Origin of the sequence: Phenylobacterium sp., assembly GCF_030681155.1 — a bacterium.
GTDB lineage: Bacteria > Pseudomonadota > Alphaproteobacteria > Caulobacterales > Caulobacteraceae > Phenylobacterium.
Window position 1 is genome coordinate 54,382 of sequence record NZ_JAUXXE010000043.1, and the last position, 54,955, is coordinate 109,336.

The following is a 54,955-nucleotide window of genomic DNA, read 5'->3' on the forward strand; positions in this document are numbered from 1 at the left end:
CCAAGCCAGTAGGTGCGGATCGACCGAAAGATGAGCGGTCCCGTTGAGGCGAAGGGTGGTCCCGGAACCGGGGATAAGGAAAAGCAGTGCGACACGTTCGTCGCGGACGATATTGCGGAGAGAGTCACAGCGGTTGTTCCCGCGCCGGTCCGGCATCATCACCGTCCGGTCATCCACGATCCGCACAGCCTGACCGGCGTCACCGCGTGGAGAACAGTCCAGCCCCTCGGAGCCTGCTGTCGCCAGCGCCACGAACGGAGAGGCCTCCATCAAGGCGCGATATTGCGGGGTGAGCCAATCGGCTTCCTTGACGGTCGAGGTCTCGCCCGGCTGTCCGTAGAGGGCCTCTAGCTCGTCGATCGTGGTGATGATGGTCATGATGCATCCCGCACGTGCTTTGTGCAGGTTCTAGCTGAGTACCGCCTCGGCCGCCACGGAGGCGTCTTTCGAGGCGATCGCCCGGACTATGGCGTCGATCAAGGCCTCGGCCCTGATCGGCTTTGAGAGGTGCAGGTCCGCCCCCGCCTCGTGGCTCGCCGCTATGTGCTCGTCCAACGCATTGGCCGTCAGCATGATCACTGGCGTGGCCGCCAAGCCGTTCCCGCGCTCGAACGTCCGCAGCTGCGCCGTCGCCGATAGGCCGTCGAGCTCCGGCATCTGCATATCCATCAGCACAACGTCGAACCGCTCAGACCTCAGCGCATCGAGCGCGAGAACCCCGTTCTCGACGATCACCGGCTCGATCCCAATCGACTGCAGGATGAGCTGGACGACCTTCTGATTGGTCGGGTGATCCTCGGCCACGAGCACGCGCCGGCCGCCGATCTCGACACGCTCGGAAACTTGCTTCGGCGACTCGTCCGGAACATCCTGGGCGCGCTCAAGCGGAATGACGAAGCTGAAGATTGATCCACGTCCAGCTTCCGACTCCACATCGATCTGGCCGCCCATCATCTCCACCAGAGAGCGACTGATAGCCAAGCCAAGCCCGGTTCCGCCAAATCGCCGGCGGATTGAGTCGTCGGCTTGCTCGAAGCGCTGGAACAGGCGCTGTTTAACCTCATGATCGAATCCGATGCCGGTGTCGGTGACCTTGAATCTGATGGCTCCGCCCTGCCCGACTACATCGAGCTTCACCGACCCGACGTCGGTGAACTTCACGGCGTTGGACAACAGATTCGAGAGGACCTGGCTCAAACGCACCTGATCGCCCAGGAAGCGAGCCGCCGCAGTCGCATCCACACTCCAAGCGAGTTCCAAACCCTTGGCCTGGGCCGCCGCCCTATGCAGTTCGGCGATGCCGTGGACGACGCTCAACATCGCGAAAGGCTCGCTCGACAATCCGATCTGACCGGCCTCGATCTTTGAGAAATCAAGAATATCGGTCAGCACCTGCTCCAGCAGTCGCCCTGACGAGACGATCAATTCGGCGAGCTCACGACTTTGCGGCGTGGTCTGGCGCTCCGACAGGGTTTCGGAGATCGCGATGACGCCGTTCAACGGCGTTCGCAATTCGTGGCTCATGTTCGCCAGGAACCGCGACTTCTCAGTATTCGCCCGTTCCAGCTCAGCGGTTCGCTCGTGCACGCGATCTTCAAGCGAAGCCAGGACCTGCTGGACCTTCTCCCGCTCGCCGGCCAGCGCCTTGGCCAGCACGCCGATCTCGTCGTTCCGCGCCTCGATATCGGCGACGTCTGGGCGTTCGCGCTCTCCGAAGGCCTCCGGCTCGCACGATGCGGCCAGCCGCCTTAGCGGATGGACAATGGTCTTCCGCGCGATCGCCACAACAAGGACCACTTGGGCCATCGCGGCCAGGGAGCCGAGCAGCAGGACCCAGGACGCCGATTTCGCCGCCGACCAGGTGACCGCCGACTTGGGATAGGTGAGCAGCAGATACCAATCTGGCCCGGACAGCTTGCCGAAGGCCACGATGTCCCGCCCCGAGGGACTGACCACGACTCCGTGCGATCGGCCATCGGCCTTGATCGCCTGAACCAGGGCCTTCAAGCCCAGCTTCCGCTCATAGTTGCGAATGGTCGCCTCGGAGGCGGTGCCGGGCGTCTCGAAGCCCGGATAGGCGATGAGTTCGCCCTTCCCCGTGACCACAAGGTTGGACGCGCCTGGCAGCGTATGGCGAATGGCGTTGAGGAAAAATCCGGTCAACTCGATGGAGGAGCCGAAGGCCCCCACATATTCGTCGTTGATGTAGACCGGGGTCATGCAGGCGGTCGCCAGACGCTCCCCGTGATTGTCCTGGATCAGACGCTGCAGGTTCGTGCAGCGCGTCGCCCGCTCGGGATTGTTCCGAGGCGTGGTCAGGGTCGACATTTCCTCCTTGCCGATGTCGAGATCGGCAGGCGCTTCCTCGCGATAGAACATCAGCCTATCGGGCCGGTCCGGTCCGAACATGACCAGCCGCGTCGCCGGCGTGAAGAAATAGAAGTTGTCGTACTCGCCATGGGCCGCCTGGCCGAAGTCGGAGACGATTTCGAAGGCGCTGACCATCGCCGCCCTCTCCATCCTCTGCATCTCGCTGGGCCGCGATAGGAAGGCTCCGATGCCATAGACCACCTTGCCCGTCGTGGTCTGATGGCCGTCGAAATCCTCGGGACGGCTGCGCCGCGTCCCATCGGCCCGAAGCGGGTAGAAAGTGTTCAGCAGCCGATCGACCTCCACTGGGGAGAGCTGGTTGACCCGCCGCGCCATCTCGTCAGCCGCCGAGCGGTGCAGGTTCTCCAGGTTGGAGAAGCGCCGGTCCACATTGAGGCTACGCTCCTGCACGTAGTCCCCCAGGAAGGTGATCTGCCGGGTCGACAACTCGCGTTGGAAAACCAGGAACACGCCCAATGTCGCCAGGACGGTGATGACGAGCGACATCACCCCCAAGCTGACCTGAAACCTGCGCGATAGAGATTGCATGCCGCCCCCAGCCCAATCTGAGCGCCAGGTTACAGCCGAGTTGTTGCGCGCAGGTTTACGCGTGTTTCCAAGCGGTTGCGGCACGGTGACCCACCCTGCGGGGCTCGATAGCTCGGCATGTGATTGCCGCACGCTCGACGCACGCCATACTGCCGGCCAATGAAGGCGGAGAGCGTGATGACTGCGACGACCGGAGCGTTCGCACAATTGATGCGGATCGCTGGCAAGACGCCCGCGGCTCGGATCAACATCCTGGACGAAGCTCCTGGCATGCAGACCCGTTTCCACGCCGAAGCCGCTGCCGCCGCGGCCTTGGCGGCGACCGGCGCGATGGCGTCCGATCTCTGGGTTCAGCGTGGCGGCCGAGCCCAGGACGTCACGGTGTCCACCCGCGAGGCCGGGGCGGCCCTGGTCAGCTTCGCGTTCCAGAAATTCGCTGATGCGTCGCGCGCGCCGCCCGCACGCCCTGAGGACGCCGGCGGCGGCGGCCGCGGCACGCCGGCCATGGGCTTCTTCTCCACCAAGGACGGCCGCTCGGTGTTCCTGCATCCGAGCTTTCCAGCCAGCGCCGCCAAACTTCACGAATTGCTGGGATCGCCCGTCGACACCGCTGCAGTTGCGGCCACGGTCAGCACTTGGAACGCGCTCGACCTCGAGAACGCCATCGCCGAAGCTGGGGTTTGCGGGGCGATGGTCCGCACTCCGGAAGAGTGGGACGGCTCCCAACAGGGCCGGGTCCTGGCCACGCGCCCGGTCGTCGAGGTCGTAAAGATCGCAGAGGGGCCGCCCATGCCCCTCCCCGCCGGCGGCGACCAGCCGCTGTCAGGTGTTCGGGCCTTGGACCTGACCCGCGTCCTGGCCGGCCCGACCTGCGCCCGCACCCTGGCGCAGTACGGCGCAGACGTTCTCTACGTGGCCTCGCCAAAGTTGCCGGCGACCGAGTTCTTCGTCAGCGACGTCAACCACGGGAAGCTCTCGACGTGGCTCGACCTGACCGACCCCGCCGGGTTGGAGAAGCTCAAGACCCTGATCGCCGACTGCGACGTCTTCAGTCAAAGCTATCGACAGGGCTCGCTGGAGCGGATGGGCCTTGGCCCCCTCGACCTCGCCCGGCTGCGGCCTGGGATCATCTACACCTCCATCAACGCCTATGGACATGAGGGGTCGTGGAGCCAGCGCCCCGGCTGGGAGCAACTGGCCCAGACCGTCACTGGGATGGCTCACATCCACGGCGGCGAGGCAGGCCCCAAGCTTCAGCCTGGCGCGGTAACCGACTATACGACCGGCTTCCTCGCGGCCTTCGGGACCATGGTGGCGCTGGATCGCCGCGCCCGGTTCGGCGGGAGCTATATGGTCCGAGTCTCCCTCGCTCAGACCGCCATGTGGCTCCGAAGCTTGGGCGTCCAGCCTGCGGAAGCCTTGGACAAAGTCCGGCCTCTGACGCCTGAAGAGATCGACGGTTGGCGGACCGACTCCGACTCAGGGTTCGGCCCCGTTCGACACCTGCGACCGCCCGTCCTTCTTTCGCAGACCCCCACGCGTTGGTCGCGGCCAACCATGCCGCTAGGCAGTCATCCGCCAGCGTGGCCCGTCTAGGGCGCGTCGTCCAGCACCTGGGAAAGCGGCGGCGCCACCTCCTCGAGTGGTTTGCGCTCGGCGGCGACGCCCAGGAACAGCTCCACGACGGCCGCTACGATCATCAGGCCGCCGCCGAGCAAATAGCCCCACAGGATCTGGCTCCGCTCGCCGGTGTCGATCAGCGCGCCGAACAACGCTGGTCCGCCGACCCCGCCCAGCAAAGTTCCGAAGGCATAGAAGAGCGAGATCGTCACCGCCCGGATCTCCAGGGGGAAGCTCTCCCCGACCGTGAGATAGGCCGCGCTGGCGCCGGCCGAGGCGAAGAAGAAGATCACCGTCCAGGCCGCGGTCTGCGTTGTCGCGGTCAACATGCCCTCTGAGAACATCCACCCCGTCAGGCAGAGCAGCACGCCGGCCAACCCGTAGGTCAGGGCGATCATCGGTTTACGACCCACCGAGTCGAAGAAGTGTCCGAGCAGCAGCGGTCCCAGGAAGTTCCCCGCCGCGAACGGCAGGATGAACCAACCGATCGCCGAACCCGGCACGTCGTAGAACTTGGTCAGGATCAGGGCGTAGGTGAAGAAGATAGCGTTGTAGCAGAACGCCTGGGTCGCCATCAGGACGAGCCCGAGGGTCGTGCGCTTGGGGTGCTGGACGACCAATGATTTGGCGATATCGAACCAAGATGTCCGCATCGGCCTTAAGCGCAATGTCGGCAGTTCGCTCGCTGGCGACAGCGGCTTGCCGGTGGACCGCTCCACGCTCGCCTCGATAGCCTCCATGATCGCCAGGGCCTCTTCGGGCTTTCCATGGGTCATCAGCCAGCGCGGGCTCTCGGGGATGTAGCGGCGGATGAAGATCACGATCAGGGCCAGTAGGCCGCCGATGATGAAGGCCAGGCGCCAGCCCCAGGCCTGATCGACCACGTCGGGGTTCAGCACAACCAGGGAGCCGGCCGCTCCGAGCGCGGCCCCCACCCAGAAGCTGCCGTTGATGGCCAGGTCGGTATATCCGCGCCGCCGGGCGGGGATCAGCTCCTGGATCGCCGAGTTCACGGCCCCGTACTCGCCGCCGATCCCCGCCCCGGTCAGGAACCGGGACAGCATGAACGACCAGAAGTCCCAGGCGAAACCGGTCGCGATGGTTGCCAGCAGATAGACGCCGACGGTGATGGTGAAGAGCCGGCGACGACCGAAGGTGTCAGTCAACCGCCCGAACACCAGCGCGCCCAGCACCGCGCCCAGGATGTAGGCGCTGCCGGTCAGGCCGATCTGAGTGGTGGTGAGGCCCAGTCCCTGCGAGATCGCGGGCGACAGTGACCCGACTAGGGTCACTTCAAGCCCGTCGAGTATCCAGGTGATCCCTAGCGCAGCCACGACCAGCCAGTGAAAGCGGCTCCACGGCAAACGGTCCAGCCGCGCGGGAATGTTAGTTGTGAAAGCCTGGCTCACGCACGCCCCCCTTACTCGATGCAATGGGATGAAACGCGAAGGCCGAGCTTGGGTTCAAGGCTTTGAGCCTGTATGGCCCCGGCATGCCATCTTCAGAGATCACCGTGGATGCTCGGGGACATCGCTGTCCTGTTCCGACACTGCGCCTTCGCCGTGCGCTGGAAGACGCTCCGGCTGGGGCCGAGGTGCGGCTCTACGCCGACGACCCGCTCGCCCGGATCGACGTCCCGCACTTTGCGGCCAACGCCGGTTTCACGGTCCTGGAAGTCGCCGAAGACGGCGGCGTTCTCAGTTTTCTGATCGCGAAACCAGCCTAGGCTTCTCTCGCCCGTCGGTTAGCAGCGGCAGGGAGCGCCGCTGGTTAAGCACGATCTCGATCTCCGTGGCGAACGCGCCCCCAAAAAACACAGCGTTCACGCTCCAAGACAGCCAGATCAGGAAGACGACGACCGCGGCCACCGAGCCGTAGGTCGCGCCGAGGTGGGCGATCTGTTCCACATAGAAGGCGCTGGCCCACGATACGAACAGGCAGAGGATCGCCGCTGAGGCGCCGCCGAGGATCGAGGCTCGCCAATCGACGGGCCGACTGGACATCGCGAACCGGTAGATCAGGCTCATCGCGAAGGTCAGGCCGATGCTCGCCCAGGTCCACTCGCTGTAGAGCCAGGGCACCCCAGCCAGGGGCTTGAGGTCAAACGCGGCGGCCACGAACCGGAAATAGAAGAAGACCACGGAGAAGAACGCCATCATCGCGAAGGCGGCGAACAACACGCCGAGCGCCAACAGGTTGAAGCCCAGGAAACCCCTGGGCGCCTCGTCGTCGTGAATGAACGACAGCCCCGCCAGCAACGCCTTGAAGCCGCGATGGGCGGCATAGCCGCCGACCACGAGCGCCACGATGCTCTGGGTCGATACGGCCTGGAATGGAGCGTGAGCCAGCCGCTCAAGCTCGCCTTGGAACAGGCTCTGGGCCCCCGCCGGCATCAGCCTGGCAAGCATCTCGGCCTGATGGGCCGCGGTGCTGGGGTCAGCGAGCAAACTGTAAACGCCGATACTGATCGCCAGCGCCGGGAATACCGCCAGCATGACGAAGAACGACACTCCGCCCACATAGAGCATCACGTCCCGACCCCAGAGCCGGCTCAAGGCTCGCGCGGTGATGATCAGTGCCAGCCGCGCCCAGTGCGACGGGTCCCAATCGATCTCTCGCAAGTGATGGATTCTCTGGCGGATCGACATGCGGCGGAAGGTGATCAAGGTCGCACGTACGCGCAAGCGATCATCGCGTGAGCCGCAGAGGTGAAACGACGCGCCGGTCCCTTGCGGGAAGCCGGCGCGTCGCCGATGGGCGTGTCGTTCCACCGGACGGGCCGCCGCGTCGAGGGACGGGAGATTGCGGCGGCCAATCTGGAGGCACTTTCGGCCCCAGTGGCTGAACCCTGGCTGAACGGCGTTCGCGGAACTCGTTCATCTTCGTGACAAGCTGTCATCCAACCTTCACGGAACCGTCAAAGAAGGATGTTAGCCGCACAATCTACATTGGTGCGGAGCCATCCCATGAAGACTTTCGCCTATCTCGCCGTCGTCGCCGTCGCCTTGAGCGCCTGCGGACAACAACCTTCCAAGGGCGGCGCCGAAAAGGCGGCTGGCCCAAGCGCTAGCGGCCGCGACCAGGTGTGGGCCGCCGGTTCGTCCACCGTCTTCCCGTTCGCCACCCGCGTGGCCGAAAACGTCGCCAAGACCACAGGCGGCCGTCCGGCGAAGGTCGAAAGCCTTGGCACCGGCGGCGGCTTCAAGCTGTTCTGCGGCGGCAGCGGCGCCGGTTTCCCTGACGTCGCCAACGCCTCGCGCCCGATCAAGAAGTCCGAGTTCGAGCAGTGCGGCGCCAACGGCGTCACCGACATCGTCGAGATCAAGATCGGCTATGACGGTATCGTGATCGCCAACGCCAAGTCGGGCCCGACCTACAACTTCAAGCTCGATCAGGTTTATCGCGGCGTCGCGGCAGAGCTCCCCTCGCCTACCGGCTTCGCCAAGAACACCTACAAGAACTGGAAGGATGTCGATGCGTCCCTCCCGGCCCAGGCGATCCTCGTCTATGGCCCGCCGCCGACCTCCGGCACTCGTGACGCCTTTGTCGAGCTTGGCCTCGAAAAGGGCGCTCGCATGATCCCGACCCTCGACACCCTGCACGGCAAGGACGAAGAGGCCTTCAAGGCCCGCGCCCACACCATCCGCGGCGATGGCGCCTGGGTCGACGCCGGCGAGAACGACAACGCCATCGTCCAGACGCTGACCAAGACCCCGAACGCGTTGGGCGTCTTCGGCTACTCGTTCCTCGAGAATAACATGGACACGGTGAAGGCCGCCACGATCGACGGCGTCGCCCCGACCTTCGAAACCATCTCGAACGGCAGCTACCCGGTGTCGCGCTCGCTCTACATCTACGTGAAGAAGGCCAACATCGGCGTGACGCCTGGCCTGCGCGAGTTCGTGAACGCCTTCGTGTCGGACGCCGCCACTGGCAAGGGCGGCTATCTGCAGCAACGCGGTCTGATCCCGCTGGCGGCTGACGCTCACGCCGCTCAGAAGGAAGCTGCGACGGCCCTGACCTCGATGGCCGCGCCGGCGAAGTAAGACCTACGACATCTCCGGATCGGCCCCGGCCGATCCGGAGCATGACGCAACTAGCTGGCCAGTGCGCCCGACGCCTTCAACGCTTCGATGGCGGCCGGCGAGAAGCCCCAGTCTCCCAACGCCTCCTGATCGTGCGCGCCGATAGCGGGCGGCGGGCCTTGGATCGCGCCCGGCGTGGCCGAGAACCTCGGCGCGGGGGCCGGCTGGATCACGCCTTCCAATTCCACGAAGGTCTTCCGCGCCACATTGTGCGCGTGCTTGGGCGCCTCATCGAGATCGAGCACCGGCGCGAAACAGACGTCCGTAGCGTCCATGATCTCGCACCACTCGGCCTGGGTCTTCTGGGCGATCACGTGGCCCAGCTTCTCGCGCAGCGAATCCCAGCTGCCGCGATCCATCTGCGCCGCGAACTCGGGATCGTTGATCCCCGTCTTCTCCAGCAGCAGGGCATAGAACTGCGGTTCGATCGAGCCGATCGAGATCCACTTGCCGTCAGCGCACTGATAGGTGTCGTAGAAGTGGGCGCCGCCATCCAGCAGGTTGCCCCGCCGCTCGTCCTTCCACATGCCGCCGGCCTTGAAACCGTAGAACATGGACATCAGCGAAGCTGCGCCGTCGCTCATGGCGCAGTCGATTACCTGACCGCGGCCGGTCGAGCGTGCATTCAGAACACCGGCCAGCAGGCCAAAGGCGAGATAGAGCGCCCCGCCGCCGAAATCGCCGACCAGATTGAGCGGCGGGATCGGCTTGTCCTTCGTGCCAATGGCGTGCAGCGCCCCGGTGATGGCGATGTAGTTCATGTCATGGCCGGCGGCGTTGGCGTAGGGGCCGAACTGGCCCCAGCCGGTCATCCGCCCATAGACCAGCTTGGGATTGCGCTTCAGCGCCACGTCCGGTCCCAGCCCCAGTCGTTCCATCACGCCCGGCCGGAAGCCCTCGAAGACCGCATCGGCGCCCTCCATCAGCTTCAGGCAGGTCTCGATGGCGTCCGGGTTCTTGAGATCCAGCCCGATGGACCGACGGCCCCGGCTGGTGATGTCGGCGGGCGAGGCCCGCCCCTTGCCCTTGCGGTCGATCCGCACGACGTCCGCGCCCAGATCCGACAGCAGCATGCCGCAGAATGGCCCAGGCCCGATGCCCGCAAACTCCACGACCTTCAGCCCCGAAAGCGGTCCCTGGCCCATGCGTCGTCTCCCTTGATTGTGGTTCGCAGCCTAGAGGCTATGACGTCCCGTCAGCCAACCGTCAGCCGCCGCCTGGCAGCGACTGGCCATCATCGATGGTGATGACCGTGCCAGTGATCGCCCGTCCCGCGGGGCCGCTCAGCATCAACAGGGCGGCGTCGAGATCTTCGGCCTCCATCAGCCGGCGCCGGGGAAAGGCCTTCATCTGCTTCTGGCCACCCTCGGTCTTGAACCAGTCGGCATTGATGTCGGTCTCGATGTAGCCGGGGCAGATCGCGTTGACCGCCACGCCCCGCCGCGCCCACTCTCGGGCGAGCCCGCGTGTCAGCATCGCCACCGACGCCTTCGAGGCGCAGTACGCCGACAGACCCGGCAGTACGGTGTGCGAGGCGATGGAGGCGATGTTGATAATCCGGGCCTCGCCCCGCTCGGCCACGCCGGAGGCGATCATTCGCTTGGCCGCCTGCTGGGCCGCGAAGAAAACCCCGCGAACATTGACGTCAAACGTACGGTCCCAGTCCTCGATCGAGAGGTCGAGGGCAAGCCCCTCCCCGCCGACCCCGGCGTTGTTCACCAGGATCGAGATCGGCCCGAGTGCAGTCTCCACCTCGTCGAGAGCTGGACCAATGGAGCCGGCGTCCGCGACGTCCAACCGCAACGCCATCGCAGTCCCGCCGGCGCCTGCAATCTCCCCGGCGTGGTTCTCCACAAGATCGAGTCGGCGGGCCGTCAAAGCGACCGCTGCGCCCGCTTCAGCCAAAACTCTCGCGAAATGCGCGCCCAGGCCGCCTGACGCGCCCGTAATCACCGCCACTTGGCCCTTTAGGCTCTGTTCCATAGCCGTCCTCCCGGTCTTCCTGCGACGCGCGGTCGCTGTCGCCCACGCCCTGGGGCTGTATAGTCCTACCGTGCTTCGATTCCCGCCCTCCCTGGGTGAGGGCGAGATTAGGATTCCGAGGAATGACGGCTGGCGTCCAGGCGCGCGTCTTGATTGTTGCACGCGACGACGCCCTAGCGGGTCCTCTCGCAGAGGGTCTGGACCGGCTTGGCTGGCGCACAGTGACCGCACGCGGCCCATATGCCGCGTTAGCGGCGTTGGGCGACCTCACCATTGAAGCGGCGATCATCGACTTGGCCAGCGGCGGGCACGAAGCCCTGACCATGGCTCGGCGCTTGAAAGCGGCCTACGGCGCGCGCCGCTTACCGGTCATCGCCATCGGCGATCCCAGCCCGGAACTCGAGACCTATGATTTCGACCTGACGGTCGCCGCCCCCCTCCATCCCGCCCAGGCGGCGACGCGATTGGAAACCCTGGTCCGGACCGCCGTCGCCGAGGAGGAGTTCGAGCTCCGACTGGCGACCTTCGCCGATCGCGGGCGTCAGCTTGATCGTCCCGAGGTCGACACCAGTCCCTTCCAGGTCCTGGCGATTGGCGAGCCCGCCCCACAGTTCCTGGCCCTGGCCAACGCCTTGACCCGGTCCGGCGCTGAAGTGGTCGGGGCCTTCACCGCCTATACGGCCTTCGACTATTTGCATGAGCGGCCGTTCGATGCGGTCGTGCTGTGGGCTGGCGACACCAGCCAGGAGGCGCTTTCGATCGCCGCCGGCATGCGCCGTAACACCCGCCTCTATCACACGCCCGCCTTGCTCTATATGCGCCAGGAGAGCTTCGTCACGGCCTCGGAGGCCTATCATCGCGGAGTGTCCGACGTCGCCTCGCCGGAGACGCCCGAGACCGAAACCGCGCGGCGTGTCCTCGAATTGGCCCGCAGCTACCGCCACCACATGTCGGTCCGCCGGGCGCTGGAAAAAGCTCGCACCTCGGGCCTAATGGACGCCGCCACCGGCCTATTCACCCGCGATCTGTTCGCGCTGCATGCCGCGCGACTGGCGCATGCAGCCCGGGCGCGCGGTCGTCCGCTCTCGGTCTGTGTGCTCAAACTCGCAGAGCGGACCGACGTTTCGCATGCACGCGCCGGCGGCTGGCTCGATCGGGCCATCCCGCAGATCGGCTCGATGATCGGCCGCCTCGTCCGTGTCGAAGACACCGCAGCGCGTCTTGGCCCAGAGCTCTTCGCCCTCGCCCTTCCCGCCACCGGCAAGGCTTCGGCCCGCGCCGCCGGTGAACGGATCGCCGCTGTCATCGGCTGCACCGCCTTCGAGGCCGGCGACGGCAAACCGCCGTTCGTCGTCGATTTCGATATCGGCGTCGCTGATGTGACCTCGGCCGAGACGGTCGGCAAGGCCCTTGAGGAAGCTGCGGCTCGCGCCCAGAAAAAGGCCGGCTGATGGACCCTCCGGACACGGCGGGCCACTGGACCTACCTTGTCCCGATCATCGCCATCGTGGTGATCGTTCTGCGCGGCGTTCGAACGCGAAACCTGCGGATCGAGCGCATGTGGATCATGCCGACGCTGATCCTCGGAGGCGTCGTGTTCAGCCTGTCCTCGCAAACCACGCCCAGGTTCATGGTGCTGGTGGCGGAGGTCTTCGCCCTAGGGATGGGCATGGGCGTCGGATGGTGGCGCGGACGCGCCACGATCATCGCCATCAACCCCGAGACACACGCCCTGACAAGCAAGGCCTCCCCGCTCGCCATGGCGCTGGTCGCCGGCGTGTTCCTGCTGCGCTTTTCGTTCCGCGACTACGCCATCGGCCACGCCGCTGACCTGCACATCACCCCGGTTGAGATCACCGACATCTTCCTGCTGTTCGCCGCCGGCGTGGTTTGCGCCCAACGCCTGGAGATGTGGATCCGCGCGCGCCGGCTGCTGGCGGCCGCGCAGGCGTCTCGAGGTTTATGAGGTCAGGTATCCGGTCCGAGGGCTGGCATGCTCTGAAGGCTGTTCCCGATTGCCTGCAGCTCCTCGGCCTTTGACTTCAGGACCGCCGCACAACGCTTGAGTTCACTCACGAACTTGGGAGCGTTCAGTTTGCCTACCTCAAGCCGCAGGCCGCTTTCGATGTCCGAGCCGGGGGCGCGCCCCTCAATCCGGCCGAGGAAATAGAAAACCCCTGCGCCGGCGGCCATAGTCGCGTCAGAGATCGGCCTCTTCCGAGGCGGCGACTGAGAACACAGCGACGCACCTGAGGTCGTTTGACGTCTCAACGTCCTGCGCCGCCGCGGCGCTCGCCAAGAATAGCGCTGAGGCCAGAGCCGCGGCGGTGATGATCTTTTGCACGAACGTTCCCCCAAACCTGACGCTGCAACCTAGAGCAGCGCCACGTCGAGGCAAGCCCGCGCCTAGGCCGCCAGCTTCGCCAGTTCGCTCAGCACGCGTTCCGCAGCCGCCAGCCGCTGCTCGGGTGTTTCCCATTCACCCTTCACGACCACCTTGTGGTCGGGACGGATTTTCCAGGCGACTTGGTTCTTCTGGACGAAGCCGACCAGTCCCATGGCGTTCTTGAACTCGTCGCCACGGAACGTGACGACCGCCCCCTTGGGGCCGACGTCGATCTTGGCGACATTGGCCTCGCGGCATAGGCCCTTGATGGCCACGACCTTCAGCAGCTGACCAGCCTCCGGCGGCAGCGGACCAAAGCGGTCGATCATCTCGGCGGCCAAGGCTTCGCGATCGCCAGACTTCTCGGCGTCGGACAGACGGCGATAGAGCGACAGGCGTACGTTCAGGTCCGGCACATACTCTTCCGGGATCAGCACGGCTGCGCCGGTGTTGATCTGCGGCGACCAGCCACGGTCGGCCGCGCCGTCGCCCTTCCCGGCCAGTTCCTTCAGCTCGTTGACCGCATCTTCCAGCATCTGCTGGTAGAGCTCGACCCCAATCTCGCGGATGTGGCCGGACTGCTCCTCGCCCAGCAGGTTCCCCCCGCCGCGCTGGTCCAGGTCATGGCTGGCCAGTTGGAAGCCCGCGCCCAGGTTGTCGAGCGACTGCAACACCTTCAGCCGCCGCTCGGCCGACAAGGTGATCTGCTTCTCGGCAGGCGTGGTCAGATAGGCGTAGGCCCGCGCCTTGGCCCGGCCAACCCGGCCGCGAAGTTGGTACATCTGGGCCAGGCCAAACATGTCGGCCCGGTGCAAGACCATGGTGTTGGCGGTCGGAATGTCGAGGCCGCTCTCCACGATGGTCGTGGACAGCAGCACGTCGTATTGGCCCTCGTAGAAGGCGCTCATGACTTCTTCGAGCTGAGTGGGCGCCATCTGGCCGTGACCGACCACGAAGCGGACTTCGGGGACCTGGGTCCGCAGGAAACGTTCCAGTTCCGGCAGATCGGAGATCCGCGGCGCCACATAGTAGGCCTGGCCGCCGCGGTACTTCTCGCGCAGCAGCGCCTCGCGGATGACCACCTGGTCGAAGGGCGTGATGTAGGTCCGCACCGCCAGCCGGTCGACCGGCGGGGTGGCGATGATCGACATCTCGCGGATACCCGACAGCGACATCTGCAGCGTGCGCGGGATCGGCGTCGCGGTCAGGGTCAGCATGTGCACGTCAGTGCGAAGCTCCTTGAGCTTCTCCTTGTGCTTCACGCCGAAGTGCTGCTCCTCGTCGACGATCACGAGGCCGAGGTTCTTGAACCCGACCTGCTTGGACAGCACCGCATGGGTGCCGACGATGATCTCGACCTCGCCGTTCTTCAGTTCTTCGCGAGTCTCGGCCGCCTCCTTGGCGGGGACCAGACGCGACAGACGCCGCACCTTGATCGGCCAGCCCTGGAAACGCTCGGAGAAGGTCTTGAAGTGCTGGCGGGCCAGCAGGGTCGTCGGGGCGACGATCGCCACCTGTTGCCCGCTCATCGCCACCACGAACGCGGCGCGCAGGGCGACCTCGGTCTTGCCGAAGCCGACGTCGCCGCAGATCAAGCGGTCCATCGGCCGCCCAGCGCCCAGGTCTTCCAGGACATCGCCGATGGCGTTGAGCTGGTCTTCGGTTTCCTCGTACGGGAAGCGAGCGCAGAACTCATCGAACACGCCATGCGGCGGCACAATCGGGTCGGTGACCTTGGTCGCGCGCTCGGCGGCGATGCCGATCAGGCCCATGGCCATCTCGCGCAGTCGTTCCTTGGCCCGCGCCTTACGCGCTTGCCAGGCCGCGCCGCCCAGACGGTCCAGCTGGACGTTCTCGCCGTCCGAGCCGTAGCGGGTCAGCAGGTCGATATTCTCGACCGGCAGATAGAGCTTGGCCTCGCCGCCATATTGCAGTTCGAGGCAGTCGTGCGGCGCGCCTTGGACGTCGAGAGTCTTCAGCCCCTCATAGCGCCCGATCCCGTGATCGATATGCACCACCAGATCGCCGGGCGTCAGGGACGAGGCCTCGGCCAGGAAGTTCGACGCCCGACGCTTGCGGCGCGGACGCGCCAGTCGGTCGCCCAGGATGTCGGTTTCGGAAATGACCGCCAGGTTCTCGGTTTCGAAACCGGATTCCAGCGGCAACACCACCCGCTGAGGCGTCTTCGGATCGGCCGCCTTGGCCGCGTCCCAATACGGCGCGAGCGAGATGTTCTTCAGGCCGTGATCAGCCAGCATTGCGCCCAGGCGGTCCGATGAGCCATCTGACCACGACGCGAACAGAACGCGCTTGCCCTCAGCGGCCTTCTTGCGCGCGTGATCGGCGGTCGCCTCGAACAGATTGACCGAGTCCTGCTGGCGCTCGGCCACGAAGGTCCGGCCAAGGCGCGCACCCATATCGACGACCGTATCGCCCTCGACCTCCTGGAATGCCGAGAAGCGGCGCGTCGGCCGGGCGGCCAATCGCTCGCGCCACTCGTCGGCGTCCATGTAGAGCCGGTCGGGCGACAGCGGGTGATAGTGGACCTTGCGGTCGGCTTGGGCCCGACTGTCATAGGCGTCGGCGATCATCGACATCCGCTCTTCGCGGGCCGCGTCGGCAAGATGGTCGGTGGCGATCAGGGTGTTGTTGGGCAGGTAGTCCAGCAACGTCGCCATGTCCGGATAGAACAGTGGCAGCCAGTGCTCCATGCCCGCCCGCCGACCGCCTTCGCTGACGGTCTCATACAGCGGATCGCCGCCCGGAGCCCCGAACGTCTCGACATAGCCGCGCCGGAAGCGCGAGATCGCGTCCTTGTCCAGCAAGCACTCGCTCACCGGAAGCAGCGAGATATCCTTGAGCTGACGGGTCGAGCGTTGGGTTTCCGGGTCAAAGCCCCGGATCGATTCCAGCGTATCGCCGAACAGGTCAAGCCGCACAGGCTCCTCGGCGCTCGGCGGGAAGACATCGATCACGCCGCCCCGGATCGCGAACTCTCCGCGCTCCGAAACGGTCGACGCCCGCTGATAACCGTTGATCGCGAAATAGCGTTCGAGATCAGCGATTTCGACGACGTTCCCGACCTTGGCCGAATAGGCCGCGCCCTCGACCGTCGACTTGGGCGGGACCCGCTGCAGAAGCGCCGGCACGGTCGTCACCAGCAGCGCCGGCTTCTTGGCGTCCAGCCCCTTGGCCAACCGAGCCAGGGTCGTCATCCGCTCAGCGGCGACGCCCGGCGACGGGCCGATGCGGTCGTAAGGCAGGCAGTCCCACGACGGGAACCGCAAGATCTGCACCTGGGGCGAGAAGAACGTGAAGGCGTCGATGAACGCGGACAGTCGCGATCCGTCACGCGCGACGAAGACGGTCAGGCCGCCACGCGCCTTGACGATGTCGGCCATCACCAGGGCGTCAAAGCCCTCTGGCGCGCCCACGAGGTCGAGACGCCCCGGATCCTGAGCTATTCGCCGATGGTCTGCCGCCGTCGGCGCCCGCGCGCCGTCAGCCGCCATGGTCCTCTCCGCGAGCCTCAAAGGCCTCGAACCGGAAGGTTTTGATCATCTGCATGATTTCACCGTCGAACTCGGGCGGGGTCGGCGTCCGCTCTACGATCCACTCGTAGAGGTCCTGGTCGGCCTCCTCCATCAACGCCTCGAAGGCGTCGAGCTGGCCGTCGCTCAGCGTCCCGGCATAGCGATCCGCGAACGGCCCCAGGATGAGGTCCGCTTCCCGAAAGCCCCGGTGCCAAGCCCGGAACTTCACTTTTTTCAGTCGTGTTTCGTGGGTGTTCATGAGGGAGGGCCGATATAGGCCCCCCCGCCCGTCCACGCCAGGGGCGATCAGCCCCAATCGCCTCCACGCCATGTGAAAGCCACGTCCTTGAAGGGCGTATCTCCCACTTGCAGCGCGCCCGCCGCGACAGTCGCCCCGTCCTTGCCCTTGGTCGCCTTGGACTTTTTCAGCGCCGCCGGATCGATCTTCACATCCATTCGCACCTCGCCCAGCTTGGGATGCTTGCCCACCAGCCTGACCCGGTCGTCGGTCACGGCGTAGGCTTCGGGCAGCACTTTCAGCTTCACCGAATAGGTGACGTTGCCCAGGGCGTTCTTGCGGGCCGGACTGGTGACGTCCACGAACTCCAGCATGACCGGGCCATAGGTCTTGGTCCGGTCGCCCTTCTCCCAGTCGCCGAAGCCTTGCTGTCCGGCGATGTGGAGGTTGTCGAGCCGGTAGTCTCCGATCTTCACCTCGCCGACCGGCAGGTAATATCCAAACTGATCGTCGCCCTTGGGCTTCGTGAAGCCGGTGAAACTGGCATCGACCGGGACCGCTGGCGGAGCCGCGGGCGCCGCCACCTCGGCGGTCTTAGCGGCGTCTGGAGATTGGCCGCAACCGGCCAGAAGAACGACGGCAGCCGTCGCGACGAGCGCGCTACGCATTTGGATTCCCCCCAATGTTTGAAAGAAGATCATCACGGGCGCCGCACCCTGTCCATGGTCGCGCTATGTTCCTGCCATGCGGCCTGAGATTCTATTCCCGCTTTACGCGCCCATCACCTCGCTGAAGGGGGTCGGCGTGCGCGTGGCTCCCTTGCTCGAAAAGCTGGCGGGTCCGGTCGTGCGCGACGTCCTGTTCCTCGCCCCCCATTCAGTAGTCCAGCGCACGCGCGCCAGCGTGAACACTGCGCTCGAGGGCGCTACCCAGATCTTCGAAGTGCAGATCGACGCCTTCAAAAGACCCCGCAGCCCCCAGCAACCCTGGCGCGTGGAAACCTATGACGGGACCGGCGTCCTCAGCCTGGTCTTCTTTGGCAGTTTCGGCGGCCAGCTTGAGCAGAAGCATCCTCTAGGCGCCAAGCGGGTCGTCAGCGGCAAGGTCGAGCGCTTCGGCCTGAACCTGCAGATCGCCCATCCCGACTACATTCTGCCCCCCGAACGGGTGGACGAGATCCCCCTCTTCGAAGCGATCTATCCCGCCACCGCGGGCGTCCCGGCTCGAACAGTCCGCAAGTTCGTGCTGGAGGCCCTGGAGCGAACCCCCGAACTGCCCGAGTGGCAGGATGCCGCGTGGCTGGCCCGCGAGCAGCTTCCGAGCTGGCGCGAGGCCTTGGTCCGGCTCCACTCCCCTGCTGGCGAAATCGACCTGGCGCCGCAGACCCCGCATGTCCGCCGCCTGGCCTATGACGAGCTGCTGGCGCACCAACTGGCCATGGCTCAGCGCAAGGCTGATCGCCGCCGCGAGCCGGCCGCGAAAATCACGCCCGCCGAGATCTCCGCCAAGATACGCACCGACCTGCCCTTCGCCCTGACTGGCGCCCAGGAACGCGCCCTGGCCGACATTCGCCATAACTTCGCCGCCGGCGAGCGCATGAGCCGCTTGATCCAGGGCGACGTCGGCTCCGGCAAGACCGTCGTCGCCATGCTCGCCATGGCGGACGTCGCGGGCGGCGGGGGGCAAAGCGCGCTGATGGCGCCGACTGAGATCCTCGCCCGCCAGCATTTCGAAACCTTGTCGGGGCCGTTGTCCGACCACGGGATCAGCGCCGTCCTGCTCACGGGCCGCGACAAGGGCCTGGCCCGCGCCGAGAAGCTGCGCGCCCTGGCCTCCGGCGCGGTGCAAGTGGCCGTCGGCACCCATGCGCTCTTCCAGGACGACGTAAATTTCCAGCGCCTGCAATTGGCTGTGGTCGACGAGCAGCATCGCTTCGGCGTGGCCGAACGCCAGCGGCTCCAGGCCAAGGGCGAGGCGGTGCATCTGATCGCGATGTCAGCGACTCCAATCCCGCGAACTCTGGAACTGACGGTCTATGGCGACCTGGACGTCTCGCGGATCGACGAGAAGCCGCCGGGCCGGACGCCCGTCGCCACCCGCGCCGTCCCGATGAGCAGGGTCGAGGAGGTGGAGGCTCGCCTGCGCGACGTCGTCGCCCAGGGCGCTCAGGCGTTCTGGATCTGCCCGTTGGTCTCCGAATCCGAACTCATTGACCTGAAGGCCGCCGAAAAGCGCGCGGCCGAATTGCGCCAGAAGATCGGCCCCGGCGTTGGCCTAGTCCACGGTAAGATGACCGGCCCGGAGAAGGACGCCGTCATGGCAGACTTCGCCGACGGCAAGATCAGCCTGTTGGTCGCCACAACGGTTGTCGAGGTCGGGGTCAATGTGCCGAACGCCACGATCATGGTGATCGAGCAGGCCGAACGCTTCGGCCTGGCGCAGCTCCATCAATTGCGAGGCCGGGTAGGTCGAGGCTCGCGCGAGAGCGCCTGCGTCTTGCTCTACGACCCACCGCTGTCGGAGACGGCCCAGAAGCGGCTCGACATCCTGCGACGCACCGACGACGGCTTCCAGATCGCGGAGGTGGACCTTGAGCTGCGCGGCGGCGGCGATGCGCTCGGCCTGCGCCAATCGGGGTTCCCCGCCTATGTCTTCGCCGACCCCATCGCGCACCGCGACCTTATCGCGACGGCCGGAGACGATGCCCGGATGATCGTCGATCGCGACCCCGAACTGACCTCAGATCGCGGCAAGGCGTTGCAGGTCCTGCAGGAACTCTTCGACTGGCGCCCCGGATCGCCGCTCAAGGATGCGGGCTAGGCCCCCAACCCTCGTCAGCTGACCTTCACCATGCGCTTGCCGCGGTTCTCGCCCGCCAACAGGCCGACCAGCGCCGAGGGCGCGTTCTCTAGCCCGTCGACTACATCCTCCAGCACTTTCAGCTTGCCGCCCTCGACCCAGCTTTTCAGGTCCGAGAGGGCACCTTCTCGCTGCTCGTCGAAGTCCGAGACGATGAATCCTCGCACGTTCAGGCGTTTAGTGACGATCAGACCCGGCACCCCCCGCGGGCCGTGCGGCGGCGCTGCGCCATCGTACTGCGAGACCGCGCCGCAGCAGGCGATCCGGCCGAAATTGTTCATGTTGAACAGCGCCGCTTCGAAGATCTCGCCCCCGACATTGTCGAAATAGACGTCGATCCCATTTGGACAGGCCGCCCGCAGTGCACGGCGAACATCGCCGGCCTTGTAGTCCACAGCCTCGTCAAACCCCAGGTCGCTCTTGAGCCAGGCGCACTTCTCGGGGCCGCCGGCTATGCCCACAACCCGGCAACCCCGGATCTTGGCGATCTGCCCGACCAGCGATCCGACCGAGCCCGCCGCCGCTGAAACGACAACCGTTTCTCCCGCCTTCGGCTGTCCACATTCCAGCAGACCGAAATAGGCGGTTAGGCCGGCGACGCCATAGACGCTGAGCAAATGGGTGACCGGCTTCAGGTCGGGCAGTTTCGAAAGCGACTTGCCCGCCAGCACCGCGTAGTCCTGCCAACCGGTGTCGGCGAACACCAGATCGCCCTTCGTCAGGCCAGGTGTCTTGCCATCTACCACCTCGGCCAGAGAGCCCCCGGCCATGACGTCGCCCGCCGCTAGCGCCGCCCGATAGGTGGCCCCCTGCATCCACGCCCGGTTCGCCGCGTCCAGCGAGATGTAGCGCGTCTTCACCAGGACCTCGCCCTCCCCCGGCGCCGGGATCGCCGTCTCGGCCAGACGGAAGTGGTCAGACGACAGCTTTCCCTGTGGAAGCTGCTCAAGCACGATCTGACGATTGGTCATGGGGGTGTCTCCATCGGGGGCATGGGGACGGCACGATGGTCCTTGGCGAGGCCGCCGGTCAATCGACCTTATCCGATGATCAGCCGGACATGACGCTGACGGGTCAACCAGCTCCAAGACCAATCGAGCGCGACGGCCACCCGGTTGCGGAGACCGATCAGGAAGTAGATGTGCGCCAATCCCCAGAAGACCCAGCCCAACCATCCGGTCAGCCGAAACCCATCGAACCGCACCACGGCGGCGCTGCGCCCTATCGTGGCTAGGTCGCCGGCATGCCGATAGCGGAAGGCCCCAGGCGTCGGCCGTCCAGCTACTTGCGCCTCAATGACCAAGGCGGCGTGCCGCCCCGCCTGCTTGGCGGCTGGCGCGATGCCTGGCACGGGGACGCCGGCCGGTCCCGTCATCGAGGCGGCGTCGCCCACAACGAAGACGTTGGGATGTCCCTGTAGCGAGAGGTCCTCTTCCACTACCGACCGGCCGGCCCGGTCATGGGGCCCGGCCAAGTCCGCTGCGAGCGGCGAGGCCGCCACGCCGGCGGCCCAGATGACCGTGCTTGAGGCCAGTCTCTCGTCCCCCAGGTCGACGCCCTGCGCATCGCAGCCGGTGACGGCGGTCCGGGTCATCACGGTGACGCCCAGCCGCTCAAGCATCCTCGTCGCGTAAGCTGCGAGGCTCTCGGGGAACGCCGCCAGGATCCGCTCGCCAGCCTCGATCAGCACGACCTTCGCGTCACGCGGATCGACATTTCGGAAATCGCGGGCCAGGGCGTCGCGGGCCAACTCAGCCACCGCTCCGGCCATTTCCACGCCGGTGGGACCTCCGCCCACAATCACGAAGGTCAGCAGGCCTTCTCGCTCTGCGGCCGCCGCGTTCTCGGCGCGCTCAAAGGCGCCGAGCACTCGCCGGCGAATAGCTGTGGCGTCCTCGATACTCTTCAGCCCAGGCGCCCAATCGGCCCATTCTGGATGTCCAAAGTACGAGTGAGCCGCGCCCGTTGCGACCACCAGATAGTCGTAAGGCTGGTCGCCCGCCGTCGTCCGAACGGAGCCAGCGTCGAGATCGACTCCGGTGGCCTCGGCCAACAACACGCGGGCGTTGGCCTGTCGCCGCAAGAGGTGCCGGATTGGCCAGGCAATCTCCGATGGGGACAGGGCCGCAGTCGCCACCTGATAGAGCAGCGGCTGGAACAGGTGGTAGTTGCGGCGGTCGAGCACCGTCACGTCGACCGGCGCGTTCGCCAGTTCTCGCGCGGCGGCGAGCCCGCCAAAGCCACCGCCGACAATCACGACCCGGGGGCGAGGGACTGGCGACGATTGGCTCACACCAGATCCCCCTGCATTGCGCGCCTATCTCGGCGCGGCCGCGCGCTGGGTTTCCAGCGCCCCGACCCTGGCCTTCGCATCGGCCTCTATGTCGGCATAGAAGAGGTTATACGCTGCGGCCTTGCGCTGGTCGGTCCAGGAGCCGGACGGCCTTAGCGAGGAAGACTTCGGGCGCGACACTCGCAGCACCCCCTTCTCGCACCTCGCTGCGACCTGCCGCGTCAAAAAGGCCGGCCTGGCGCCCCACTCGAGCCCCGTGGCGTTAGCCGCACCCAGGCTGAGCCGCGCCGGCGCCGGCGCGTTGCTCGCCGCGCCCAACAAAGGATTGAAGCACAGCGGCACGCGCCCTTGTAGATTGACCAGCTGCCCATCCTGATCCCAGACCAGCGAGCGATCGAGTATGGCCTGGGCGCGCTCCGGCTCGCTTTCAAACACCGAAATCCACGCCGCGAGGCAGCCTGGTTGATCCCGCGCGATACAGGCCGGAATCGGCGGCGAATTCGCAGGTACAACGGTCTGGATCAAATAGGCCGCCGCGATGCGGGTCTTCAGCTTCGGATTTGTGGCCACTTCTTCGGCCAACAAGCGCGCCGCTAGACCGCCGCCCTGCTCCACCCCGACCACGACGAACGGCCGATCCTGATTGTAGTTGGCGACATAGTGCCGGAACGCTGCGACGACGTCGGAATAAGCGAAACGCCGCGCCTCCTTGGCGTCTTCGCGCAGGGTCATGAACGTATAGAGGCTGGCCTGACGGTAACGCGGCGCGAAGATCCTCCCGACCCTTACGAAGGGGCCGGCATAGTTCGGGGCCATCACTTGCCGGAACAGGCGGTCAGCCTTGGCGTCATCGATGGGCGCGTTCCAATGGCGACCGCCATCGAAGGTGGTCGGGCCAACGAAGAAGACGTCGGCGACGGGATCACTTGGCGACGGCGCGCCGGGGCTGGCGGGCAACAGGGCCCAGGCCGCCTTGGTCGCATAGTCCGGCGCGGGAGGCGGATCGTAGGTCTGGAACGGCTCCTTGGGATCAAGGCGCGTCCGCAGGATGTCGTCTCGCCAGACGAACGCCGCACCGGCCACGAGCAGCAACGCCAGGATCACCCCGGCCGTGACCAGTCGCTTGAACCCTTTCGGACGATCGGCCATGCCCGCCCTAGCCCTACCGGTACGGGTCGGGCTGCGAGAGGTAACGCCTCACATAGTCGCCGACGCCCTCTTCCAACCCAGTCATGGGCTGGTTGTAGCCGGCGGCCTGCAAGCGCTCCATATGGGCCTGGGTATAGTACTGGTACTTGTCCCGAATGGCCGGCGGCATAGGGGTGTACTCGATCTCCGGCGAACGATCGGCCGCAGCGAAGACCGCCTTGGCCATGTCCTCGAAGGTCCGCGCCGTGCCTGAGCCCAGGTTGTAGACCCCGTTGACCTGCTCGTTCTTGGACAGCCAGCCGACCACGTCGGCGACATCGCGCACATAGACGAAGTCACGCGTCTGTCCGCCGTCTGGCACCCCGTCGCGATAGGACTTGAACAGTTGTACGGCATGGCCGTCGCGGACCTTCGGCCAGATCTGCGAAGCGACCGACTTCATCGAGTGCTTATGCTCTTCGTTTGGTCCGTAGACGTTGAAGAACTTCAGGCCCACCCATTGCGGCGGCGCATAGTCGCGCGCGGCCTGGCGCGCGGCGAAAAGGTCGAACAGCGCCTTGGACCAGCCATCGGTGTCCAGCGGCCGCAGCGCGGCCAGCGACTCGATATCGTCACGATCCTCGAAGTCGGTGGCGTCGCCATAGGTCGCCGCCGACGAGGCGTAGATGAGCCGCCGTTGGCGATCGGCGCACCAACGGAACAGGTCACGGCTCAGGGTGAAATTGGCGTGGACGATCTTGTCGGCGTCCGGCTCGGTGGTCGAGGACACCGCGCCCATGTGAACCACCAACTCGATATCGCGCCAGCGCTTCTCCAGCCATTCGAACATCGCCTCCGGCGCCACGAAGTCACCGATCGGATGCTTGGCGATGTTGCGCCACTTACCGAGCTCGGCCTCGTGCAGCCAATCGCAGACCACAACATCCAGCGACGGGTCTTCAGCGAGCTTGGCGACGATGTTGGAGCCGATGAAACCGGCCCCGCCGGTGACGAAGATGATCCGACGCGTCATGCCTTCTCCTGCATTCGTGCAATGGCGGCCGTGGTGGAATAGCCGTCGACGATCTGCGCCAGCTTAACTTCCCCGCCGTAGGACTTCACGAAGTCCCCCCCGACCACTTCGCTTTCGGCGTAGTCGGCGCCCTTGATCAGCACGTCGGGCCGCGCCGCCTCGATCAGGCTGATCGGGGTGTCCTCGTCAAACGGCGCCACCAGGTCCACCGAACCCAGCCCCGCGAGCACCACGGCGCGACCTTCCAGGTCATTGACCGGCCGCCCCTCGCCCTTCAGCGCTCGCACCGAGCGGTCGGAATTCACGCCGACGATGAGCCGATCGCACCAGGCCCGCGCCTGAGCCAGATAGGCGACATGGCCCTTGTGCAGGATGTCGAAGCAGCCGTTGGTGAAGCCGACCTTCAGCCCCTTGGCGCGCCAGCGCGCGATCTCGTCGGCCATGCGCTGCGGCGTGACGATCTTGGCTTCGGCGGGTGCCATGTGAGCGCTGATCGAAGCCTCGATCATTTCCTCGGGGGTCACCACGGCGGTGCCGGCCTTGCCGACGGCCACGCCAGAAGCCAGCATCGCAAAACTGATCGCGTCGGCGATATCCACCTTGGCTGCCAAGGCCACGCCCAGCGCCGCCAGCGTCGTGTCGCCCGCGCCCGAGGCGTCGAACACCTCGCGCGGGACGCCCGGGAAGTGCCGGACAGCCTCGCCGCGCACCGCCAGCGAAATTCCCTTGGCAGCTCGCGTGACCAAGATCGCCTTGGCCTCGCATAGCGTCAGGGCATGAGCTAGCGCCGCCTCGATCTCGCCGTCCGTTGCGGTCGGCAGGTCGGTGGCGTGCGCCAGTTCGGCCGCGTTCGGCTTGACGATGTCGACGGCTCCGTAGCGCGCGAAGCTGCGAGCCTTAGAGTCGACGATCATCACCGCGCCCGAGGCCCGGCAGGCCTCGATGACGCCAGCCGTGACTACGCCCTTGCCATAGTCGGACAGCAGCACGACGCCCACATCGCGCGCCACGTCGCGCACGGTGCGGATCAACCGCTGCTCCACATCGCCGCTGGCCGGCCCGCTGGTCTCCATATCGACGCGCAGCAGTTGCTGACCGCCAGAAACAAAGCGCGTCTTCAGGGTGGTCGGACGACCTGCGTCGGTGACGACGAAGCCCTCGACGCCTTCCTCGGCCTTGATCAGGCGCAAGGCTTCCACGCCCTCGGCGTCGCCGCCGATCATGCCGACCAGGCAGACCTCACCGCCCAGGGCCGCGGCGTTGCGTGCCACATTGCCGACGGCGCCCAGCATCACCAGCTCGCGCTTGCGGGCCAGCACCGGAATCGGCGCCTCGGGCGAGACCCGCGTGACGTCGCCATAGACAAAGCGATCGACCATCAGGTCGCCGACGCAGGCGATCCTCGCGCCGGAGAGCGAGGACAGGATATGTTGAAGGGCCGAGAGGTCCATGGGCTCAGAGCCTACGCCGATTATTGCACGGCCGCATGGATGGCTTTCAAACCCGCCAACAGATCACGCGCGCCGTCCAGCGGCAGGCAGCTCGGCCCATCGCACAGCGCTTTGTCCGGCTCACGGTGAAACTCCAGGAAGACGCCATTGGCTCCAACCGCGACGGCGGCCTTGGCGATCACCGCCACGCCGTCCCGGCGGCCGCCCGTCGAGGCGCCGCCGGTGCGCGGATCGGCGCCCGGGAGCTGCACCGCATGGGTGGCGTCGATCGTCACCGGCGCGCCCAGCTTCTTCATCTCAGGGATGCCCAGCATGTCGACGATGAGGTTGTTGTAGCCAAACGAATTGCCACGCTCGCAGAGGATCACCCCGACGTCAGACACTTCCTTGATCTTCATCAGGATGTTCTTGCAGTCCCAGGGCGCCAGGAACTGGCCCTTCTTGACGTGCATCAACCCGCCGGCCGCCTCGACCGCCTTGGCTGTGGCGACGACAAGGTCGGTCTGGCGGCACAGGAACGCAGGGATCTGGACGAGATCGGCTACGGCGGCGACCGGCTCGGCTTGATCGATCTCATGCAGGTCCGTGGCGATCGGCACGTTCAACTGCGCCTTCACCTCGGCCAGGATCTTTAGGCCCTCCTTCAGGCCCGGTCCCCGGAAGCTCTTGACCGAAGAGCGGTTGGCCTTGTCGAAGCTGGCCTTGAACACGTACGGCAGCCCGAGCTCGGCCGTCACCGCCTTGAGGTGGCGCGCGGCGTCCAGCGTCTGCTCCAGATCCTCGATGACGTTCAGGCCGGCGATCACGACCATCGGTTGGCCGTCGCCGATGGAGAGATTCCAGCGATTGAGCGTGAGTACGGTCATGACATTCCCGAGCTTTTGGCCGTTGGCGTCGCAGCGCCGTAGCGGCCTAAGTGGCGCGCGTCCGCCCGCTTCACAAGCGCGAAAACGCCTCGGCATGCATCCGTCCAGCTAGCGGAACCGTAGGTCGAGGGTTGGAGTTGATTCGTCGCAATCTCAAATGCAGTGTTAGCTTGTGGAAAATCGAGGGTTGCGGCCATGAGCTTGGCGCATGAACCATCGCTGGCGGCTCTGGCCGCCTCCCCCCGGGCCTTTCATAGGCTCCCGGAACTTGCGGGCGCCCCGGCGGCGTTCCGCTTCGCCGCGCGACTGCTCGCGCTGAACTGGCGGGCGGGCGAACTGATCTTCGTCACTCCCGCCGGGCGTGAGCTGCGGATCAAGGGCGCCGAGCCCGGGTTCGACGCCAAGATCATCATTCATGATTTCCGGTTCATGCGCCGCGTGCTGGCCTCCGGCGATATTGGGTTCGCCGAGGGCTACATGGCCGGCGAGTGGGAGACGCCCGATCTTTCCGCGGTGCTCTGCGCCATGAGCCTGAACTTCGATCGACTGGTTAGGCTGATGGTGGGCAACCCAGTCGCTCGCGCCGTCAACTTTGTGGGCCACCGGCTGAACGCTAATACGCGCAAGGGATCGCGCAAGAACATCCACGCCCACTACGACCTCGGCAACGCGTTCTACTCGCGTTGGCTTGATACGACGATGACCTACTCTTCAGCCCGGTATGAACAGCCTGGGCAACCTCTTGATCAAGCCCAGACGAACAAGTACCGCGCCCTGGCCCAAGGCATGGGCTTAGCCTCAGGCCATAGCGTCTTGGAGATCGGTTGCGGCTGGGGTGGTTTCGCCGAATTCGCGGCCAAGGAGGTCGGCGCGACCGTCACCGGGATCACCATATCCAAGGAGCAGTTCGACTTCGCTCGTAAGCGCATGTTCGACCAGGGCCTCGCGGAACGGGCCGATATCCGGATGATCGACTATCGCGACGTCCAGGGCAGCTTCGACCGCGTGGCTTCGATCGAGATGTTCGAAGCTGTGGGCGAGCGCTACTGGCCGGCTTATTTCAACAAGATTCGGGACGTCCTGGCGCCTGGCGGGCGCGCCGGCCTTCAGATCATCACCATTCGCGACGAATTCTTCGAAGGCTACCGACGCCGGGCCGACTTCATCCAGAAGTACATCTTCCCTGGCGGCATGCTCCCCTCGGAAGAGCGTCTGAAACCCATCACTGATCAGGTGGGCCTGCACTGGACCGGCATCAGCAGGTTTGGCGAGGATTACGCCGACACCCTGGCCGAGTGGGGCCGGCGCTTCGAGGGCGCCTGGGGTGAGATATCCCAGCTCGGCTTCGATGAGCGCTTCCGCAAACTCTGGCGGTTTTATCTCAGCTATTGCGAGGCCGGCTTCCGCACCGGCCGAACCAATGTGGTGCAGCTAAGCCTCGCCAAGGGTTGATCGCCTCTGTTCTTGAGCCGCTGCGCCACTTAAGTAGACGGCCATGACCGTTGCTATGAGCGTCCTGGACGCAATCGGAAACACGCCCCTGATCCGCCTTCGCCGTGCAAGCGAGGCCACAGGCTGTGAAATTCTCGGCAAGGCCGAGTTCATGAACCCGGGCCAGTCCGTCAAGGACCGCGCGGCGCTCTACATCATACGCGACGCCGAAAAACGCGGGTTGCTGCGCCCCGGCGGGCGGATCGTCGAAGGCACCGCCGGCAACACTGGAATTGGCCTGGCCATGGTCGCTGCGGCCTCGGGCTATCGCACGACTATCGTCATCCCGCGCACTCAGAGCCAGGAGAAGAAGGACGCGATCCGCCTGCTCGGCGCCGAACTGGTCGAGGTCGATGCGGTCCCCTACTCCAACCCCGACAACTACGTCCGCTATTCCGGGCGTCTCGCCGAAGAGCTGAACGCCAAGGAGCCGGCCGGCGCTGTCTGGGCCAACCAATTCGACAACGTCGCCAACCGCCAGGCCCACGTGGAAACCACAGGCCCCGAAATCTGGGAACAGACCAACGGCAAGGTGGACGGCTTCATCTCCGCGGTCGGATCCGGCGGCACCCTGGCCGGCGTCGCCGAGGCGCTCCGCGCCCGCAAGTCGGACATCAAGATCGGCCTGGCCGATCCCCACGGCGCCTCGCTCTATTCCTGGTACGCGAACGGTGAGTTGAAATCCGAAGGAACCTCGATCAGCGAGGGCATCGGCCAAGGCCGGATCACCGCCAATCTCGAAGGTTTGAAGGTCGATCACGCCTATCGCATCGACGACGTCGAGATGCTGAACGTCATCTACGAAATGGTCGAGCACGAGGGGCTGGTGATGGGCGGCTCGACAGGCATCAATGTGGCCGGAGCCATCCGGATGGCCAAGGACCTGGGTCCGGGGCACACCATAGTCACCGTCCTCTGCGACCAAGGCTCGCGCTATCAGAGCAAGATTTTCAATCCCGAGTTCCTGAAGGAACGCGGCTTCCCAGTTCCGAAGTGGCTTTAAGCATGGATCCCGTCGTCTCGACCGCCTGGCTGGCCGACCGCCTGCGGGCGCCTGACATCCGGGTGGTCGATGGGACCTGGTTCATGCCGGCCGAGGGCCGCTCTGGGCATGAAGAGTATCTCCAAGTCCATATTCCGGGCGCGGTCTTCTTCGACATCGACGCCATCGCCGACCGAGCAAGCGACCTGCCGCATATGCTCCCCACGCCCGAAGCGTTCGCGCGGGCCGCTGGCGCGCTGGGCCTGCCGCGTGAGGCCGACATCGTGGTCTACGACACCCATGGGATCCGCTCGGCCGCTCGTGTCTGGTGGACCCTGCGGGTGATGGGATACCCGAAGGTCCACGTGCTCGACGGCGGGCTGAAGAAGTGGCTGGCCGAACGTCGGCCGGTCGAGCCCGGCGAAATTTTCCCGCGCGCGGTTGAGCTTCCGCCGATGTTCGACGCCGCCCTGGTTCGCGACGCCGACGAGGTCCGCGCTCTGCTGAGTTCAGGCGAAGCTCGCATTATCGACGCCCGCGCGGCCAGCCGGTTCACCGGAGAAGCTCCCGAGCCGCGCGCCGGCCTGCGATCGGGCCACATGCCCGGCGCCGCCAATGTTCCATGGGAAGGCGTGATCGCTGAAGACGGCACGTTGAAGTCCGCGCGCGACCTCAAGGCGGTCTTCAAGACCGCTGGCGTCAATCTCGCCAAGCCGGTCGTCACCAGCTGCGGATCGGGCGTCACCGCTTCAGTGCTGGCCCTGGCCCTCGCCCGGATCGGCCTCAACCGCGTCGCCGTCTATGACGGCTCTTGGACAGAATGGGGCGGCTTGCCCGACACTCCCGTCGTAACCGGCCCTTAGCGGACCGGCGGCGCGTACAGCAGGCCGGGCTCGATAGCGCTCCACAGCGCGTTGTGACCTCGCGCCAGCTTGAGCGCCGAACCGGCCCCCAGATTGCGGTTGAAGACCTCGTCGTAGGCCCCGACCTGGGTGATGACCTGATAGGCCCAGTCCGGCTTCAGCCCCAGCACGCCGCCCAGATTGTCCTGCACGCCGAGCAGACGCCTCACGCGTGGGTCAGTGGTGGCCGTGGCCAGCTGCGACGCCGACTTGGAGTCCACCCCCAGCTCCTCGGCCGCGACGAGCGAAACCACTGTCCAGCGTACGATGTCGGCCCAGGCAGGGTCGTCCTGGCGAACGACCGGCCCCAACGGCTCCTTGGAAATCACCGTCGGCAGGATCACGTGAGCGTTCGGGCTGTTCAGCAGCGACCGCGCCGAGGCCAAGGCGCCCATGTCGGCGGTGAAGGCGTCGCACTCATCGGCCTGGTAGCGCGCGAGCGCTTCGCTGGTGTCCTTCACGACCACGGCCAGATGCTTCAACCCGCGAGCCTGGAAATAATCGGCCAGATTGGTCTCGCTGGCCGTTCCCTTCTGGACGCAGATCCGCGCGCCGTTCAGTTCGTCGGCGCTGGCCAGCCCCAAGGCCTTGGGCGCAAGGAACCCCTGGCCGTCGTAATAGGTGATAGCCGGGAAATCGACGCCCTCGCCGGCGTCTCGCGACAGGGTCAGCGAGGTATTGCGCGAGAGCATGTCGATCTTGCCGGCCCGCAGCGCGGTGAAGCGGTCGGGCGCCGTCACCGGCGTGAACCGCACGGCGTTGGCGTCGCCAAGCGTCGCGGCGGCCACCGCCCGGCAGATATCCACATCGAAGCCGCGCCACGCGCCCCGATCGTCGGCGTAGGCGAAGCCGGCGAGCCCCGGATTGACGCCGCAGGACAACCATCCGCGCGCCTTGATCGCGGCCAAGGTGGGGCTGGGCTTGGGTTTGTAGACACCCGGCGCGGGTTCGGTGACGGGGGCTGGCGCCGGCGGCGGCGGCGCGGGCGCCTCCTTGGGCTTGCTGCAGCCGCTGAGCACCACGACGGCGGCCAGACAAATCCATGGTCCTGGCCGAGAAATACTGCGCCGAGAGATTGGCCGCCCTCCTTGATTGCTAAGCTGCTGAGGCCCTAAGTGACCGTTGATTTTGGCTCCAGTTCGTTCCGGCCCGTCAACCCGCATGTCTCAAGAAACCCGTCTAATCCGCGCCGGCGTTACCTCGGGCGATCTCGTCAAGACGGTTGGTCCGCCGATTCAGCGAGGATCGACGGTCCTGCTGCCCTGCGCCGAGGCGCTCTACGACGATGACGCCTACCTGACCTACGGCCGGGCCGGCCTTGCCGCGCACGACGCTTTGAAGTCGGCCCTGGGTGAAATGGAGGGCGCGTCCGGCGTCAGTCTGTATCCCTCAGGCTTGGCCGCCCTGACCGGCGCCATGCTCGCTGTCCTAAAGGCCGGCGACGAGGTGCTGGTCGTCGACAACATCTACAAGCCGACCCGGCGCTTCTGCGATCAGGTCCTTGCGCGCTATGGCGTCGCTGTCCGTTACTACGATCCCCTGTTGGCGCCGGAAGATCTGGTAGCGTCCGCGACCGCGGCGACGCGCATGATCGTCATGGAATCGCCCGGCTCGCTGACCTTCGAAATGCAGGACCTGGCCGCCATCGCGCGCCTGGCCAAGGCCCGCGGCATCCTCACCCTGGCCGACAATACCTGGGGCGCGGGCTATCTTTTCAAGCCGCTGACGCACGGCGTCGACATCAGTGTCCAGGCCCTGACCAAATATGTCGGCGGTCACTCCGACGTCTTCATGGGCTCGGCCGCCGCCAATGACCGCGCTCTCGTTCGCCAGTTAGAGGACGGGGTCCACAATCTCGGCTGGGCCGTCGCCGCTGAGGACGCCTACCAGATGCTCCGCGGTCTGCGGACCTTGCCAACCCGCCTGCGCCGTCAGGGCGAGGTCGGGCTCAAGATCGCCGCTTGGCTGGCCGAGCAACCCGAGGTGGCCGAAGTCATCCACCCCGCCCTACCCGGATCAGCGGGCCACGAGTTGTGGGCTCGCGACTACAGCGGCGCCTGCGGCCTGTTCGGCTTCGTGTTGAAGCCCGGATCGGAGGCCTGCGCCAACGCCTTCCTGAACGCCCTACAGCTATTTGGTCTCGGCTTCTCCTGGGGGGGCTTCGAGAGCCTGGCGATCCTCTGTGACCCGCAACTCGGCAAGCGCAAGTTCGCGCCCCACTACGCCGGCCCGCTGATGCGCCTGCACATCGGCCTGGAGAACGAGGACGAACTGATCGCCGACCTGCGAGCCGGACTGGACGCCTACGCCCAAGCGATCGCCTAGGGCTTCGCCATCCGGCTCATGAACAGCGCCGCCCGCTTGGTCTGACGATCCAAACTCTTCAACTCCATCGTCTCGCCGGGCGCGTGCGCTCCTTGGCCGGCGGCTCCGAACCCGATCAGGCCCGGCACGATGTCCCCGACGAAGCCGATATCGCCGGCCCCGCGCTTCAGAGGATCGAGTTCCGGCATGGCTTCCAGACCCAGGTCACGATTCACTTCGTTCAGCGTCACCAGCAGCTTGCGCGAAGCCTCACTGGGCGCCATCGCCGGATAGCCGTCCTCGAACGCGATGCTAGCCTCGGCCCCCGCCAGCGGTTGGGCGACCACGGCCCGCATCTTGGCCCGGATGCTCTCGGTCTGGGCGTTAGAGAGCGTCCGTAGGTCGCCCCGAGCAATGGCTTCGGCCGGAATGATGTTGGTCTTGCCGCTCGCCACGGCACCGGTGTCGGTCGCATTGGCCGACGCGCTCACACCGGAGGCCATGTAGCCGACATTGAAGGTCGCATTGACCTCGCGGGCCTCGCGGCGAAATCCGTCGACGATCCGCGCCAGTTCGTAGGCCGCGCCGTATCCAACGCTCTCATTGAAGATACCTGAGGAGTGTCCCGACTTCGCGGTCACCTTCAAGGTCCAGTCGGTGGCCGATCGCCGCGCGATCGAGGCCATATCCTTGCCGTTCTCCTGAGCGAGCCCTTCGAACTCCAGGGCCAGATCGCTGGCCTTGGCGGCCTTGATCAGCTCAGCTCGCGACACCGAAAGCGGCCGTCCGGCCCGCTCCTCGTCGCCGGTCAGCACGATGGTGATATCAGCGTCCTTCAGCGTTCCCGCCGCCTTCATGGCGCGCAGCGCCGCGACCATGATCACCAGGCCGCCCTTCATATCGTTGACCCCCGGCCCTTCGGCGATGTCGCCGCGCCGCACATATTTCTGGAACGGGCTGGACGGCTCGAACACCGTATCCAGATGGCCGATCAGCAGCATCTTCCGGCCCTTACCGGAGCCCATGTGTGTCGCCACAATGTGGCCGGCCCGTCCGACGTCCGTCATCGGAACCCACCGAACCTCGAAGCCCAGCTCGCGCAGCTCGGCCTGCATCAGGCGCCCCACCTCTTCGACGCCGGGCGTGTTCAAAGTGCCGCTGTTGATGTTCACCAGGGTCTCCAGCAGCGTCAGGGACCGGGCCTCCTCGCGGCCCGCCACCGTGACCAGCTTCTGTTCCTGGGTGCTCAGCCCCGCGGCCATCGCCGGCGTCGCACTGGCCAACACCAAGGCGGTGAACGCCGCGCGCTCAACTTGAAACCGATCATGAAGCTTCCCCGAACCTGACTCGAACGCCGAGCGACCATCGCCATCCTCGGGATCGAACTCAAGCCTCGCCTTAGGAACCCGCCCCGCCCGGCGATCATTGCCCTTCTCTCGACCGCTAGAGGAGCGAAGCACATGACCCCGCCCCAAACCGAAGCAGAGTTCGCGAGGGAAGCCGAGCGGACCGCTCAGGCCGAACGCCACATCCAGTCGAAGATCGACGCCAAGGAACAGCGCTCGTTCAAGAAGGAGGATGGCGAGCAGCCGGCGATGCAGGCCGGCGCCCGGGAGTATCCCGCTCCACCCTTCCCCGAGCAGCACCAGCAGAAGCCGGGTCTCGAGGCCGCGCTGGACCCACAGCCACTGTATGACGCGCCGTTCTACAAGGGTTCGGAAAAGCTGAAGGACAAGGTGGCCCTGATCACCGGCGCCGACTCGGGCATCGGCCGCGCCGTGGCGGTGCTCTTCGCCCGGGAAGGCGCTGACATCATCATCGCCCATCTTGATGAAGAACGCGACGCCCAGGACACCAAGGCCGCCGTCGAGTTGGAGGGCCGCCGAGCCATCGTGCTGAAAGGCGACGTCGCCGATCCCGCCTTTGCCGAGGTTGCGGTCCAGAAGACCCTGGAAGCTTTCGGCAAGCTGGACGTACTGGTGAACAACGCCGCCTTCCAGGAACACGTGCCAGCGTTCGAGGACCTCACCGCCGAGCACTTCGATCGGACCTTGAAAACCAACCTCTACGGCTATTTCTACCTGGCCAAAGCCGCCGTCCCGCACATGAAGCCAGGGTCCGCCATCCTGATGACCGGATCGATCACCGGGATCGATGGCAGCAAGGACTTGCTGGACTATTCGATGACCAAGGGCGGCATCCATGCCTTCACCCGCGCCTTGGCCGGCCACCTGATCCCCAAGGGGATCCGGGTCAACGCCGTCGCGCCCGGGCCTGTCTGGACCCCGCTGAACCCGGCCGACAAGCAGGCCCCCGACGTCAGCCAATTCGGCGCACAGGCAAAGATGAAGCGCCCGGCCCAGCCCGAAGAGATCGCACCAGCCTACGTCTTCCTCGCCTCGCCCCACTGCTCCAGCTACATCACCGGCGAAATCTTGCCGATCATTGGCGGTTATTGAGGGATTGGCGCGCCCAGCAGGACTCGAACCTGCAACCGTCCGCTTAGAAGGCGGATGCTCTATCCGGTTGAGCTATGGGCGCGTTTCAGCGGTCGTTGCGGGATAAGGCGGTGCGGCGCTCGGCGCAAGAGACCACGCTCTATCGGCCCCGCGGCGTCTCCGGCGCGACTCTAACTCAGCGGACTGAGGCGACGAACTAGTGCGTCCAGGGTTGCTTGCGGCCGAAGGCGAAGTTGTCGGCATAGGCCTTGATGATCCGCTTGGCCGGCTTCGGATCCGAAATCTGGAAGGCGATGCCGTGGGCCTGGGCGTAGGCGACCGCTTCGTCTTTGGTCTCGAAGGCCAGGCGGATCTGCCCGTCCATGTCGTTGGTCAGGGTCCAGCCCATCAGCGGGTCCGAACGACGCGCCGAGGCAGGCTCGAATTCCAGCACCCAGTCCTTGGTCTTAGCCTTGCCCGACTGCATGGCGTTCTTGGCTGGACGATAGATGCGCGCGAGCATGCGGACCCTCAAACAATTCTGACCGGCGTTGGTCGGGGCGAGAGGATTCGAACCTCCGACCCTCTGGTCCCAAACCAGATGCGCTACCAGGCTGCGCTACACCCCGAAAAACGCCGGCGAGGGGCTCCGATATAAGGCTTTGGCGTTTATCGCAAACGAACAAACGCGCTCGGAGCAATTAGGCGCGTTTATGCATCAGTTTGAAGACCCCCGTGGCCCGCACGACGTCCACGCCGCGAACATGAGCGCGGGCCTCCACGAAGGCCACGTCCTTGGTGACCCGGGTGATCTTGCCCTCGCCCATCACCCAGTCGCCGACCCGCCCCATGTGCAGAAAGTCGATGGACAGGTGGATGGTGACCGCGGTCTGCCGGGTGGCGCGAAAAACCGTCGCGCCCATCAGGCCGTCAAGGAACGCGCTCAGCATGCCCCCATGCACCAGTCCCAGGCCGTTGGCGTGGCGCGGCAGGGCGTAGAAGGCCTGTTCGGTTAGTTCGCCCATCTCGGCCCGGTGGAAATATGGGCCGTTGTGGCCGGAGAACGCGCCCCGGCCGGTCGATTCAACGAATCCCTCGGGCGGCGGCGGCACGACGTCGCGATCAATCACGCTTGAACATCCGATGCTCGATACGGTCGCCGGGCATCAGGCCGATTTCAGCCGAACGCCCGCCGGCCAGTTCCAGAACTCCCAGCGTCGCCCCGCCGGAGGGGATCGGCGCTTCCGACAACGGCGTCGCATTCCGGGCGATCGACAGCACCGTGCCGTCAGCCTGGATGTAGATGATGTCGAGCGGGATAAGCGTGTTGCGCATCCAGAACGCCACCTCGCGAGGCGTCTTGAAGTCGAACAGCATGCCGCGGTCCGGCGCGAGCGACTTGCGGAACATCAAGCCCCGCTCGCGCTCGGCGTCATTGTCGGCGATCTCGACAAAGAAACGAGTCCTGCCCGACGGCGTCACCGTCTCCAATGCCTCGAATCCGGCGGGAGCCTCCCCCACCGCTCCGATCGGCGCCTTGGCCGGCGCGCTAGCGGCCGCCGCAGGCGTCTGAGACGCCGCGGGCGCTGGTTGAGCAGATGGCCGCTCGCTACAGGCCGCAAGCAGCGCAAGCGCGCCCACGGTCGCGATCAAGCCGCGCAGCGGCACCGTCAGGCTGGACACCGGAGAACTCCGAGTTGCTAGGTCTTAAGCCAGACCTACAGACTCGATCTCAGCCACGACAAGCCCTTTCGGACCTTCAGCGAACCGCACCATGACGTCGTCGCCAGGTTGCAGGTCCTCAATGCCGGATCGTCGCAAGGTTTCGATGTGGACGAAGATGTCGCCGGTCTCACCGTCACGGACTACGAAACCGTAGCCCTTGGCGCGGTTGAACCACTTCACCTTGGCCCGTTCGAGCGGCCCTCGGGCGGTTAGCGGCCTTCGAGGCTGCCGAGCCTGGAACCCGCCATTGTCATAGCTGTCGCGTTCTCGACGAAAGCCGCCTTGCCCCTCGTCATGTCGTCGGCGATCCGACGGCGCAGGAGCCGACGTCTCGTCGACCTCCACGACCTCGGCCACCTGCCAGCCCTTCGGGCGGCGGATCACGTCACAGACGATCACAGCGCCTTCCAGCGCGCTCTCGCGCCCAGAGTTCCTAAGACTGGTGACGTGAAGCAATACGTCCTTGAGCCCCGTTTGATGGGGGTCGTCAGGTACGATAAAGCCATATCCTTTGCCGGCGTCGAACCACTTCACGCGCCCGCTGATCCTCACTGACTCTTCGTGCGGATCCATTCCCTCGAATTCGTAACCAGACATATGCCCCTCTGGCCTGGTCCCCCTGATCCTTCCGGACCTAGCCAGCGATAACACTGTTCTTGTTGGGCTACTGCCGTCAATGGGGCAATTTCCAACCAGTGCGCGCACTGATCGAAATTGCTCTCGTTTACGTCGTGTTGGGGGGGCTCGCGCTGGTAGTCCCTAGGGGAGTCGAACCCCTCTCTCCAGGTTGAAAACCTGGCGTCCTAACCGATAGACGAAGGGACCGCGTGCGCGAGAGGCGTGTCTATATTGTCGATTCCGCAGGGTGGCAAGCGCCTTGCTGAACCTTTTTAAAAAGTCCGGCCACAGCCTGTGAGCGGTGCTCAAACGCGCGCTTTTTCCTGGTTTTGCCACCGCCTAGGCCATCGAAAGACTGAGGGAAAAGTCTCGGTAGGGACGAAAGCGCCGGAATCGGCCCGGCAAGATCCCGCAGCCGGTAAAGTCCCATGTCGTCAAATTCAACCGCGCAGATCGCCGTAGACTGGCCGGCCAAATGATCTCAACCGACTCGGCGTGGATCGGCGACGTCTTCAATCTCGAGTTCGACGCTCTCGCGCCCCTGCCAATCGTCCGGCTTCAACCGGCCCGCCACGTGGATCGCGCCGCCTTCATTCAGCAGCCGCCGGCCCATCTCGGTGTCCTCTGCCCGCCAGGCGACAGCCTTCAGCCGTCCGCCCGAGCCATCCGTCAGTGTCACGCGGACATGGCCCCCGCGTAGCGCCATCGGGCGCTCTACCCGCACATTGGCGGCGGCGAACATCGGCTCGGGATTGCCGGGACCGAACGGAGCCAGCGCCTGAAACGACTGGTAGAGGCCTCTGTCGGCTCCGCCCGTGGTGATCAGAGCATCGATGTCGAGACCGTCCTGCTCGGCGGCGGCCTGGGCTTCGTCGGCCAGGCGCTCGTTCAGGAAGGCCCTTAGTTCGGGGATCGTATCGGGACGCACCGAGAGGCCAGCGGCCATGGCGTGTCCACCTCCCGCCAGCAGCAACCCCTCGTCATAGGCCGCCTGGACTGCGCGCCCCAGGTTCACCCCGGTTTGGGAACGCCCCGAGCCTTTGCCGATATTGGCCGCGCGATCGACGCCTATGACCAGCGCTGGCTTGCGATAGCGTTCCTTCAAGCGGCTGGCGACGATCCCGATGACCCCAGGATGCCATCCGTCAGCAGCGACCATAGTCAGCGCCGCCTCGTCCTGGTTGCTCTCACGCTCGACGATGCGGATCGCTTCTTCCAGAATCTCGCGCTCGACCTCTTTGCGGGAGGCGTTGAGTCCGTCCAGTTCGGCGGCCAGCATGGCGGCCTCCTCAGGATCGTCAGTCGACAGCAGCCGGGCGCCGAGGTCGGAACGTCCGATCCGTCCACCGGCGTTGATTCGGGGGCCTAGAATAAAGCCGGCGTGGAACACGCTGGCCGGACCAGATCCCTTGGCGACGTCTAGCAGAGCCTTCAGGCCGGGATTGCGCCAGGCCGACATGACCTTCAGGCCTTGTGTCGTCAGCGCCCGATTGAAACCGACAAGCTGAGTGACGTCGCAGATGGCGCCCATGGCCGCCAGGTCCAGCCATTGGCGCAGATCGGGCTCTGGGCGATCCTGGAACAGACCACGTCCCCTCGCCTCGCGATTGAGCGCGGCCATCAGGACGAACGCGACGCCCGCCGCGGCTAGAACCCCCTGCCCCGAGCCACAGCCCGGGCGGTTCGGATTCACCAGGGCGGCGACCTCTGGAATTTCATCTCGCATCAAATGGTGGTCGATCACCACCACCTCGAGACCGATCTCCTTGGCGCAGGCCAGGGCCTCGTAGGCCGCCGCGCCGCAGTCGACCGTGACCACCAATTCGACACCCGACTCGCGGATACGGCTGAACGCGGCCGGCGACGGGCCATAGCCCTCGGTCAGGCGATCGGGCACATAGATGGGCAATTCCTTGCCCTGGGTGCGAAACCACCGGACCAGTTGCGCGGCGCTGGAGGCGCCATCCACGTCATAGTCGGCGAAGACCGTCATCGGGCGGTCGGCGACCAAGGCGTCGATAAGAATCTTGGCGGCCAGATCCATGTCTACGAAACTCGACGGATCGGGAAACAGCGCCTTGAGGGTTGGGTTGAGGTAGTCGGCGCCGTCATCAGCGCTGACGCCGCGTGAGGCCAAGGCCCGCGCCAGCGGTTCGCTCAGGCCGAGGCCGAGCTGGTGGCGGCGAACTACCTCGGCGTCCGCCGGTCGTTCGCGCCACAGCCGCCCGCTCAAGGAGCGGCTGACGCCTAGATATCCCAAGGAGGCGGTTCCATCGGCCATTGGCCTAGCCTAGCCGGAGTCGGAACCGCCACGAAGGATAGCTTAGACGGGACGCTTCATCCGCACTTCGCGCACGGTGCGGGTCGCCGAGTTCATCACCAAGGTGTGGGTATGAACAAAGCCGTCTTCATACTGCACACCGTCCAACAGAGCGCCGTTGGTGACGCCGGTCGCCGCGAAGATCGCGTCGGCCCGCACCATCTCGTGCAGATCGTACTTCTTGTCGAAGTCGGTGATGCCGACGCGGGCCGCGCGGGCCTTTTCGTCGGCGTTGCGGAACACCAGGCGGCCCTGGAACTGACCGCCGACGCACTTGAGCGCGGCGCAAGCCAGCACGCCCTCGGGCGCTCCGCCCTGCCCGACATAGAGATCCACGCCGGTCGACGGGTCGGCGGTGTTCATCACCCCGGCGACGTCGCCGTCGGTGATCAGATAGACGCGCGCGCCCACCGAACGAACGCTGGCGATCAGGTCCGCGTGACGCGGACGGTCCAGAATGCAGACCGTGATTTCCGAGGCGTCGACGTCCTTGGCCTCGGCCAGCGCCTTGACGTTCTCGGCCGGCGACTTGTCGAGGTCGATCACACCGGCCGGATAGCCCGGCCCGCAGGCGATCTTGTCCATATAGGTGTCGGGCGCATTCAGCATGGTGCCCTTAGGCGCCCAAGCCATCACGGCTAGGGCGTTGGCCATGGCCTTTGCCGTCAGGGTCGTGCCTTCCAGCGGGTCGAGCGCGATGTCGATCGCCGGACCTTTGCCGCTGCCGACCTTCTCGCCGATGTAGAGCATCGGCGCTTCGTCGCGCTCGCCCTCGCCGATGACGATCTCGCCATCACTGTCGAGATCGATGAGCGCCGTGCGCATCGCGTCGACGGCGGCTTGGTCAGCCTCCTTCTCGTCGCCACGTCCAACCAACTTCCAAGCAGCGATCGCGGCGATCTCTGTCACCCGGACCGCGTCCAGAACCAGCCCGCGATCCAGATTTTCCGAACTCATGTGTCTCTCCCGGCGCCTCGTCGGCGCACTCTATCTCTTGGTTCTTAAATGCGCGCGATACGCAAGAGGCGCGGTCTATCGAGCACTGACGGCAGATTTGCGATGCGGTCGATCGCCGCCACGAGGACGGATTCGGCGACTGCATGCGTGGTAAGCACGATCGGCACCCCATCTGCGTTCTCGACAGGCTTCTGAAGGAAGCTCTCGATCGACACCCCGGCCTCGGCGAGGGTCTCGGAGACCGCCGCGATCACACCAGGTTCGTCCTTCACGAGGAAGCGCAGATAGGCCCGGCTCATGCTCTTTGCCGGGTCGATTGGCGTAAAGGCTTTCAAAGTAGCCGCCGGCGCCTGGAAAACCGGGCGCACCGCGCCGGTCATGACGTCGGCGATGTCGGCGGCGACGGCCGCGGCGGTCGGGGCCGAACCCGCGCCGGGGCCTTGCAGATAGATCCGGCCGATCCGCGTGCCTTCGATGAAGAGCGCGTTCAGCGCGCCGCCGGCCTGGGCCAGGGGATGGTTTTGCGCCACCAGGGTCGGATGGACGCGCACCAGCACGCCGCCGTCGGAGCGGTCGGCCGACGCGATCAGCTTGATCTTGTAGCCGAGATCCTTGGCCAGCTTGATATCCAGCAGAGCCACCTGGTCGATGCCTTCGATCTCGGCCGCCGCGTAGTTGGGCGCGCACCCGAAGGCCAAGGCCGCGAGGATCGAGATCTTGTGGGCTGCATCGAAACCGCCGACGTCCATGGTCGGGTCGGTCTCGGCGTAGCCCAGGCGTTGAGCCTCGGCCAGGACGTCGGCGAACGCCCGCCCCCCGGAGTCCATTTCCGACAGGATGTAGTTGCAGGTGCCGTTCAGGATGCCGGCGACCGACTTGATCTCATCGCCGACCAGCGCTTCGCGCATCACCTTCACGGCCGGCGTACCGCCCATGACCGCAGCTTCGAACAGCAACGGCACGCCTTTGGATTCGGCCAAGGCCGCCAGTTCGGCGCCGTGCTCGGCGATCAGGGCCTTGTTGGCCGTGACGACCGGCTTGCCAGCGTTCAGGGCCGCTTCGACAGCGGCTTTGGCCGGGCCGTCCGAGCCGCCGATCAGTTCCACGAAGACGTTGTTGTCAGGCGACAGCGCCAGGGCCACCGGGTCGTCGAACCACGACAGGTTCGAGATATCGAACGGCCGCGGACGCGAACGCGAGCGCGCCGAAACGCCAGTGACGATCGCGCGGCCGCCGGCCGGGGCGAAATCGGGGTGGTCGGACAGGAAGTTCAGCAGTCCCCCGCCGACCGTACCCAGGCCCGCGACGCCGATCCGCCATTCAGTCTTACTCATTGCGCCGCCAGATTGTTGTGAGCCCGCGCCAGGATTTCGTCGGCGTTGGCCAGGAATTTCTTCACGTTGCGCGCGGCCTGGCGAATGCGGTGCTCGTTCTCCACAAGCCCCACCCGCACATAGCCCTCGCCATACTCGCCAAAGCCGACGCCAGGCGCGACCGCGACGCCCGCTTCTTCGATCAGCAGTTTTGAGAACAGCAGCGAGCCGGCCTCCTTGAACTTCTCGGGGACCGGCGCCCAGGCGAACATTGAAGCCGACGGCGAGGGAATGTCCCAGCCGGCGCGCTCCATCGAGCTGACCAGCGTGTCGCGGCGGGCCTTGTAGGTCGCGCGAATCTCGTCGACGCAATCCTGCGGGCCGTTCAGGGCCGCGGCGGCGGCCACCTGGATCGGCGTATAGGCTCCATAGTCCAGATATGACTTCACCCGCGCCAGCGCCGAACAGATACGCTCGTTGCCGACCACCATGCCGACGCGCCAGCCCGCCATGGCGTAGGTCTTCGACAGCGAGTTCACCTCGACCGCGATGTCCTTGGCGCCTTCGACCTCAAGCACCGAGGGCGGCGGGTTGTCGTCGAAGTAGATCTCCGAATAGGCGATGTCGGAGATCACCAGCAGGTCGTGCTTCTTCGCCAGCGCGATCGCGTCCTTGTAGAACTCCAAGTCCACGCACTGCGCGGTCGGGTTCGACGGGTAGGACAAGATCAGCACCGATGGCGGCGGGGCCGAGTGCTTCATCGCCCGGCTGACGCCCGCCAGATACTCCTCCGGCGAATGAGCTGGCACGTGGCGGATGACGCCGCCCGCCATGATGAAACCGTAGGCGTGGATCGGATAGGCCGGGTTCGGGCAGATGATCACGTCGCCGGGCGCGGTCAGCGCCTGCGCCAGATTGGCGAAACCTTCCTTCGAGCCCAGGGTGGCGATCACCTCGGTGTCGGGGTTCAGGGTCACGCCAAAGCGCTTCTTGTAGTAGCCGGCCATCGCCTTGCGCAGGCCGACAATGCCCTTCGAGGCGGAGTAACGGCCAGCCTTCGGGTCGCGGGCGGTCTCGACCAGCTTGTCGACGATGTGCTTGGGCGTCGGCATGTCGGGATTGCCCATGCCGAAGTCGATGATGTCGACGCCCTCGGCTCGCAAGCGGGCCTTGATGCGGTTCACTTCCTCAAGGACGTAGGGCGGAAGGCGGCGAATACGGTGGAATTCGGGAGTCATTTTGAGCTCGGGCCGCGGGCCGTGCGGCGATTGGGAGCTGAAGTCGCGCATGGATAGCCCCCGTTCGGGGCCGCGCCAAGCAGGTTCAAGGTCATTTATGCCCCCGCCAGCCGCTTACCTGGGCGACGGAGGCGGGGTAGCTCGCTCCCGGAGCTGCCGCGCGAAGGCTTCGGTCGCCGCAGTCGACGAGGCCGCACTCTCAGCCGGACCGGCCTCGGCCAGGGCGCGCGCTTGGAAACGCTCAGTGCCGTTCAGAGTCCAGGTGTTGGGCGCGGTCTGGCGCTCCAGCGCTGCAGCGGCTGTCTCGAGCTGCCGCGCCTCCTTGCCCCACTGCGCGATCGGGCGCTGATCGGTGGGCTTAGGAGGAATGTCTGCAAATGTCGGGAACGGCGCGTCGGCCCGGCCCAGCCGCGCCACCTCGTCAGCGACGGGCGACGTGGGATCGATCGGCGCTGTCGCCAGCGGGTTGTAGTTGGCGCAACCGGTCAGCAACAGGCCGGCGCAGGCGCAGAGCATCAGCCCCCGCGTGGAGGTCTTGAAGGACGCTTTTGCGAAAAGTCGAAGCGGCGCGTTCATTTCCCGTCCGGTCTTATGTCATGATCGCTTCGGGCGAAAGAGCGCGAGCGCAGCAAAGCCCCAAGGAAGCGCGTACCGGAGGAAGTTGAGCGATGAGTGAACACCCGTCGACACCGACCAAGGCCAAACCGAAGAAGAAGGCCAAGGTCGCCGACAAGGCTGCCTCCAAGGGCATGAAGTCCGAGAATAAAGTCGAAACCCCGCCGGCGGACCCGAGACCGGCCGAGGCCGCGTCAAAGGCCGCTCCAGCGTTCGAAAGCCTGACCGGCGACCAGCGCGACATGTTGGAAAAGCTCTCGGCCAATTTGGCCCGCGCGGCCCTCACCGCTCAGGGCGCGATCGCAGAGGCCGCCTTGCGCCAGGCCGAGCGCCCAGCCGCCCTGCAGCCGGACCCCTTCCATGTCGCCCCAGCCCTAACCGACGTGATGGGGCGACTGGCTTCGCAGCCTGACCGCATGGTCCGGGCGCAGGCCGATCTCTTCCAGCAGTACCTCGAACTTTGGCAGTCCGCCGCCCGCCGCGCCGGCGGAGAAGCCGTTGAGCCGGTGGTGCGGCCTGACAAGGGCGACAAGCGCTTCAACGATCCAGACTGGGCCGAGAACCCGGTTTTCGACGTCATCAAGCAATCCTACCTTCTGACCTCCAACTGGCTGAATTCGCTGGTGTCCCAGGTTCAGGACGTCGATCCGATAGCCAAGCGCCGGGTCGAATTCTTCATGAAGATGCTGACCGACGCCTTCTCCCCCTCGAACTTCCTGGTCTCCAATCCGGCGGCCCTGCGGGAGGCGATGCAGACCCAGGGGGCCTCGCTGCTGAAGGGGATGGAGAACTTCGCCGACGACTTGACCCGCGGCGGCGGTCAGCTGGCGATCAGCCAGACCGACTATCAGATGTTCAAAATCGGTGAGAACGTCGCCACCGCGCCGGGCAAGGTGGTGTTCCAGAACGAGGTGCTCCAGCTCCTCCAGTTCAACCCGACGACCGAGCAGGTTCACGAGATCCCGCTGCTGATCTTCCCGCCATGGATCAACAAGTTCTACATCCTCGACCTGCGGCCCGAGAACTCGATGATCCGCTGGCTAGCTGACCAGGGCTTCACGGTCTTCGTCGCCTCGTGGGTCAATCCCGACGTCGAAATGGCCGCCAAGACCTTCGAGGACTACATGCTTGAGGGCATCTATGCGGCCACCGACGCCGTGATGGCGCAGGCCGGCGTCGATCGCGTCAACACCGTCGGTTACTGCATTGGGGGCACCCTGCTCTCCTCGACGCTCGCTCATATGGCGGCCAAGAACGACAAGCGAATCGCTTCGGCCACCTTCTTCGCCGCTCAGCAGGACTTCGCCGAGGCGGGCGACCTGCTGCTCTTCACCAATGACGACTGGCTCTCTGACCTCGAAAAGCAGATGGACGCCGCAGGCGGCGTCCTGTCGGGCCAGGCCATGGCCGAGACCTTCAACTCGCTGCGCGCCAATGATCTGATCTGGTCGTTCTTCGTGAACAACTACCTGATGGGCAAGGAGCCCAAGCCTTTCGACCTGCTGTTCTGGAATTCCGACCAGACCCGCATGCCCAAGGCGCTGCACATGTTCTACCTGCGCAAGTTCTACGGCGAGAACGCGCTCTCGAAAGGCGAACTGGTCCTCGACAACGTCAAGCTGGACCTCGGCGCGGTGAAGACCCCGGTCTACGTCCAGTCCTCGAAGGAGGACCACATCGCTCCAGCGCGTTCGGTCTATCGCGGCGCACGTCTGTTTGGCGGGCCTGTGACTTTCACCCTGGCCGGCTCGGGTCACATCGCCGGCGTCATCAACGCTCCGGTCGCCAACAAGTACCAGCACTGGACCAATACCGACCTGCCCGCCTCTGTCGAACAATGGATGGAAGGGGCCAGCGAAACGGCTGGCTCTTGGTGGCCGCACTGGGCGACGTGGCTGCGCGAGAAATCAGGCGGGCTGGTTCCGGCCCGGGACCCCGCCAATGGCAAATTCAAGCCAATCGAGGATGCGCCCGGTTCCTACGTAAAGGTGAAGTCGTAAGCGACCGATCCGGGGGATAGATGATCAAGATGATAGTCGCGGGGCTGGCGATCCTGCTGGCCCTATGGATCGGCGCGGGTTTCGCCGTTGTGGCTTTGTCAGGCCGTTTCGAGCCCAGCGGGCGCTTTGTCGATATCGGCGGGCGCAAGCTGCGGCTGGTCTGTGAAGGACCAAAGACCGACAAGCCGGTCGTCTGGATGGAGGCTGGGGCCTGGGGCCTAGCCGCCGACTTCGCCGCTATCCAACACGGCCTGACCCAAAAAGGCGTCCGATCCTGCGCCTATGATCGCGCGGGCATGGGTTTCTCCGACCCCGGTCCGAAGCCCCGCGACAGCGAGGCCATTGCCTCCGACCTCGCCAAGCTCATCAAGGCGTCAGGCGAACAGGGCCCCTTCATCTTCATGGCGCACTCCATGGGCGGGCAGCACATCCGGCTTCTGGCTGGGCAGCACCCCGATATGGTCGCCGGCCTCGTGCTGCTGGAAGCCACAACGCCAGAAATGACCAGCGATCCGCGCGCCCAGCCCTTCCTTAGCCGGGTGCGCAATGTCGCGCGGGCCACCGCCGTCGCCGGCTCGCTGGGCCTCACACGCGTCGCCTACTACTGGGGTGATCGAATCGGCTTGCCGCCACAGGGCGCGGCCGAAAAGCGGCACGCCTTCGTCACTGGTCGCCATGCCCGCACCGCAGCCGCCGAAGTGCTGGTATGGGACCAAGGATCGGCCCAGGCCGGGGCCGTCAGCCTGGATCCCAAATGGCCGGTGGCGGTCATCACCGCCGGCGACGCCGTGCGCATGGGCGAATGGAACATCGCGCGCCGCGCCCCCGAACGCGCTTCGCGCGCCGGCTACTACGAGAATGTCCCCGAGGCGGCGCATGCGAGCCTCCTTGGGCTTACCTACAACGGCGCCGTACTTCGCGCCGTCGATCACGTACGCGCCGCGCTCGCGCCGGCCCCGGAGACGAAATGAGAGCCCTGCCCTTCGCCGCCCTGGTCTTGCTGATCGCCGCGCCCGCCAATGCCGAGACCGCCCAGCAGGTGTTTTTCTCGCGTCTCTCGGCCCTTTGCGGCCAGAGTTTTGAAGGACGCGTCGTCACCACGGATCCCGCCGACGCCAGTTTCACCGGTAAGCCGCTGACCATGCGGATCAAGAGCTGCACGAAGGACGAGGTGCGAATTCCCTTCCAGGTCGGCGAGGATCGGTCCCGCACCTGGGTGGTGACGAAGACTGCGACCGTCCTCCGCCTCAAGCACGATCATCGTCATCCTGACGGCACCGAGGACGCCGTCAGCCAGTACGGCGGCGACACCACGACGCCAGGAACCGCCGCGCGCCAGGAGTTCCCCGTCGACGCCGCGTCAAAGGCGATGTTTGTGCGCGAGGACCGCGCCGTATCGCTGACCAATGTCTGGGCGATGGAGATCGAACCGGGCAAGCTGTTCGCCTACGAACTGCGCCGGCCCGATCGCCACTTCCGCGTCGAGTTCGATTTGGCCAAGCCCCTGCCCTAGGCCGCGCTCAGCGACGTGTCAGGGGCGGCAACATTCGCGCCATCACGGTGACGAAGAAGGCCACCGACCAACCGAGCAAGATAGAGCCGTTGATCCCCTCAATGGCTCCCAGCAGCTTCCATTGTCCGGCTATGGCGCTGTCGCCGTAGCCGATGGAGCCGTAGCTGCTGGTGGAGAAATAGACCGCCTCGCGAAATTCCGGCACGGCGCCCAACTTGCTGAACAACAGGGCGTAGAGCCAGATCTCCAGACCGTGCAGCAGGAAGAGCCCCATCACCACTGCGACGGTGACGAACCAGCCATGCCAGGACAGCGGGCTCATCTGGGCCGCGCCCCAGCGCTCATCCAGCGACGCCAGCATCCGCCCCAGGATCATCAGTCCCGTTCCGTGAATCGTGACGGTCGCCAGCACCATGGCTGTCGCCAGGCTGAGTTCGACGATCATGTCGCCCCTCACGGCGACCCCCAGTCCACTAGAGGACGGCCCGCCGAAGCCGCGCGAGCAGGTCCCCTGCGACGAGAATAATCAGGAAATTCATCACCATGCCCAGCGCCACGGCCGCAACATTGAACCAGATCCCCAAGGTCGGGAGGAAGTTCAGTATGTAGCTCCAGGGCGCGCCCAGTACGATGGCGTAGATGCCCGCCAATGGATCACGCGCCATTCCGAACCAGCCGCCAAGGCTGGCGGGGATCAGAAGCAAGGCGGCGACGCACAGAAAGCCGTAGATCGCAGCAATAACGCGAGAAATTCTCAAGGCGTCCGCCCAGCGTGAGTGATCCAGCGGCGCATGCAGCTCTCCCTATTCGTCGCTGCAAATTGAGTGATCCGTTCAGTCGCAGTCAATCGCGAACCGACCGATTGAGGGCGGCCTGGCCTCTAGGCGGCTACGAACCGCAGCGCATCGCCATTGTTGCAGTAACGCAGCCCCGTGGGACGGGGGCCATCGGGGAAGACGTGGCCCTGGTGCCCCAGGCAGCGCGCACAATGGTACTCCGTGCGCGGCACGCCTATGGCGTAATCGGTCTTCTTGCGCATCGCTCCCTTGATGGCGGTGTAGAAGCTTGGCCAGCCGGTTCCGCTCTCGAACTTCCAGGACGCCTTGAACAGCGGCAGACCGCACCCTGCGCAGACATAGGTCCCTGGGCGCTTTTCCTTGTTCAGCGGGCTGGTGCCGGCCATCTCAGTCGCCTCATGGCGCAGGACGTTGTAGGTCGCGAGGTCCAGCCGCGCCTTCCACTGGGCGTCGGTCAACTGGCGCCAGGGCGAACCGGCATAGGGATCATCAGCGGCCAGCGCCGCCGCCGGCAGCGTGACCAGCGCAGAACCAAGCAACAGTGTGCGTCGATCAATCTTGTCCATGCCTGAGATACGATTCCTCTCGGGCTTCGGATGCAAGCTTAGCCGCCAGTCCAGGCGTAGAGAGCGTCCGGCGTTTTCTCCATGTTGCCGGCGCCGTCGGTCAGTTCGACCAGCTTCCACCCTCGCGCCTCGTAGAATCGTCGAGCACGTGAATTCGCCTGGAAGGTCCAGAGCGTCCGCGGCGCGCCGTCCTCCAAAGCCTTGGCCAGCAGCTGCGGGCCAATTCCCCGCGCCTGATAGCCCGGCAGCACATAAAGGTGCTCCAGCCAGCCAGGATGGAACGCAACATAGCCAACGGCCACGCCCTCCTCCTCGGCCAGCCACGCCTCGTTCTCGACCAACAGCTTCGTCTCGAAGAACGTCACCGCGTCGTCGAGATCGGGCGGGGCCGGCAGGAACGGAAGCGACACCCGGTTCGCCTCCCGCTGAATCCGGGCGCAGACCCCGGCGTCCGCCGTGCTCGCCCGGCGCAGGATCATAGGCCCGAGGCCTCCGGCAAGCCGAGCATGATGTTCAGGTTCTGCACCGCAGCGCCCGAAGCGCCCTTGCCCAGGTTGTCGAGCACGGCCACCAGGCGCGCCTGATGGCGCTCTTCATTGCCGAAGACATAGAGCTTCATGCGGTTGGTGCCGTTCAACGCCTCGGGATCCAGGTCGGCGTTATAGCCGGCGGCGCCCGCGCGGGCCTTCTGCAAGGCCGCGCATTCATCGGCGCTCGCGACATCTACGAAGGCTTCTCCCGCATAGGCCTTGGCCAGCGCTTCGCGCAGCTCGGCCGGCCGCGGCTTGGCGGGCAGCGCCCACAGTTGCAGCGGCACCTCTACGATCATGCCTTGGGCGTAGCGGCCGACGGCCGGGGCGAACAGGGGCGCGTGATCCAGGCCGCCATGGACCTGCATCTCGCCAATGTGTTTGTGCTGCAGCGGCAAGCCATAGATCCGGAAGGCGTCGCTTCTGTTCGGCGGCGTCGGCGCCTCGAACTCTGCGATCAGACCCTTGCCGCCGCCCGTATATCCGGACACCGCATTGACCGTCAGCGGCCAGTCACTCGGAATCAGCTCGGCCGCCACCAACGGGCGCACCAAGCCAATGAAGCCGGTGGGATAGCAGCCCGGATTGCTGACCCGGGTGGACGAGGCGATGGCTGCGCGCTGATCCTGGTCCATCTCGGCAAAGCCATAGGTCCAGCCCGAGGCGGTCCGGTAGGCGGTCGAGGCGTCGATGACCCGCACGCGGTTCGATTGGATAAGGCCGACCGCTTCCTTGGAGGCATCGTCGGGCAGGCAGAGGATCACCGCATCGGCGCTGTTCAGCAGCTCAGCCCGTGCGTCAGCGTCCTTACGCTTGGCCGGATCGATCGATAGGATCTCGAGATCCTTACGGCCTTCCAGGCGCTCGCGGATCTGCAAACCCGTAGTGCCGGCTTCGCCATCAATGAACACGGTGTGGGACATGGTGCGGGTCCTGAAAACTGTCGACCGGATATGAGAAAGGGCGCTTCGGTTGCCCGAAGCGCCCCTCCAAACGCGAGCTCGCGTAAGCGGGTTAGCGCTTCGAGAACTGGAAGCTGCGTCGGGCTTTCGCCTTGCCGTACTTCTTACGTTCAACGACGCGGCTGTCGCGGGTCAGGAAGCCGTGCGGCTTCAGGACCGGGCGCAGGGCCGGTTCGTAATAGGTCAGAGCCTTGGACAGGCCGTGACGGATCGCGCCGGCTTGACCCGACAGGCCCGAACCTTCGACCGTGACGATGACGTCGAACTGGCCGAGGCGGTCAGTGACCTGCAGCGGCTGAGCGATCATCATGCGCAGCACGGGACGCGCGAAATAGACTTCCTGATCGCGACCGTTGATCGTGATCGTGCCCTTGCCGGGCTTAATCCAAACGCGAGCGATGGCGTTCTTACGCTTGCCGGTCGCATAGGCGCGGCCCAGAGCGTCGATCTTCGGCTCGGCCGGAGCGACGTCGGGGTTGGACGAGAGGCTTTGCAGGGCCTCGAAACCTTGAGTCTCGGACATCTGGCTTACTTGCTCCGCACGTTCTTGGAGTTCAGGTCGGCGAACGCGATGACTTCGGGGTTCTGCGCCTGGTGCGGATGCTCACCCACATTGTAGATACGCAGGTGGGTCATTTGCTTACGGGCCAAGGGGCTTTCCTTGGGCAGCATGCGCTCAACGGCCTTTTCCAGGATGCGTTCCGGATACTTGCCGCCGAGGATCTTGTCCGCGGTGCGTTCCTTGATGCCGCCCGGGTGACCGGTGTGCCAGTAGTACACTTTGTCGGTCAGCTTCTTGCCGGTGAACTTCACCTTGTCAGCGTTGATCACGACGACAAAGTCGCCGCAATCGACGTGCGGGGTGTAGTCAGGGCGGTGCTTGCCGCGAAGACGCATGGCGATGAACGAGGCGAGACGGCCGACAACGGCGTTCTCTGCGTCGATCACGATCCACTTCTTCTCGACGTCGGCGGGCTTCAAAGAAGCCGTCGTCTTCATCATGGGAACGGGTCCGTAAGTTAGCGGGACGAAACGGTCCCGACGAAGGGGCGGCTAGTAAGCAGCCACAGCCGACCTGTCAACACTCAAACGCAACGAACAGGCCGCAAATCGTTATGTGGCAAGGCTTTCCCGACTTCGGTATTATGATACCACGCAAAATGGCGCTTCGGCTTCTATGGTCCTCCCCAGCGCCCCAAAGCCAAGCTGGAAAGAGTTATGACCGCGTCCCGTCGCCAATTCCTCCGCACCGCCGCCGCCACTGCGGCCTTCTCAGGCCTATCGCGGTTCGCCGATGCCCAGATCACGACGGGGCCAGACGGCTATTCCAACCCTGGCTACGCCAGCCAAGTCGCCGGCTACGGGCCCTTGCGGCGCGATCCGGCCGAAATCTTCGACCTACCCGAAGGCTTCTCCTACCGCGTCATCTCCAAGGCCGGCGACAGGATGGACGACGGCCTGATCACGCCGGGCAAGATGGATGGCATGGGCTGCTTCCCGGCCGGCCGGGGCCGCGTCGCCCTCGTCCGCAACCATGAAATCAGCCCGCCGCCTCGCGACCTCCAGATCACCGCCTACGGCGCCGATCGGCTGCTGGCGCCCAAGGTCGCCGCCGACCGGCTCTACGACACCGATCTGGCCGGCCTGCCCCTCGGCGGCGGAACCTCGACCCTGATCTACGATCTCAAGAGCCGCGAACTGAAGGCACAGCATCTCAGCCTCGCCGGGACCGCAGTGAACTGCGCTGGCGGCGTCACCCCCTGGAACTCCTGGCTGACCTGCGAAGAAACGACGACCAAGGCCGGGCAAACCAGCCGCAAGGACCATGGCTGGGTGTTCGAGATCCCATCGCGCCTGCGCGGCCTGGCCGATCCGGCGCCGATCACCGCCATGGGCCGCTTCAAGCACGAGGCCTGCGCCGTGGATCCGCGCACCGGGGCCATCTACATGACCGAGGACGAGATCGACGGTAAGGGCCTCTTCTACCGTTTCCTTCCCAACAATCGCCGCCGCCTGCATGAGGGCGGCCGGCTCCAGGCGCTCGCGGTCATCGACGGCGGCGATCCGCGCAATTGGGACGAGGTTTCCTGGAAACAGGGCGACTGGAAGAGCGTCCGCTGGATCGATCTCGACGGCGTCGACAACCCGAACAACGACCTGCGCCAACGGGGCAAGGCCGCCGGCGCGTCCTGGTTCGCCCGTGGGGAAGGCATCTTCTTCGGCAAGGACGAACTCTACTTCACCTGCACCAGCGGCGGCCCGAAGTTCCACGGGCAGGTGTTGCGCTATGTCCCGAGCCCGCACGAAGGTCAGGTCGGCGAAGTCGATGAACCCGGCCGCCTGCAACTCTTTGTCGAGCCGACCGATATCCGCTTCATGGAAATGGCCGACAACATCGCCATCGCTCCCTGGGGACACATCGTGGCGTGCGAGGACAAAATCGGCGGCACAAACTATCTGCGCGGCGTCACGCCACAGGGGCAAACCTACACGCTCGGTCGCAACGCTCAGATGCTGGACGGCGCCAAGACCCGTGGCACGTCCGAGTTGGCCGGCGCCTGCTTCTCACCCGACGGCTCGACCCTGTTCGTGAACATCTACAGCCCTGGCTGCACCCTGGCGATCACCGGCCCGTGGGCGACGTTCCAGGCATGACACCGCCGGGCCAGGTCATCGTGCTGAATGGCGCGCCCAGGTCGGGCAAGTCGAGCATTGTCGCGGTCATCCAGGACACCTTCGAAGGTCCCTGGATGAACCTCGGGGTGGATGTTCACGCCAGGCATATGACGCCGACACGGCTGCAGCCTGGCGTCGGCCTGCGCCCTTTGGCCGAGCGACCGGAAGTCACCGCCCTCCTGCCCCGCCTCTACGCCGCCCTCTACGACTCCATCGCCGCGCACAGCCGCCAAGGCCTGAACGTGGTGGTCGATGTCGGCCACTATGGAATGGAGCCGTCCTCGCCCGGCGTTCTACAGGACTGCGCCGGAAGACTGCTGGGCCTGCCGGTGCTGATGGTCGGCGTGCTTTGCTCGATCGAGGTGATCATGCAGCGGCGCAATGCCGGGCAGCCGGGACGCGAAGGCCAATACACGACCGGCGCGCCAGACGACCCGATCCCCGCCCCCGTCCGGCAGTGGCAAGACGCCGTGCACCGGCCCGGCGTCTACGATCTCGAAGTCGATACCGCCGTCCTGAGCCCGACGCAGTGCGCCGATCTCATTCGTCGTCGGTTGGCGACGCCCGCCATAGGTCCAACCGCATGCGAGCGCCTAGCCACCGGCTAGCTACGGCCGTCTCGCGCGCCAGGCCAGGGCGACCGCCAGCGACAGCACGATGGCGGCTGCGATCTGGTGGGCCATGCCAAGCCAAATGGGCACACCGAAGATCAGGGTGATGACGCCCAGGATCGCTTGCAGCACGATGGAGCCGCCAACCGTGATCGCCAGCATCCGTGTGTCGAAGGTCAGATAGCGCGAGCGGCTTGCAGCCCAGATCATCGCGATGGCGATCAGCGTCAACAGATAGGCGCCCAGCCGGTGGTGCAGCTGGACCGCCCCTTGGCTGTGGGCGACCGTCGCCCAGAGGTTCGCGCCCGCATAATCGTTGGGGATCAGTGAGCCGTTCATCAGCGGCCAATCGTTGTAGACAAAGCCAGCGTCGGTCCCCGCCACCAGGGCGCCCAGCAGGATCTGGAAGAAGATCAGGCCTACCAACGCCAGTGCGCCACGCGACCAAGGGCTTGGCAGGGCCTGGCGCGCAGCCCCATTCCAGGCGTCCAGAGCGGTCCAGACCAGCGCGCCGAGCAGAGCGAAAGCCAGCCCGAGATGGACCATCAGCCGTTCAGGGGCCACGGAGACGCGTTCAGAGAGGCCGCTGGCGACCATCCACCAACCGACGGCCCCTTGCAGGCCGCCCAAGGCGAAAAGACCCACGCACCGGCCGATCAGCCGACGCGGGATTTCGCGCCGGAGCAGGAAATAGGCGAAGGGTAAGGCGAAAACCGCCCCAACCAGCCGGCCGAGCAATCGGTGGCTCCATTCCCACCAGTAGATGGCCTTGAACTGCTCCAGGCTCATGCCGTGGTTCAACTGCGCGTACTGGGGGATTGCCTTGTAGAGCGCGAACTCATCGTTCCAGTCCTGAGCCGACATCGGCGGCAAGGCGCCGGTGACGGGCTTCCATTCGGTGATCGAAAGACCGGAGTCGGTCAGGCGCGTCGCGCCTCCCACCACAATCATGGCCAGCACGAAAGCGGCGACAACGAACAACCAAACCGCGACCGGGCGAGACCGATCTGAACGAAGGAACGAGGTCATGACTCTGAATGGGCACTCATCAGGGCGTTCTTACGGCGATCCGCTATCGGAGATCGGCCGCGAGGTCCATGCCGGGAAAGAACGGAACCGGTTAAGCTTGATTGCATTTGGTTAGTGGGATCAACCAGAGGGCTGCCCAATGCAAGGTGTAGGAATAATTGGCTGGATCGTCATCGGCATAGCCGCCGGTTTCGTCGCTGAAAAAGTGATGAAACGTGACCAGGGTCTACTTACCAATCTGATTGTCGGCGTTGTCGGAGCCCTTCTTGGCGGCTTTCTTGCTGGCCTGCTGGGCATCAATTTCGGCGGCTGGATTGGCAGCTTCATTATCGCCACGCTTGGCGCGATCCTGCTCCTCTTCCTGCTCGGGATGATGAAGCGACGCTAGCGTCTAGTGACGGCGCGCGCTTGCGCTCCTATAGGCTGGGGGCATGAGCGCGCGCGTCCGGAAATTCATTGGTGGTATTGGTATCGTCGTCTTCCTGGGCGCCTATGCCTGGGCCCTGACGATGATCGGTGAGCGGTTGCCAGATCACTGGGCCGCCCAGTTGGCGTTCTACGGCATTGGCGGGCTTGCCTGGGGCATACCGATCCTGCCGCTCATCTCATGGATGAACCGCGGCCGCCAATAGCCCAGGCCCGACCCCAGCCGGTCGCCCCGGCCTGGTCGTTTTCATATTTTGGGGAAATCCGCCGATGGTCGGAGCGACAGGATTCGAACCTGCGACCCCTTGACCCCCAGTCAAGTGCGCTACCAGGCTGCGCCACGCTCCGACATCGGCAAGGCGGCCCTTCTAACCGCTTGCGCCCGGCGGGCAAGCTGAATTTCAAGGAAGGTGTGAGGTGATGGCCGGCAGCATCGCGCCGATCCACGAAACCGTCACCGTCGCCTTGGCGCAAGATCAGGCGTTCGCCTTGTTCACAGCCGCTTTTAGGGCCTAGCGGCCTGCCGTTTACACCTAATCCGGGGCGGA

The 54,955-nt window shown here is 65.5% G+C and carries 54 protein-coding genes and 4 tRNA genes (1 of these 58 cut by a window edge); 18 read left to right on the plus strand and 40 right to left on the minus strand.

Translation table 11 applies throughout. The annotated features are described in order from the left end of the window. Both Q8M13_RS11320 and Q8M13_RS11325 read right to left on the minus strand, forming a co-directional pair. Positions 1–378, minus strand: partial view of a pyridoxamine 5'-phosphate oxidase family protein gene (locus tag Q8M13_RS11320; protein WP_305300053.1) — the 5' portion only. 234 nt of this gene lie to the left of the window's left edge; 378 of the gene's 612 nt are visible here — the first part of the coding sequence; its start codon is at positions 376–378; its stop codon lies off the left edge, out of view. A gap of 30 nt (positions 379–408) precedes the next feature. Next, entirely contained in the window at positions 409–2,919 is a 2,511-nt protein-coding gene (locus Q8M13_RS11325; RefSeq protein ID WP_305300054.1) for an ATP-binding protein, read from the minus strand. 177 nt (positions 2,920–3,096) lie between these two features. Here Q8M13_RS11325 and Q8M13_RS11330 point away from each other — a divergent pair, with 177 nt between their 5' ends. Further along, entirely contained in the window at positions 3,097–4,515 is a 1,419-nt protein-coding gene (locus Q8M13_RS11330; RefSeq protein ID WP_305300055.1) for a CoA transferase, read from the plus strand. Here the strand turns inward: Q8M13_RS11330 and Q8M13_RS11335 are convergent. After that, positions 4,512–5,948 carry an MFS transporter gene (locus Q8M13_RS11335; RefSeq protein ID WP_305300056.1) on the minus strand — a complete coding sequence of 479 codons (1,437 nt, stop codon included), beginning with the start codon at positions 5,946–5,948 and terminating at the stop codon, positions 4,512–4,514. The two genes, Q8M13_RS11330 and Q8M13_RS11335, sit on opposite strands and share 4 nt — an antisense overlap. A gap of 83 nt (positions 5,949–6,031) precedes the next feature. Between Q8M13_RS11335 and Q8M13_RS11340 the strand changes: the two genes are divergently transcribed. After that, a complete protein-coding gene (locus Q8M13_RS11340; RefSeq protein ID WP_305300057.1) occupies positions 6,032–6,265 on the plus strand; it encodes a sulfurtransferase TusA family protein in 234 nt (77 codons plus the stop codon). On the opposite strand, the gene Q8M13_RS11345 is transcribed toward Q8M13_RS11340, so the two are convergent. Beyond that, entirely contained in the window at positions 6,237–7,223 is a 987-nt protein-coding gene (locus Q8M13_RS11345; RefSeq protein WP_370870031.1) for a YihY/virulence factor BrkB family protein, read from the minus strand. The genes Q8M13_RS11340 and Q8M13_RS11345 overlap by 29 nt on opposite strands. Before the next feature lie 282 nt (positions 7,224–7,505). On the opposite strand from Q8M13_RS11345, the gene Q8M13_RS11350 reads away from it, so the two are divergent. Further along, complete coding sequence (locus tag Q8M13_RS11350; RefSeq protein ID WP_305300058.1) at positions 7,506–8,585, plus strand: substrate-binding domain-containing protein; 1,080 nt, start codon at positions 7,506–7,508, stop codon at positions 8,583–8,585. Between the two features lie 50 nt (positions 8,586–8,635). On the opposite strand, the gene Q8M13_RS11355 is transcribed toward Q8M13_RS11350, so the two are convergent. Together Q8M13_RS11355 and Q8M13_RS11360 are read right to left on the minus strand one after the other, a co-directional pair. Further along, the gene (locus tag Q8M13_RS11355; protein ID WP_305300059.1) at positions 8,636–9,769 is read right to left on the minus strand and encodes a CaiB/BaiF CoA-transferase family protein; all 1,134 of its coding nucleotides are present in this window, start codon (positions 9,767–9,769) and stop codon (positions 8,636–8,638) included. A 61-nt stretch (positions 9,770–9,830) separates the two neighbouring features. Further along, complete coding sequence (locus Q8M13_RS11360) at positions 9,831–10,607, minus strand: SDR family NAD(P)-dependent oxidoreductase (RefSeq protein ID WP_305300060.1); 777 nt, start codon at positions 10,605–10,607, stop codon at positions 9,831–9,833. Between the two features lie 122 nt (positions 10,608–10,729). Here Q8M13_RS11360 and Q8M13_RS11365 point away from each other — a divergent pair, with 122 nt between their 5' ends. Next, positions 10,730–12,058, plus strand: a complete 1,329-nt coding sequence (locus Q8M13_RS11365) for a diguanylate cyclase domain-containing protein (protein ID WP_305300061.1) — start codon at positions 10,730–10,732, stop codon at positions 12,056–12,058. After that, on the plus strand, positions 12,058–12,573 hold the full coding sequence (locus Q8M13_RS11370; RefSeq protein WP_305300062.1) for a CcdC protein domain-containing protein: 516 nt from the start codon (positions 12,058–12,060) through the stop codon (positions 12,571–12,573). The genes Q8M13_RS11365 and Q8M13_RS11370 overlap by 1 nt, the downstream gene beginning before the upstream one ends. Positions 12,574–12,575: 2 nt before the next feature. Here Q8M13_RS11370 and Q8M13_RS11375 read toward each other — a convergent pair whose 3' ends face one another. The 5 genes from Q8M13_RS11375 to Q8M13_RS11395 form a co-directional block, all read right to left on the minus strand. Next, positions 12,576–12,800, minus strand: a complete 225-nt coding sequence (locus Q8M13_RS11375; RefSeq protein ID WP_305300063.1) for a hypothetical protein — start codon at positions 12,798–12,800, stop codon at positions 12,576–12,578. Between the two features lie 7 nt (positions 12,801–12,807). Continuing rightward, the gene (locus tag Q8M13_RS11380; protein ID WP_305300064.1) at positions 12,808–12,951 is read right to left on the minus strand and encodes a hypothetical protein; all 144 of its coding nucleotides are present in this window, start codon (positions 12,949–12,951) and stop codon (positions 12,808–12,810) included. A gap of 62 nt (positions 12,952–13,013) precedes the next feature. Further along, complete coding sequence (mfd, locus tag Q8M13_RS11385; RefSeq protein ID WP_305300065.1) at positions 13,014–16,505, minus strand: transcription-repair coupling factor; 3,492 nt, start codon at positions 16,503–16,505, stop codon at positions 13,014–13,016. Further along, positions 16,495–16,785 carry a succinate dehydrogenase assembly factor 2 gene (locus Q8M13_RS11390; RefSeq protein ID WP_305300066.1) on the minus strand — a complete coding sequence of 97 codons (291 nt, stop codon included), beginning with the start codon at positions 16,783–16,785 and terminating at the stop codon, positions 16,495–16,497. The genes mfd and Q8M13_RS11390 overlap by 11 nt, the downstream gene beginning before the upstream one ends. Before the next feature lie 47 nt (positions 16,786–16,832). After that, positions 16,833–17,432, minus strand: a complete 600-nt coding sequence (locus Q8M13_RS11395) for a hypothetical protein (RefSeq protein WP_305300067.1) — start codon at positions 17,430–17,432, stop codon at positions 16,833–16,835. 76 nt (positions 17,433–17,508) lie between these two features. Here Q8M13_RS11395 and recG point away from each other — a divergent pair, with 76 nt between their 5' ends. Beyond that, positions 17,509–19,584 (plus strand): ATP-dependent DNA helicase RecG, encoded by a 2,076-nt coding sequence (recG, locus tag Q8M13_RS11400; RefSeq protein WP_305300068.1) that lies wholly within the window; start codon positions 17,509–17,511, stop codon positions 19,582–19,584. 14 nt (positions 19,585–19,598) lie between these two features. On the opposite strand, the gene Q8M13_RS11405 is transcribed toward recG, so the two are convergent. The 6 genes from Q8M13_RS11405 to kdsA form a co-directional block, all read right to left on the minus strand. Further along, entirely contained in the window at positions 19,599–20,594 is a 996-nt protein-coding gene (locus tag Q8M13_RS11405) for an NADP-dependent oxidoreductase (protein ID WP_305300069.1), read from the minus strand. A 68-nt stretch (positions 20,595–20,662) separates the two neighbouring features. Continuing rightward, positions 20,663–21,916 (minus strand): NAD(P)/FAD-dependent oxidoreductase, encoded by a 1,254-nt coding sequence (locus tag Q8M13_RS11410; protein ID WP_305300070.1) that lies wholly within the window; start codon positions 21,914–21,916, stop codon positions 20,663–20,665. A 24-nt stretch (positions 21,917–21,940) separates the two neighbouring features. Then, on the minus strand, positions 21,941–23,065 hold the full coding sequence (locus tag Q8M13_RS11415) for a DUF3089 domain-containing protein (RefSeq protein WP_305300071.1): 1,125 nt from the start codon (positions 23,063–23,065) through the stop codon (positions 21,941–21,943). 13 nt (positions 23,066–23,078) lie between these two features. After that, a complete protein-coding gene (gene rfaD, locus Q8M13_RS11420; protein WP_305300072.1) occupies positions 23,079–24,077 on the minus strand; it encodes an ADP-glyceromanno-heptose 6-epimerase in 999 nt (332 codons plus the stop codon). Then, positions 24,074–25,528, minus strand: coding sequence for a D-glycero-beta-D-manno-heptose 1-phosphate adenylyltransferase (rfaE2, locus tag Q8M13_RS11425; protein WP_305300073.1), 1,455 nt, complete (start codon positions 25,526–25,528; stop codon positions 24,074–24,076). The genes rfaD and rfaE2 overlap by 4 nt, the downstream gene beginning before the upstream one ends. Positions 25,529–25,548: 20 nt before the next feature. Continuing rightward, positions 25,549–26,394 carry a 3-deoxy-8-phosphooctulonate synthase gene (kdsA, locus tag Q8M13_RS11430; RefSeq protein ID WP_305300074.1) on the minus strand — a complete coding sequence of 282 codons (846 nt, stop codon included), beginning with the start codon at positions 26,392–26,394 and terminating at the stop codon, positions 25,549–25,551. Positions 26,395–26,589: 195 nt separating this feature from the next. Here kdsA and Q8M13_RS11435 point away from each other — a divergent pair, with 195 nt between their 5' ends. The 3 genes from Q8M13_RS11435 to sseA are packed head-to-tail and all read left to right on the plus strand — an operon-like array spanning position 26,590 to position 29,730. After that, the gene (locus tag Q8M13_RS11435) at positions 26,590–27,846 is read left to right on the plus strand and encodes a cyclopropane-fatty-acyl-phospholipid synthase family protein (RefSeq protein WP_305300075.1); all 1,257 of its coding nucleotides are present in this window, start codon (positions 26,590–26,592) and stop codon (positions 27,844–27,846) included. A 43-nt stretch (positions 27,847–27,889) separates the two neighbouring features. Further along, complete coding sequence (locus Q8M13_RS11440; RefSeq protein WP_305300076.1) at positions 27,890–28,888, plus strand: cysteine synthase A; 999 nt, start codon at positions 27,890–27,892, stop codon at positions 28,886–28,888. Positions 28,889–28,890: 2 nt separating this feature from the next. Then, complete coding sequence (sseA, locus tag Q8M13_RS11445; protein WP_305300077.1) at positions 28,891–29,730, plus strand: 3-mercaptopyruvate sulfurtransferase; 840 nt, start codon at positions 28,891–28,893, stop codon at positions 29,728–29,730. On the opposite strand, the gene Q8M13_RS11450 is transcribed toward sseA, so the two are convergent. Continuing rightward, the gene (locus Q8M13_RS11450; protein WP_305300078.1) at positions 29,727–30,791 is read right to left on the minus strand and encodes an amino acid ABC transporter substrate-binding protein; all 1,065 of its coding nucleotides are present in this window, start codon (positions 30,789–30,791) and stop codon (positions 29,727–29,729) included. The genes sseA and Q8M13_RS11450 overlap by 4 nt on opposite strands. A gap of 139 nt (positions 30,792–30,930) precedes the next feature. Between Q8M13_RS11450 and metC the strand changes: the two genes are divergently transcribed. Further along, positions 30,931–32,094 (plus strand): cystathionine beta-lyase, encoded by a 1,164-nt coding sequence (gene metC, locus Q8M13_RS11455; protein WP_305300079.1) that lies wholly within the window; start codon positions 30,931–30,933, stop codon positions 32,092–32,094. Here metC and Q8M13_RS11460 read toward each other — a convergent pair. Continuing rightward, entirely contained in the window at positions 32,091–33,533 is a 1,443-nt protein-coding gene (locus Q8M13_RS11460; RefSeq protein ID WP_305300080.1) for a M20/M25/M40 family metallo-hydrolase, read from the minus strand. The two genes, metC and Q8M13_RS11460, sit on opposite strands and share 4 nt — an antisense overlap. Between Q8M13_RS11460 and Q8M13_RS11465 the strand changes: the two genes are divergently transcribed. After that, positions 33,534–34,532 (plus strand): SDR family oxidoreductase, encoded by a 999-nt coding sequence (locus Q8M13_RS11465; protein WP_305300081.1) that lies wholly within the window; start codon positions 33,534–33,536, stop codon positions 34,530–34,532. Between the two features lie 5 nt (positions 34,533–34,537). On the opposite strand, the gene Q8M13_RS11470 is transcribed toward Q8M13_RS11465, so the two are convergent. The 12 genes from Q8M13_RS11470 to Q8M13_RS11525 all read right to left on the minus strand — a co-directional run bounded on the left by Q8M13_RS11470 (position 34,538) and on the right by Q8M13_RS11525 (position 43,258). Further along, positions 34,538–34,614, minus strand: a tRNA-Arg gene (locus Q8M13_RS11470). Positions 34,615–34,728: 114 nt separating this feature from the next. Next, positions 34,729–35,034: an ETC complex I subunit gene (locus Q8M13_RS11475; RefSeq protein ID WP_305300082.1), complete on the minus strand. Its 306-nt coding sequence runs from the start codon at positions 35,032–35,034 to the stop codon at positions 34,729–34,731. Positions 35,035–35,063: 29 nt separating this feature from the next. Beyond that, positions 35,064–35,140, minus strand: a tRNA-Pro gene (locus Q8M13_RS11480). A gap of 72 nt (positions 35,141–35,212) precedes the next feature. Then, entirely contained in the window at positions 35,213–35,641 is a 429-nt protein-coding gene (locus Q8M13_RS11485) for a PaaI family thioesterase (RefSeq protein ID WP_305300083.1), read from the minus strand. Continuing rightward, complete coding sequence (locus Q8M13_RS11490; RefSeq protein WP_370870034.1) at positions 35,634–36,194, minus strand: DUF192 domain-containing protein; 561 nt, start codon at positions 36,192–36,194, stop codon at positions 35,634–35,636. Before Q8M13_RS11490 ends, Q8M13_RS11485 begins: the two co-directional genes overlap by 8 nt. A 24-nt stretch (positions 36,195–36,218) precedes the next feature. Further along, positions 36,219–36,833 (minus strand): cold-shock protein, encoded by a 615-nt coding sequence (locus tag Q8M13_RS11495; RefSeq protein ID WP_305300084.1) that lies wholly within the window; start codon positions 36,831–36,833, stop codon positions 36,219–36,221. Positions 36,834–36,986: 153 nt separating this feature from the next. Continuing rightward, a tRNA-Glu gene (locus Q8M13_RS11500) sits at positions 36,987–37,061 on the minus strand. 274 nt (positions 37,062–37,335) lie between these two features. Then, positions 37,336–39,135: a single-stranded-DNA-specific exonuclease RecJ gene (recJ, locus tag Q8M13_RS11505; protein WP_305300085.1), complete on the minus strand. Its 1,800-nt coding sequence runs from the start codon at positions 39,133–39,135 to the stop codon at positions 37,336–37,338. A 42-nt stretch (positions 39,136–39,177) separates the two neighbouring features. Next, positions 39,178–40,131: a class II fructose-bisphosphatase gene (gene glpX / locus Q8M13_RS11510; RefSeq protein WP_305300086.1), complete on the minus strand. Its 954-nt coding sequence runs from the start codon at positions 40,129–40,131 to the stop codon at positions 39,178–39,180. A gap of 44 nt (positions 40,132–40,175) precedes the next feature. Beyond that, entirely contained in the window at positions 40,176–41,465 is a 1,290-nt protein-coding gene (locus Q8M13_RS11515; protein ID WP_305300087.1) for a homoserine dehydrogenase, read from the minus strand. Beyond that, complete coding sequence (locus Q8M13_RS11520) at positions 41,462–42,682, minus strand: LL-diaminopimelate aminotransferase (RefSeq protein WP_305300088.1); 1,221 nt, start codon at positions 42,680–42,682, stop codon at positions 41,462–41,464. The genes Q8M13_RS11515 and Q8M13_RS11520 overlap by 4 nt, the downstream gene beginning before the upstream one ends. Before the next feature lie 114 nt (positions 42,683–42,796). After that, the gene (locus Q8M13_RS11525) at positions 42,797–43,258 is read right to left on the minus strand and encodes a hypothetical protein (protein ID WP_305300089.1); all 462 of its coding nucleotides are present in this window, start codon (positions 43,256–43,258) and stop codon (positions 42,797–42,799) included. A gap of 281 nt (positions 43,259–43,539) precedes the next feature. Here Q8M13_RS11525 and phaC point away from each other — a divergent pair, with 281 nt between their 5' ends. The 3 genes from phaC to Q8M13_RS11540 are packed head-to-tail and all read left to right on the plus strand — an operon-like array spanning position 43,540 to position 46,810. Beyond that, on the plus strand, positions 43,540–45,297 hold the full coding sequence (gene phaC / locus Q8M13_RS11530; RefSeq protein ID WP_305300114.1) for a class I poly(R)-hydroxyalkanoic acid synthase: 1,758 nt from the start codon (positions 43,540–43,542) through the stop codon (positions 45,295–45,297). A 20-nt stretch (positions 45,298–45,317) separates the two neighbouring features. Next, complete coding sequence (locus Q8M13_RS11535) at positions 45,318–46,268, plus strand: alpha/beta hydrolase (RefSeq protein ID WP_305300090.1); 951 nt, start codon at positions 45,318–45,320, stop codon at positions 46,266–46,268. Then, positions 46,265–46,810, plus strand: a complete 546-nt coding sequence (locus tag Q8M13_RS11540) for a hypothetical protein (protein WP_305300091.1) — start codon at positions 46,265–46,267, stop codon at positions 46,808–46,810. Before Q8M13_RS11535 ends, Q8M13_RS11540 begins: the two co-directional genes overlap by 4 nt. Before the next feature lie 7 nt (positions 46,811–46,817). Here Q8M13_RS11540 and Q8M13_RS11545 read toward each other — a convergent pair whose 3' ends face one another. The 7 genes from Q8M13_RS11545 to rplM all read right to left on the minus strand — a co-directional run bounded on the left by Q8M13_RS11545 (position 46,818) and on the right by rplM (position 50,667). Continuing rightward, the gene (locus tag Q8M13_RS11545) at positions 46,818–47,255 is read right to left on the minus strand and encodes an ion channel (protein ID WP_305300092.1); all 438 of its coding nucleotides are present in this window, start codon (positions 47,253–47,255) and stop codon (positions 46,818–46,820) included. A gap of 28 nt (positions 47,256–47,283) precedes the next feature. After that, positions 47,284–47,568 carry a hypothetical protein gene (locus tag Q8M13_RS11550; protein ID WP_305300093.1) on the minus strand — a complete coding sequence of 95 codons (285 nt, stop codon included), beginning with the start codon at positions 47,566–47,568 and terminating at the stop codon, positions 47,284–47,286. A gap of 122 nt (positions 47,569–47,690) precedes the next feature. Next, complete coding sequence (gene msrB, locus Q8M13_RS11555) at positions 47,691–48,173, minus strand: peptide-methionine (R)-S-oxide reductase MsrB (protein WP_305300094.1); 483 nt, start codon at positions 48,171–48,173, stop codon at positions 47,691–47,693. Positions 48,174–48,211: 38 nt separating this feature from the next. After that, entirely contained in the window at positions 48,212–48,652 is a 441-nt protein-coding gene (locus Q8M13_RS11560) for a GNAT family N-acetyltransferase (protein ID WP_305300095.1), read from the minus strand. Further along, positions 48,649–49,626, minus strand: a complete 978-nt coding sequence (gene argC, locus Q8M13_RS11565; protein WP_305300096.1) for an N-acetyl-gamma-glutamyl-phosphate reductase — start codon at positions 49,624–49,626, stop codon at positions 48,649–48,651. The genes Q8M13_RS11560 and argC overlap by 4 nt, the downstream gene beginning before the upstream one ends. Before the next feature lie 91 nt (positions 49,627–49,717). Next, the gene (rpsI, locus tag Q8M13_RS11570) at positions 49,718–50,188 is read right to left on the minus strand and encodes a 30S ribosomal protein S9 (protein WP_304811983.1); all 471 of its coding nucleotides are present in this window, start codon (positions 50,186–50,188) and stop codon (positions 49,718–49,720) included. A 5-nt stretch (positions 50,189–50,193) separates the two neighbouring features. Further along, a complete protein-coding gene (gene rplM, locus Q8M13_RS11575; protein ID WP_056734146.1) occupies positions 50,194–50,667 on the minus strand; it encodes a 50S ribosomal protein L13 in 474 nt (157 codons plus the stop codon). 216 nt (positions 50,668–50,883) lie between these two features. On the opposite strand from rplM, the gene Q8M13_RS11580 reads away from it, so the two are divergent. Both Q8M13_RS11580 and Q8M13_RS11585 read left to right on the plus strand, forming a co-directional pair. Continuing rightward, on the plus strand, positions 50,884–52,320 hold the full coding sequence (locus Q8M13_RS11580) for an alkaline phosphatase PhoX (RefSeq protein WP_305300097.1): 1,437 nt from the start codon (positions 50,884–50,886) through the stop codon (positions 52,318–52,320). Then, on the plus strand, positions 52,317–52,949 hold the full coding sequence (locus Q8M13_RS11585; protein WP_305300098.1) for a chloramphenicol phosphotransferase CPT family protein: 633 nt from the start codon (positions 52,317–52,319) through the stop codon (positions 52,947–52,949). Before Q8M13_RS11580 ends, Q8M13_RS11585 begins: the two co-directional genes overlap by 4 nt. On the opposite strand, the gene Q8M13_RS11590 is transcribed toward Q8M13_RS11585, so the two are convergent. Further along, a complete protein-coding gene (locus Q8M13_RS11590; RefSeq protein ID WP_305300099.1) occupies positions 52,950–53,981 on the minus strand; it encodes a COX15/CtaA family protein in 1,032 nt (343 codons plus the stop codon). A 139-nt stretch (positions 53,982–54,120) separates the two neighbouring features. Here Q8M13_RS11590 and Q8M13_RS11595 point away from each other — a divergent pair, with 139 nt between their 5' ends. Both Q8M13_RS11595 and Q8M13_RS11600 read left to right on the plus strand, forming a co-directional pair. Then, on the plus strand, positions 54,121–54,369 hold the full coding sequence (locus tag Q8M13_RS11595) for a GlsB/YeaQ/YmgE family stress response membrane protein (RefSeq protein WP_305300100.1): 249 nt from the start codon (positions 54,121–54,123) through the stop codon (positions 54,367–54,369). A 43-nt stretch (positions 54,370–54,412) separates the two neighbouring features. After that, entirely contained in the window at positions 54,413–54,613 is a 201-nt protein-coding gene (locus tag Q8M13_RS11600) for a DUF2842 domain-containing protein (RefSeq protein WP_305300101.1), read from the plus strand. A gap of 65 nt (positions 54,614–54,678) precedes the next feature. Here Q8M13_RS11600 and Q8M13_RS11605 read toward each other — a convergent pair. Beyond that, positions 54,679–54,755, minus strand: a tRNA-Pro gene (locus tag Q8M13_RS11605). Between the last annotated feature and the right edge of the window lie 200 nt (positions 54,756–54,955).

Excerpts from the sequence above, each read along its gene's own strand:
- rfaD (WP_305300072.1), bottom strand. The coding sequence starts at position 24,077 with ATGACGCGTCGGATCATCTTCGTCACCGGCGGGGCCGGTTTCATCGGC.
- Q8M13_RS11495 (WP_305300084.1), bottom strand. The coding sequence starts at position 36,833 with ATGTCTGGTTACGAATTCGAGGGAATGGATCCGCACGAAGAGTCAGTG.
- Q8M13_RS11585 (WP_305300098.1), top strand. The coding sequence starts at position 52,317 with ATGACACCGCCGGGCCAGGTCATCGTGCTGAATGGCGCGCCCAGGTCG.
- rfaE2 (WP_305300073.1), bottom strand. The coding sequence starts at position 25,528 with ATGGACCTCTCGGCCCTTCAACATATCCTGTCCTCGCTCTCCGGCGCG.
- Q8M13_RS11355 (WP_305300059.1), bottom strand. The coding sequence starts at position 9,769 with ATGGGCCAGGGACCGCTTTCGGGGCTGAAGGTCGTGGAGTTTGCGGGC.
- Q8M13_RS11375 (WP_305300063.1), bottom strand. The coding sequence starts at position 12,800 with ATGGCCGCCGGCGCAGGGGTTTTCTATTTCCTCGGCCGGATTGAGGGG.
- Q8M13_RS11340 (WP_305300057.1), top strand. The coding sequence starts at position 6,032 with ATGCCATCTTCAGAGATCACCGTGGATGCTCGGGGACATCGCTGTCCT.
- Q8M13_RS11475 (WP_305300082.1), bottom strand. The coding sequence starts at position 35,034 with ATGCTCGCGCGCATCTATCGTCCAGCCAAGAACGCCATGCAGTCGGGC.
- Q8M13_RS11440 (WP_305300076.1), top strand. The coding sequence starts at position 27,890 with ATGACCGTTGCTATGAGCGTCCTGGACGCAATCGGAAACACGCCCCTG.
- glpX (WP_305300086.1), bottom strand. The coding sequence starts at position 40,131 with ATGAGTTCGGAAAATCTGGATCGCGGGCTGGTTCTGGACGCGGTCCGG.
- Q8M13_RS11595 (WP_305300100.1), top strand. The coding sequence starts at position 54,121 with ATGCAAGGTGTAGGAATAATTGGCTGGATCGTCATCGGCATAGCCGCC.
- Q8M13_RS11560 (WP_305300095.1), bottom strand. The coding sequence starts at position 48,652 with ATGATCCTGCGCCGGGCGAGCACGGCGGACGCCGGGGTCTGCGCCCGG.
- Q8M13_RS11325 (WP_305300054.1), bottom strand. The coding sequence starts at position 2,919 with ATGCAATCTCTATCGCGCAGGTTTCAGGTCAGCTTGGGGGTGATGTCG.
- Q8M13_RS11545 (WP_305300092.1), bottom strand. The coding sequence starts at position 47,255 with ATGATCGTCGAACTCAGCCTGGCGACAGCCATGGTGCTGGCGACCGTC.
- Q8M13_RS11525 (WP_305300089.1), bottom strand. The coding sequence starts at position 43,258 with ATGAACGCGCCGCTTCGACTTTTCGCAAAAGCGTCCTTCAAGACCTCC.
- Q8M13_RS11365 (WP_305300061.1), top strand. The coding sequence starts at position 10,730 with ATGACGGCTGGCGTCCAGGCGCGCGTCTTGATTGTTGCACGCGACGAC.
- Q8M13_RS11540 (WP_305300091.1), top strand. The coding sequence starts at position 46,265 with ATGAGAGCCCTGCCCTTCGCCGCCCTGGTCTTGCTGATCGCCGCGCCC.
- Q8M13_RS11580 (WP_305300097.1), top strand. The coding sequence starts at position 50,884 with ATGACCGCGTCCCGTCGCCAATTCCTCCGCACCGCCGCCGCCACTGCG.
- argC (WP_305300096.1), bottom strand. The coding sequence starts at position 49,626 with ATGTCCCACACCGTGTTCATTGATGGCGAAGCCGGCACTACGGGTTTG.
- Q8M13_RS11350 (WP_305300058.1), top strand. The coding sequence starts at position 7,506 with ATGAAGACTTTCGCCTATCTCGCCGTCGTCGCCGTCGCCTTGAGCGCC.
- Q8M13_RS11360 (WP_305300060.1), bottom strand. The coding sequence starts at position 10,607 with ATGGAACAGAGCCTAAAGGGCCAAGTGGCGGTGATTACGGGCGCGTCA.
- Q8M13_RS11515 (WP_305300087.1), bottom strand. The coding sequence starts at position 41,465 with ATGAGTAAGACTGAATGGCGGATCGGCGTCGCGGGCCTGGGTACGGTC.
- sseA (WP_305300077.1), top strand. The coding sequence starts at position 28,891 with ATGGATCCCGTCGTCTCGACCGCCTGGCTGGCCGACCGCCTGCGGGCG.
- metC (WP_305300079.1), top strand. The coding sequence starts at position 30,931 with ATGTCTCAAGAAACCCGTCTAATCCGCGCCGGCGTTACCTCGGGCGAT.
- recG (WP_305300068.1), top strand. The coding sequence starts at position 17,509 with ATGCGGCCTGAGATTCTATTCCCGCTTTACGCGCCCATCACCTCGCTG.
- phaC (WP_305300114.1), top strand. The coding sequence starts at position 43,540 with ATGTTGGAAAAGCTCTCGGCCAATTTGGCCCGCGCGGCCCTCACCGCT.
- mfd (WP_305300065.1), bottom strand. The coding sequence starts at position 16,505 with ATGGCGGCTGACGGCGCGCGGGCGCCGACGGCGGCAGACCATCGGCGA.
- Q8M13_RS11370 (WP_305300062.1), top strand. The coding sequence starts at position 12,058 with ATGGACCCTCCGGACACGGCGGGCCACTGGACCTACCTTGTCCCGATC.
- rpsI (WP_304811983.1), bottom strand. The coding sequence starts at position 50,188 with ATGTCCGAGACTCAAGGTTTCGAGGCCCTGCAAAGCCTCTCGTCCAAC.
- Q8M13_RS11590 (WP_305300099.1), bottom strand. The coding sequence starts at position 53,981 with ATGACCTCGTTCCTTCGTTCAGATCGGTCTCGCCCGGTCGCGGTTTGG.
- Q8M13_RS11465 (WP_305300081.1), top strand. The coding sequence starts at position 33,534 with ATGACCCCGCCCCAAACCGAAGCAGAGTTCGCGAGGGAAGCCGAGCGG.
- Q8M13_RS11600 (WP_305300101.1), top strand. The coding sequence starts at position 54,413 with ATGAGCGCGCGCGTCCGGAAATTCATTGGTGGTATTGGTATCGTCGTC.
- Q8M13_RS11435 (WP_305300075.1), top strand. The coding sequence starts at position 26,590 with ATGAGCTTGGCGCATGAACCATCGCTGGCGGCTCTGGCCGCCTCCCCC.
- Q8M13_RS11520 (WP_305300088.1), bottom strand. The coding sequence starts at position 42,682 with ATGACTCCCGAATTCCACCGTATTCGCCGCCTTCCGCCCTACGTCCTT.
- Q8M13_RS11390 (WP_305300066.1), bottom strand. The coding sequence starts at position 16,785 with ATGAACACCCACGAAACACGACTGAAAAAAGTGAAGTTCCGGGCTTGG.
- rplM (WP_056734146.1), bottom strand. The coding sequence starts at position 50,667 with ATGATGAAGACGACGGCTTCTTTGAAGCCCGCCGACGTCGAGAAGAAG.
- Q8M13_RS11535 (WP_305300090.1), top strand. The coding sequence starts at position 45,318 with ATGATCAAGATGATAGTCGCGGGGCTGGCGATCCTGCTGGCCCTATGG.
- Q8M13_RS11330 (WP_305300055.1), top strand. The coding sequence starts at position 3,097 with ATGACTGCGACGACCGGAGCGTTCGCACAATTGATGCGGATCGCTGGC.
- Q8M13_RS11395 (WP_305300067.1), bottom strand. The coding sequence starts at position 17,432 with ATGCGTAGCGCGCTCGTCGCGACGGCTGCCGTCGTTCTTCTGGCCGGT.
- Q8M13_RS11405 (WP_305300069.1), bottom strand. The coding sequence starts at position 20,594 with ATGACCAATCGTCAGATCGTGCTTGAGCAGCTTCCACAGGGAAAGCTG.
- msrB (WP_305300094.1), bottom strand. The coding sequence starts at position 48,173 with ATGGACAAGATTGATCGACGCACACTGTTGCTTGGTTCTGCGCTGGTC.
- Q8M13_RS11415 (WP_305300071.1), bottom strand. The coding sequence starts at position 23,065 with ATGGCCGATCGTCCGAAAGGGTTCAAGCGACTGGTCACGGCCGGGGTG.
- recJ (WP_305300085.1), bottom strand. The coding sequence starts at position 39,135 with ATGGCCGATGGAACCGCCTCCTTGGGATATCTAGGCGTCAGCCGCTCC.
- kdsA (WP_305300074.1), bottom strand. The coding sequence starts at position 26,394 with ATGACCGTACTCACGCTCAATCGCTGGAATCTCTCCATCGGCGACGGC.